This window comes from Aeromonas sp. 600282 (genome assembly GCF_049175755.1).
In the GTDB taxonomy this organism is placed as follows: Bacteria; Pseudomonadota; Gammaproteobacteria; order Enterobacterales; family Aeromonadaceae; genus Aeromonas; species Aeromonas veronii_A.
Map to the genome: position 1 here is coordinate 56,841 of NZ_JAAKVR010000013.1, position 56,284 is coordinate 113,124.

Here is a 56,284-nt window from a genome sequence, read left to right on the forward strand (position 1 = left end):
AAAATATGCCAAAAAAAGCGGCTGTGGCACAGTGCCCCAACCGCATTTATTTTCAATTACTTCAAATTACGCTTCTGATACTCGCCTGCCGCCTTCACAAAACCGGCGAACAGAGCGTGGCCATCACGAGGAGTAGAGGTGAACTCCGGGTGGAACTGCGCAGCCACGAACCAGGGGTGATCCGGGATCTCGATGATTTCCACCAACTTCTTGTCGGCGGAGAGACCGGTCACTTTCAGACCTGCCGCTTCAATCTGCGGCAGCAGCTTGTTGTTTACTTCGTAACGGTGACGGTGACGCTCGTAAATGGTCGGGCTGCCGTACATCTGACGCACTTTGGAATCTTCGACCAGGTGGCAGAGCTGGGAACCCAGACGCATGGTACCGCCCAGATCGGACTTCTCGGTACGGGTCTCGATATTGCCCTCTTCATCAACCCACTCGGTGATGAGGCCGACGACCGGGTACGCGCAATCTTTCTTGAATTCGGAGGAGTGAGCCCCTTCCATGCCCGCCACGTTGCGAGCGAATTCGATCATGGCAACCTGCATGCCGAGGCAGATACCCAGGTAGGGGATCTTGTTCTCGCGGGCATACTGGGCAGCCAGAATTTTGCCTTCCACACCGCGCTCACCAAAGCCACCCGGCACCAGGATTGCGTCCAGACCTTCCAGCAGCTCGGCGCCACGGGTCTCGATATCCTGAGAGTCGATGTACTTGATGTTGACGGAGTGACGGGTCTTGAGACCACCGTGCTTGAGCGCCTCGTTGACGGACTTGTAAGCGTCCGGCAGGGAGACGTATTTGCCGACCATACCGATGGTCACTTCACCAGTCGGGTTGGCCTCTTCGTAGATAACCTGTTCCCACTCGGACAAGTCAGCCTCTTTGCACTCCAGACCGAAACGCTCGGTGAAGTAGGAGTCCAGATTCTGGGATTTCAGCAGTGCCGGGATCTTGTAGATGGAGTCGACGTCTTTCATGGAGATGACGGCGCGCTCGGGCACGTTGCAGAACAGGGCGATCTTGGCGCGCTCGTTGGCCGGAATGGCACGGTCAGAGCGGCAGATCAGCACATCCGGCTGGATACCGATGGAGAGCAGCTCTTTGACGGAGTGCTGGGTCGGCTTGGTCTTCACTTCACCGGCAGCAGCCAGGTAAGGAACCAGCGTCAGGTGCATGAACATGGCGTTGTTGCGGCCCACTTCGGCAGCCAGCTGACGAATGGCTTCGAGGAACGGCAGGGACTCGATGTCACCCACGGTACCGCCCACTTCGACGATGGCAACCTGATGGCCTTCAGCACCGGCAATCACCCGCTCTTTGATGGCGTTGGTGATGTGCGGGATAACCTGAATGGTGGCGCCCAGATAGTCACCACGACGCTCTTTACGCAGTACGTCGGCGTAGATACGGCCGGTGGTAAAGTTGTTGCGACGGGTCATCTTGGTGCGGATGAAACGCTCGTAGTGGCCCAAATCCAGATCGGTTTCGGCCCCGTCCTCGGTTACGAACACTTCACCATGCTGGGTCGGGCTCATGGTGCCCGGATCCACGTTGATGTACGGGTCCAGTTTCATGATGGTCACATCCAGACCACGGGCTTCCAGAATGGCTGCCAGAGAAGCTGCGGCAATGCCTTTGCCGAGGGATGAAACAACGCCACCAGTAACAAAAATATATTTGGTCGTCATGCTGAACCTGAAAGAAGTTTAGGGAATTTTAAGGGGTGCTTCGGGGATGAAGCAGGACGGGGAAACAGTATACCAAAAACCCCTCTCCCAAACAATGAGCAAAAATCTATCAGGCTCACCGCCCCCCCATCTTGCGCCAAATCAACTTTGCTCGGTTTCCTTCGCCTTATCCCAAGCGGCATCGAGCTTTTCGAGGGTGCAATCGGTCATTTTCAAGCCTTCCGCGGCGATTATCTGCTCAACCTGACGAAAACGACGTTCGAACTTGGCGTTGGCGCCTCGCAGTACCTGCTCCGGATCCTTGCCCAGATGACGCACCAGATTGACGGTGGCAAACAACAAGTCGCCGAGCTCGTCGCTCACCCGCGCCTCGTCCACATCGGCCATCAATGCCTCTTCCATCACCTCATCGATCTCTTCGTGGATCTTGTCCACCACAGGCCCCAACGTCTTCCAGTCAAAGCCGACGGTGGCGCAGCGTTTCTGGATTTTGGCGGCGCGGGTCAGGGCAGGCAGCGCCTGCGGTATATCGTCCAGCACGCTCTCTTTGTCGAGGGCCGCCCGCTCTTTGGCTTTTTCTGCTTCCCAGTTCGCTTTTACCGCCTGCTCGTTGGAGAGATCTGCATCGGAAAAAACGTGGGGATGACGGCGAATGAGCTTTTCACTCACCGTATCGACGATATCGGCGAAGTCGAACAAGCCCCGCTCTTTACCCAGCTGGGCGTAGAACACCACCTGAAACAGCAGGTCGCCCAACTCCCCTTTCAGCCCCTGCCAATCCTCGGTCTCGATGGCATCGGCCACTTCGTAGGCCTCTTCCAGGGTGTGCGGCACTATGGTCTGGAAGTTCTGTTTCAGATCCCAGGGGCAGCCGTTTTGCGGGTCACGCAAACGAGCCATGATGTCGAGCAGTTGGGGCAGATCGTAACGTTGGGACATGGGATATTCGCTTTCAATTCGTTCAAAAAGGGTCATAAATGCAGACCGGCCACTGGGGCCGGTCGGTTCGCTATCAAAGCCGCTTGGCGCTGATCACATCGTTAAGCTGACTGAGCTTGGCCAACGCCCGGTTGAAGGCATTGATGTTGTAAATCTCCAGCTCCATGTCGATCTCGGCGGTCTGCTCGCGCACGTTGGAACGTGAGCGCACCCCCATCACATTGATCTTCTCGTTGGCCAGCACGGTAGTGATATCGCGCAGCAGGCCGGAGCGGTCGTTGGAGATGATCCGGATAGTGAGGCCATAGCCACCGGAGTAGTTCTCCCCCCACACCGCATCGATCAGCCGCTCAGGGTTGCGCCGTGACAACTCTTTCAACTGCTCGCAATCTTCCCGGTGGATCGAAACGCCGCGCCCCATGGTGATAAAGCCCTGAATGGAGTCCCCAGGGATCGGCTGACAGCAGCGGGCAATATGGGTCATCAGATTGCCGACCCCTTCCACCACGATATGGTCTTTGGGCTTGTGGCGCATCGGCGCATTGGCCTTCTGCTCCAGCTTCTCCAGCAGGCGGCGATCTTCCTCTTCCGCCGTCGGCTTGTTGTAACAGGTGTCGAGATAGTTGAGCACCTGGTTGATGCGGATATCGCCGCTGCCGATACCGGCCAGCAGATCGTCGGTGCTCTCCAGATTGAAGCGGCGCAGCATGTTGCCCTTGTCGATCTTGGACATGCTGAGGTTGTGGCGATCCAGCTCCTTCTCGAACAGCTCGCGACCGGCCACGATATTCTTGTCCCGATCCAGCTTTCTGAACCAGGTCGCCACCTTGGCCCGCGCCCGACTGGAGCGCAGGAAGCCGGCGTTGGGGTTCATCCAGTCGCGGCTCGGGTTCGGCTCTTTCTGGGTGATCACCTCCACCTGATCGCCGGTCTGCAGCGCGTAGGTAAACGGCACGATGCGGCCGTCAATCTTGGCGCCGATGCAGCGGTGACCGATCATGCTGTGGACGTGATAGGCAAAATCGAGCGGGGTGGCGCCAGCTGGCAGGTCGATGACATCCCCTTTCGGGGTGAAGACGTAGACTCTGTCCTCGAACACCTGACTGCGCAGATCTTCCAGCAGGGAGCCGCTCTCGGAGAGGTCTTCCTGCCAGGCGAGCAGCTTGCGCAGCCACTCGATCTTGTCTTCGAAGGTGTTGGCCTTGCCGCCAGCCTGTGCCCCTTCCTTGTAGCGCCAGTGCGCCGCGACGCCGAGTTCGGCATCCTGATGCATCTGGTCGGTACGGATCTGGATCTCGACCGTCTTGCCCTCCGGCCCCACCACTACGGTGTGGATCGACTGATAGCCGTTCGGTTTGGGGTTGGCGACATAGTCGTCAAACTCGCGTGGAATGTGGTGGAACTGGGTGTGCACGATACCGAGCGCCGCATAGCAATCCTGCAACCGCTTGGTCACTACCCGCACCGCGCGCACGTCGAATAACTCGTTGAATTCGAGGTGCTTCTTCTGCATCTTGCGCCAGATGCTGTAGATGTGTTTCGGGCGGCCGTACACCTCGGCGTCAACTCCCGCCTCTTTCAACCCATTACGCAGGGATTGCACAAACTCGCGGATATAGCGCTCGCGGTCGAGCCGCTTCTCGTCGAGCTGCTTGGCGATCTGCTTGTAGGTATCAGGGTGCAGGTAACGGAAGGCAAGATCTTCCAGCTCCCACTTGAGCTGGCCAATGCCGAGACGGTTGGCGAGCGGCGCATAGATATTGGTGATCTCCTGGGCCATCAGCACCCGGGTCTCTTCATCTGCCGTCTTCGCTTCCCGCAGGCAGGCGATCCGCTCCGCCAGCTTGATCACCACGGCGCGCACATCCTCGACCATGGCAAGCAACATGCGACGCACATTGTCGACCTGCTCCGGTGAGGTTTCGCTGCGATGGAGGGTTTGCAGGGAGCGGATGGCCTCCATCTCCAGCACCCCTTCCACCAGCTTGGCGATCTTGGAGCCGAAGTCCTCGTCCATCCGCTCCTGGCTGATGAGACCGGCTTCGACGAAGGGGTAGATGATGGCCGCTTTGAGAGTGCCGATATCCATGCTGAGCATCTGCAGGATGCCCACCATTTCGATGCCGCGCACCAGCAGCTTGCTGGTCAGCGCCTCGTCACCGAGCGTCAGACAATACTGGTAGACGGTTCGCAGCTGATCCTTTTCACTGTCACTCAAAGAGAGCGAGCTGACCCACTCTTCCAGGGTGAAGTTGTCTTTCAAATGAATATCGCGAACCGCAACCATGGTATCAATCCTTTAAATTATCGGGCCGAAAGCTGTCACTTTCTCCCCTCATGAGATTGCCTCAAATGGGGATATCCAGCGCACTTTTCAAGGCATATTGTCCAGAAAGACAATAGAGCGCGCCAACAGGCCCTGCCGAACGACGAGGGTCTAGATTACCCCAATCACACCAGCTCAAACAGCCGCAGACATGCCAGATTACATATCCGCATCGCCGTACCGATGAGCAGGATTACTTCATATACACACCAGCTCAAACAGCCGCAAACATGCCAGATTACATATCCGCATCGCCGTACTGATGAGCAGGATTACTTCATATACACACCTGCTCAAAGAGTAACGAACATGCCGGATGACCTATCCGGCATCGCCGAACTGATGAGTCATTTACTCCCGTTCAAACAGCGCCATGGACTCCAGATGACCGGTGTGAGGGAACATGTCGAGCATGCCGAGGCGCACCAGACGGTAACCCCCTTTCACCAGCACCTGACTGTCCCGTGCCAGGGTGACCGGGTTACAGGAGACGTAGACCACCCGCTTGGGTGAAAGTTTCACGACGTGTCCCATCACTTCCAACGCGCCGGGGCGAGCCGGATCCAGCAGCACCAGATCAAACCCTTCCCGCGCCCAGGACATGCCGACGATGTCATCGCTCAGGTCGGCTTTGTAGAAACGGGCATTGCTGATGCCGTTGCGACGGGCGTTCTCTTCGGCCCGCTGCACCATGGCCAGTTCACCTTCCACACCCACCACTTCGCGAGCCTGACGGGCCAGCGGCAGGGTGAAGTTGCCGATACCGCAGAAGAGATCGAGCACCTTGTCATCCTTGCTCGCCCCGAGCCATGTCAGCGCCTGCTCAACCATGCTCTGGTTGATGGGGCCGTTGACCTGAATGAAGTCACCCGGAGCAAATGCAAGAGACAGGCCATCCAGCGAATAGGATGGGGAAAATTGTTGCTGCAGCGCTTCGATGCGATCATCGGCCGCTTGCAGATAGAGGTCGATCCCCTGCGCTTTTGCAAACGCCACCAGCAGGGCGCGATCCGCCTCATTGGGGCGGCCGATGTGGCGCAGCAGCATCATGATCCCCTGCTCGGCCTGGATAAGCTCCGCATGGCCCAGCTCGCGCTGGCTCTTGAGGCGATTGAGGCATTCACGCAGCGGGGCAATCAGCGCAGAGAGCGGTTCGGCCAGCACAGGGCAACTGTCGATCTCCACCAGATCGTTGCTGTTGCGGCGGCGGAAACCGACCCGGGTGCAGCGACCATTCTTGTCAAATTTGATGGCCAGACGACAGACCCGGCGGTAGGCGCGATCTTCACCGGTCAGTACCGGCTCCAGCGCCGGCGCCTTGATGTTGCCCAACCGCTCGAACAGGCTGACCAGTCCCGCCGCCTTGGCGGCTTGCTGATCGGCAACCGACATGTGCTGGGCACTGCAACCGCCGCACTCGCGATAGTGGCTGCAGAAGGGGGCGATACGGTTGGCCGCCGGGGTCACCACCTGCTGCAAGGCGGCGTGACCATACTGCTTTTTCTCTTCGGTGATGCGTGCCTTGACGGTCTCGCCGGGCAGAGCCCCTTCGACGAAGATCGCCTTGCCCTGATGGCGACCGATACCGACGCAGTGGTGATCGAGGGTGTCTATCGTAAATTCAATGCGTTGGAGCTGGGTGGACTTCTTTTGGGGCTTGAAAAACTGGGCCATAAAACTTGGTGCCTATAGGTGGCTATGTCATGATTGTGGAATCTGCTGCCGGGTATTGTCCCACAAGAATAATAGTATGACCAAATACGGCCACAGAGCCCGTGTATTGCCATCAACCCTATCGCCAACCCTGTTCACTGGTGGCCTGTTCGTATGACCAAATATGGCCTGAGAGCACGCGTTCTCGCCTTCACCATCCTGCCAACCCTGATCATCGGTGGCCTGATGGCCGGTTACTTCACCTTCCACCGCTACCAGCAGCTGGAAAACAATCTCATTGATCAGGGGATCAACATTATCGAACCGCTGGCGATCGCCAGTGAATACGGGATGACCCAGCACAGCCGAGAATCCCTCAAGCGGCTGATTGGCCTGACCCATCGCAAGAACTCCCCCTTCATCAAGTCCATCGCTGTCTTCACCCAGGACAACCAGCTGTTCGTTACCTCGAACTATCACCGGGATTTCACCCGACTCAGGCTGCCCGATGGCGAGCCCATTCCGGATCTGACCAGCGTGACGTTTCAGGGGGACGACATCATTTTGCGCACCCCGATCCAGGCTGAAACCAGTCTGGATGGCTTCCCGCTGCCCAGCGATGTAGAGCCGCCGATGATCGGCTACATCTCGATGCAGATGGCGACCGACAGGGCCATGCTGCTGCAGTACCGCGATACCTTCTTTGCGGTGATCATGGTGCTCATCGGGGTCGCATTCAGTACCCTGTTTGGTTTCCGGCTGGTCAAGAGCGTGACCCAGCCCATCACCAACATGGTGCAGGCGGTGCACAAGATCCGGGAGGGGCGGCTCGATACCCGGGTCAGCGGCCAGCTCACCGGCGAGCTGGATATGCTGAAAAACGGCATCAACGCCATGGCCAAGGCGCTCTCCGAATATCACGAAGAGATGCAGCAGAATATCGATCAGGCAACCTCTGACCTGCGCGAAACCCTGGAGCAGATCGAGATCCAGAACGTCGAACTCGACATGGCCAAGAAGCGGGCGCAAGAGGCCGCGCGGGTCAAGTCGGAGTTTCTGGCCAACATGTCCCACGAATTGCGTACCCCGCTCAACGGGGTCATCGGTTTTACCCGCCAGTTGCTGAAAACCAGCCTGACCCCGAGCCAGACCGACTACATGCAGACCATCGAGAAGTCGGCGCGCAACCTGCTTGGCATCATCAACGACATCCTCGACTTCTCGAAGCTGGAAGCGGGCAAGCTGCAGCTGGAGCATATCCCGTTCAGCCTGCGCGACACCCTCAACGAGACCATGCACCTGCTCGGCCCCAGCGCCCACGACAAGCAGCTGGAGCTCTCCTTGCGGGTGGATGCCGATGTGCCGGACTACCTCACCGGCGACCCCATGCGTCTGCAACAGGTGCTGACCAACCTCACCGGCAACGCCATCAAGTTCACCGAGCAGGGCAACGTGGATGTCCATATCGAGCAGACCGGCAGTGGCAACCACAAGGTGAGGCTCAACGTCCAGATCCGCGATACCGGCATCGGTATCTCCCAGGAGCAGCAACATCAGCTGTTCCAGGCCTTCAATCAGGCCGACTCCTCCATCTCCCGCCGTTATGGCGGCACGGGTTTAGGCCTTGTCATTACCCAGAAGCTGGTGCAGCAGATGGGCGGCCAGATCCGCTTTGAATCGGAGCTTGGCAAGGGCTCCATCTTCTCCTTCAGTCTGGATGTAGAGGTCTCCCCCCTGCCCCAGACCGATCAATTGCCGCTGGATCGGATCCGTGGCAAACGGCTCTGGCTGCTGGAACCAGATCCCTTCGCGCAAGCCTCTCTGCTCGCCCTGCTGGCGGAGTGGCGCCTCGATGTGCACCCACTGACCAGCGATGATCCCTGGCCCGAGATGAGCGAGCAGGAGATGGTGATCATCGGCAGCAGCACCCTGCATACGCCGCAGCAAGTGCTCGGCCGTCTCGACAAACTGCACGGCCAGCAGCAGAACACCATAGTGCTGCTCAGCAGCCACGAGCCGGCGCTCTATGAAGCGATGCTGGCCCATGGTGCCCAGCACTGTCTCTCCAAACCGGTCAACCACCGCAAGCTGCTGCACGCCCTGCTCTCGCCGGAATCGAGCCGCCAGAAGCTGCCTGCGCAACCTGCGCCGCGCCAGTTGCAGCCAATCAAGGTGCTGGCAGTGGATGACAACGCCGCCAACCTCAAGCTGATCGCCGCCATGCTCAAGGAGATGGTGAGTCAGGTGGTGGTGTGCAAAAACGGCAAGGAGGCGGTCAAACAGGCCCAGAGCCAGCCGTTCGACATCATCTTCATGGATATCCAGATGCCGATCATGGATGGCATCAGCGCCACCCAGGCGATCCGCAACCAATCCCTCAACACCACCACCCCGATCGTGGCGGTGACCGCCCACGCCATCCCCGGCGAACGGGAGCGGCTGATCCGGCAGGGGATGGACGACTATCTGGCCAAGCCCATCGACGAGAGCATGCTGGCCCAGCTCATCACCGACTTTGCCCATCGTCGCCACCAGAATGATGGTGCCCAGCAGATCGACTGGGCACTGGCTGTGCGGCAGGCGGCGGGGAAAGAGGATCTCGCCAGAGAGATGCTGACCATGCTGCTGGCCAGTTTTGACGAGGTCGAGCCGGTGCTGGATAGCGCGCTGGCTGGCGAAATTGAAGATAGCGAAGTGCTGGCACAGCTCCATCGCCTCAACGGTGGCTGTGCCTATTCCGGGGTGCCGGGACTGCAACGGCTGCTCTCCCAGCTGGAGCAACAGCTGCGTGACGGCGTGCCGGTGAGCGAGCTGGAACCTGAGCTGCTGGAGCTGCAAGATGCGCTGGAACTGGTGCGCCAGGAGGCGCCCCGCTATCTCGGCAAGGCTTGATGAGCTTGACCTGAACTGTACCGGCCCCCGCTTTTTCTGACGCGAGGGCCGCCAGATGGTAAAGTTGCGCCGTTTACACAGGAGTCAGCATGACCAACAACGATATTCTGCGCCGTCTGCGCTACGCCCTCACCATCAGCAACGACCAGATGGTCGAGATGTTTGCCAAGGGCAACCTGGCGGTCACTCACGCCCAGCTGCACAGCTGGTTGATGAAAGAGGCGGCGGAAGGTGAAGAGCAAGAGGCAGGCTATGTCGCCTGTCCCGACTCGGCTCTGAGCCAGTTCCTCGACGGCTTCATCATCGCCCGCCGCGGCGTGCGGGAAGATGCACCGGCCCAGGTGATCCCGAACCGGATCAACAACAACATGATCCTGCGCAAGCTGCGCATCGGTCTCAACTTCAAGGAAGAGGACATGCTCGGCACCCTCAAGCTCGCCGACTTCAACCTCTCCAAGTCCGAGCTCAGTGCCCTGTTCCGCTCCAAGGATCACAAGCACTATCAGGATTGCGGGGATCAGATCCTGCGCAACTTCCTGATCGGTCTCACGGCCAAATACCGCGGCTAACCAGCCGCGCGACTGACCAGACCGGGCCTTCGACATGTGCCAGCGACTCACTCCTCCCACGCTCAGCAACCAGGCTGCAGCAGGGGGATGGCGCTGGCGCAGTCTTCTTCCCCTCTTCTTTCTGCCACTGGTTCTGCTGCTGGGCGCCTGCACACCGTCCGAGTACCAGCTATCTACCCGCTATCAGAGCGCCAACCAGAATGAGCGGATCGCCTTTCTGATCCTCCACTACACCGATGAAGATGATGCCAATTCCTTGCGCCTGCTGACCGAGCCGGAGCACAAGGTGAGCGCCCACTACCTGATCCCCCGCGACAGCCACAAAACACCGCTCACCGTCTATCAGCTGGTGCCGGACAACGCGCGCGCCTGGCATGCAGGACGCAGCCGCTGGCACCAATATGCCGGGCTCAATGCAAGTTCCCTTGGCATCGAGATCGTCAACCTCGGCTATCCAGCAGAAGATGAGCCGCTGGCCCCCGATGCCCGCCGCTGGCAACCCTATACCCCGCAGCAGATTGCCGCCGTCGGCGCCCTCAGTCGGGAGCTGGTCGCCCGCTACCAGATTCCACCGACCCAGGTGCTGGGCCACAGCGATGTCGCCCCCGAGCGCAAGCAGGATCCCGGCCCCTACTTCCCCTGGCGCCAGCTCTATCTGACGTACGGAGTCGGCGCCTGGCCCGATGAAAGTCGGGTGGCCGAGTTACTGGCCAGCCCCTTGCCCGATTGGGATACGGCCATGTGGCAGCAGCAGCTGGCCCGCTATGGCTATGGCCTGCCCCGGAGCGGCCAGTGGGATGAGCAGAGCCGCGCCGTCATGGGCGCCTTTCAGCTCCACTTTCGCGCCAGCAAGGTCGATAGCGAACCGGACCGCGAGTGTCAGGCCATCCTGATGGCGCTGCTCGAAAAATACTTCCCCTAATCCTCATCCATTGCCCCCGTCGCTGCGTACTGTTTGATAGCTGTTAGCTATCAAACAGTTAGGCACAAGCAATTGTCCCTGCATTTTGCAAGGCGTTATCCTGATTGCGTTCCGAAAGAGAATTTAAAACCGATTTCCAAATCTGGAGGTGAATGATGAAAAGCCCGATTGGTCTTGATACTGCTCAATCACAAGCCCTGGCAGCCGAGTTGAACAAATTGCTGGCCAGCTACCAGATCCTCTACATGAACGTGCGCGGCTTCCACTGGAATATCCGTGGCAACCAGTTCTTCGAGCTGCACCTGAAATTTGAAGAGATTTACAACGACCTGCTGCTGAAAGTCGATGCACTGGCCGAGCGGATCCTGACCCTGGATGGCGTGCCCATGCACAGCTTCAGCGACTACCTGAAAGTCTCTGCCATCCCGGAGCAAAAAGGGCTGCACGATGGCCGCGCCTGTGTCGAATCCCTGCTGGAGAGCTTCCGCGAACTGCTGGTCGCCCAGCGCCGTATTCTGGGTCAGGCCGCCGAAGCCGGTGATGAAGGCACTGCCTCCATCCTCTCCGACTATGTGCAGCAGCAGGAAAAACTGGTCTGGATGCTGCGCGCTTATCTGGCCTGATAGTGAACCAAGCTGACTACAGCGTACGTATGATTGCTTGAGTAAGTACCGGGCCGGAAGCGCCTGACCAGACCACGGCCCAATCTGTCTGATTGTTATGTTCTGTTGCAAACCTGAGTTGTCTCTCCTTTTATCCACCCGCTTGCCGCCCTGTTTGGGCGGCTTTTTTTGTTTTTGATCTGCATCAAGGGAATCTTAATTGGCAAATTGAATGCCTATTAAGTTTTTCGCGAGAGGAATAGAATCGCCACAAAACAGACAACTGAAATGTCCAATTAGGAGAGGCATGATGTTTTGTGTGCAATGTGAACAGACTATTCGTACCCCGGCTGGCAACGGCTGTGCCTACGCACAAGGTATGTGCGGCAAGACGGCTGAAACCTCGGATCTGCAGGATGTGCTGATCTATACCCTGCAGGGGCTCAGCGCCTGGGCGCTGGCCGCCCGTGAGCAGGGCATCATGGATCGCGAAATCGATGCCTTCGTGCCCAAGGCCTTCTTCGCTACCCTCACCAACGTCAACTTCGACTCGAATCGCATCGTGGCCTACGTCAATCAGGCCCTCGCCTATCGCCAGCAGCTGGCCGATCGTCTGAGCACCATGGCGGTGCAGGTGAACGACTTGCCACACTCCGCTTACTTCGAACCCGGTGCCGAACTGCTGGAACAACTTGCCCATGCCGCACCAGCCGCCCCGAATCGGGGCAAGAGCGAGGTGAACGAAGACATCATGGGGCTGCGTCTGCTCTGTCTCTACGGCCTCAAGGGTGCAGCCGCCTATATGGAGCACGCCCGGGTGCTGGATCAGCAGAGTGACGAGGTGGCCGCCGAATTCCACCGCATCATGAGCTGGCTCAGCACAGATCCGAGCGAAATGGGTCGGCTGTTCAACTGCGCCATGGAGATCGGTCAACTCAACTTCAAAATCATGGAGATGCTGGATCTCGGTGAAACCAGCGCCTTCGGCCATCCGGAGCCGACCCGGGTCAGGGTCACGCCGATCCCCGGCAAGTGCATTCTGGTCTCCGGCCACGACATGATGGATCTCAAACTCATTCTGGAACAGACCAAGGGGACCGGCATTCATGTCTACACCCACGGCGAGATGCTGCCCGCGCTGGCCTACCCCTTCTTCAAGCAGTACCCCCATCTGGTGGGCAACTACGGCTCCGCCTGGCAAAACCAGCAGAAGGAGTTTGCCAACTTCCCGGGCGCCGTGGTGATGACCTCCAACTGCATCATCGACCCGAATGTGGGCAACTACTCGGATCGCATCTTTACCCGCTCCATCGTCGGCTGGCCGGGCGTCACCCATCTGGAGGGGGATGATTTCTCCGCCGTGATCGCCAAGGCACAAGCGCTGGAAGGCTTCAAGCACACCGAGCTCGAGCACTTCATCACCATCGGCTTTGCCCGCAACGCCCTGATGCAGGCTGCGCCCGCAGTGATTGAGAAGGTCAAAGCCGGGGAGATCAGCCACTTCTTCCTGGTGGGTGGCTGTGACGGCGACAAGGCCGAGCGCGCCTACTTCACCGAGTTTGCCAAGGCGGCGCCGCGCGACAGCCTGCTGCTCACGCTGGGCTGCGGCAAATACAAGTTCAACAAGCTCGACTTTGGCGACATCGGCGGCATTCCGCGTCTGCTGGACGTGGGTCAGTGCAACGATGCCTACTCCGCCATTCAGTTGGCGCTGGCACTCTCCGAGGCGTTCGAGTGCGGGGTCAACGATCTGCCGCTGACGCTGGTGCTCTCCTGGTTCGAGCAAAAAGCCATCGTCATTCTGCTCACCCTGCTCTCCCTCGGGGTGAAGGACATCCGCACCGGGCCAACCGCCCCCGCCTTCCTCACCCCGGCGCTGCTCAAGGTACTGGAGGAGCAATTTGGCCTGAAAGGGACCACCACGGCCGAGGCTGACCTGGCCGAGATCCTGGCGGCCTGATCGGTACCTCATGTTGTAAGCGTTTGGCGAGCCGCCCGGCTCGCCTTTTTTCTGGATCCGGCTTTTTCACCAGACGTTTTTCAAACCGTTTCAAACCTTATCAAACCCAAGGAGCCTTGTGATGACCTCTCTCACGCTCACCTGCATTGGCCGCCAACAGAACACCCACGACGTCGTGAGCTGGCAGCTGGCGCCCCTTTCCGGCAGCCTCCCTCCCGTACTGGCTGGCCAGTGCATCACCCTGCACACCGAGATAGACGGCCAGCCGGAGTGCCGCGCCTATACCCTCTCCTCCAGCCCGCAGGATGCATGCTGGCAGGTCACCATCAAGGATGTGGGACGGGTCTCTCGCCATCTTCACCAGACCTTGCAGGTGGGAGACAAGATCCGGGCCGATGGTCCGTTCGGCGATTTCAACCTGACCACCTTGCCTTGCGAACGGCCACTGCTGCTCAGTGCCGGTTCCGGCATTACCCCCATGTGGTCCATGTTACGGGACGAGCTGGCCAAACGGCCGGATGCCGATATCCGCTTTATTCACAGCGCCCGCTCGCCAGCAGATGTGATCTTCGCAGAGGACTTGGATACGCTGGCAGCGGCTCATTCAGGCGTACGTCATGCCCTGATTCTGGAAGAGGCCCCAGCAGATCACCCCTGGATTGGCCGACTCACCCCAGCCATGCTGGCCGAATTGGCCCCAGACCTTCACGAACGCCATGTCTATCTCTGCGGTCCGGCCCCCTATATGGCGGCGGTCAGAACCATGCTGACGAAGCTGGGATTGCCGCCGGAGCAGCTGCATCAGGAGTCCTTCGGTCTTCCTCCCGCAGAGCCCATCAAGACCACCAGCGACCACTTCTGGCTGACCCTGAAAAAGAGCGGCAAGAAAGTGAAAATCCTGCCGGGTCAGACCCTGCTGGCGGCGCTGGAAGCGGCGGGCGAAACCATAATGGCGGCTTGTCGCGCCGGGGTATGTGGCAGCTGTCGTTGCACCACCACAGGTGACATCGAGCGCCAGAGCGTGATGACCTTAAGTGCTCAGGATCTGGAGAGCGGCGTTGCTCTAGCCTGCTCCTGCACCGCGAAAGGGGATATCAGTCTCGATTATTGAGGCGTGGTGCAGGCTTTTGTGAGGTGCGGTGAAGGCGTCATCGGTATCCCAACCTTTTCCCAAGTAGACAGGGGCGCTAGACTCGGCCCCAGTTTCACCAGAACACGGGATAAAAAATGACAATACTGGTCACAGGGGGCGCTGGCTATATCGGCTCCCACACCCTGGTTGAGCTGCTCGGCGCGGGGCAGCAGGTCGTGGTACTCGACAACCTCTCCAACTCCTCACCGGAGTCACTCAAGCGGGTCGAGCAGATCACCGGTAAACCGGTCACCTTCGTCGAAGGGGATGTGCTGGACAGAGCCTGCCTGCAGCAGCTGTTCGCCAACCACCAGATCGAATCGGTCATCCACTTCGCCGGCCTCAAGGCGGTCGGGGAGTCGAGCCAGATCCCGCTCACCTACTACCAGAACAACATCAGCGGCACTCTGGTGCTGTGCGAAGAGATGGCCAGGGCCGGCGTGTTCCGGCTGGTATTCAGCTCCTCGGCCACCGTCTATGGCGATCCCGCCTCGGTACCGCTGCGGGAAGATTTCCCCACCAGCGCCACCAACCCCTATGGTCGCTCCAAGCTGATGGTGGAGGAGATCCTGCGCGATCTCGCCAAATCCGATCCCCGCTGGGCTATCGTACTGCTGCGTTACTTCAACCCGGTCGGCGCCCACGAGAGCGGCCTGATTGGTGAAGATCCCAACGGTATCCCCAACAACCTGCTGCCCTATATCAGCCAGGTGGGTGTCGGCAAGCTCAAGGAGCTGGGGGTATTTGGCAACGACTACCCGACCCCGGATGGCACCGGCGTGCGCGACTACATCCATGTGGTGGATCTCGCCATCGGTCACCTCAAAGCGCTGGCACGCATCAAGAGCGACACCGGTGTCTTCACCTACAACCTGGGTACAGGTCAAGGCTACTCGGTACTGGAGATGGTCAAGGCGTTTGAAGCGGCCAGCGGCCGACCCATTCCCTACCAGATCAAACCCCGTCGCCCGGGCGACATCGCCGAGTGCTGGGCAGAGCCGACGCTGGCCCGTTCCGAGCTGGGCTGGCAGGCAGAGCGCGGTCTGGAGCAGATGATGGTCGATACCTGGCGCTGGCAAAGCAACAACCCGAACGGCTATCAAGGCTGATCTCTCGCGGGTTGATAACAAAACGCCCCGACATTTTCATGTCGGGGCGTTTTATTTTGCGACGTTCAATCAGTGGGTCTGACTGCGCAACAGCGGCACACGGGCCAATCGGGGGGCGAGGCGCTCTATCAGCCGATCCGCCAGCGGGGTCAGCAGCAACCAGGGCAGACAGAGGGTCGCCAGCCCCAACGCGCCGACATAGACATCGGTAAACCAGTGAGCGCCAGCCAGAATGCGCGGCGCGGAAAAGATCGGCACTATCAGCAATGCGGTGACTCCCGCCCAGCGCGGCAGATAGCGCAGGGCAAAACCGGCAAAGATCATCAGGAACAGGGCGTGATCCCCCGGGAAGCTATCACCGGAAGAGTCCTTGGTCGGAATAGCGCTGATCTGGGTCACCCGCAGCGCATCGGCCACCATCAGGGTCGGACTGGGTCGCTCCACCGGCAATCGGTGACCAAGCTGGTTGATCACCAGAGCACTCAGCAGCATCACTATGCCCATCGCTACCAGTTGGCGACGACCCGCCAGATCCCGGGCAAAGAAACAGCGGGCCAGGATCAGCCCCATACAGGCCAGCACCGCCAGATCGAACAGCCGGTTATTGGTGATAGCCACCAGATCGGCCCACAGAGCCGACTGGCCGAGCCAGCCGTTAACGGTGTGAAAAATCGCGAGGTCCCACTGATCCCAGGGACCATGAGCGGGCAGCGCAGCCCAACTGATGGCCACCAGACCACCGACCAGATAGCAAAGCAGGAACTTGCCCATGGGGACTCTCCTTTGGAAAAGGGCAATATCGTAAAACTGTAAAGTGCGTCACAAAACCGAAGAATTGTAAGAAAGTGCGACATAATATCAAGCTTCAAATAAAACCCAAAAATCCATTCAAGCCTCACACACCCCAACAGCGCCAAGATTTCTGCCTTCGGTGCTGCATCTGTGGGCCTCTCACCATGAGTGCGGCTTGTGCCACCACCGCAACACCCCCTAGAATGCGCACTTCCCTTTACTGCGAAAGGAAGCGGTATGCATATTCACATTCTCGGGATCTGCGGCACCTTTATGGGTGGTCTGGCGGTGTTGGCAAAACAGCTTGGTTACCGGGTGACCGGTTCGGATGCCAACGTCTATCCCCCCATGAGTACCCAGCTCGAGCAACAGGGCATCGAACTGACCGAAGGCTATGACCCCTCCCAACTCGATCCGGCGCCGGATCTGGTAGTGATTGGCAACGCCATGAGCCGCGGCAACCCCTGTGTTGAATATGTGCTGGACCGCAATCTACCCTACATCTCCGGCCCCCAGTGGCTGCTGGAGCACGTGCTGCAGGATCGCTGGGTGCTTGCCGTCGCCGGCACCCATGGCAAGACCACCACCGCCAGCATGCTGGCCTGGGTGCTGGAGTACGCCAAGCTGGAGCCCGGTTTCCTTATTGGCGGCGTGCCGGGCAACTTCCCGGTCTCGGCTCGTCTCGGCTCCGCCCCCTTCTTTGTCATCGAAGCGGACGAGTATGACTGCGCCTTCTTCGACAAACGCTCCAAGTTCGTCCACTACCATCCGCGCACCCTGGTGATGAACAATCTGGAGTTCGACCACGCGGACATCTTCCCGGATCTCGCCGCCATCCAGCGCCAGTTCCACCACCTGATGCGCACCGTGCCGAGCAACGGCCGGGTGCTGTTCCCGCAAGCCGATGACAACCTCACCGCCGTACGCAAGATGGGCTGCTGGAGCGAAGTGGAGCTAGTGGGTCAGAACGACGCCAAGTGGAAGGCGGTCAAGCTGGCCGATGACGGCTCCGCCTTCGAGGTGTGGCTGGATGGCGAAAAACAGGGCGAGGTGCACTGGGAGTGCATCGGCGAACACAACGTCAACAACGGTCTGATGGCCATCGCGGCCGCCCGCCATGCTGGTGTCATGGTGGAGCACGGTATTGCGGCGCTCTGCCAATTCAAATCCCCCAAACGGCGGATGGAGCTCAAAGGCGAGGTGGCTGGCATCAGTGTCTATGACGACTTTGCCCACCACCCCACCGCCATCGAGACCACTCTCGGCGGCCTGCGCGCCAAGGTGGGAGAAGCCCGTATTCTGGCGGTGCTGGAGCCACGCTCCAACACCATGAAGCTGGGGGTTCACAAGGAGGAGCTGGCTGGCTGCTTCGATGGCGCCGACGAGGTGTTCTTCTTCCAACCCCCCAACATCGGCTGGGATCTCGGCGAGGTGACGGCCCATATGACCCGACCGGCCAAGGTATTCAACGATCTGGAGACCTTGATCAACCGGCTGGTGGCCGAGAGCCGCGATGGCGACCATATTCTGATCATGAGCAACGGCGGCTTCGGTGGCATTCATGACAAGCTGATCGCCCGCCTCAAGGATTACCACGGCGAACTATGAACAACGCGATCACCCTGGCGCTGACTGGCGCCTCCGGCGCCCCCTACGCCCTGCGCCTGCTCCAGTGTCTGGTGCAGGCGGACTATCGGGTCTACCTGCTCGCCTCATCGGCGGCTCGTGTGGTACTCAAGACCGAGCAGCAACAGGATTGGCCGGGCTCGCCGAAAGAGCTCTCTGCCTATCTTTGTCGCCAATATGGCGCCAAGGAGGGGCAGATTGTCGCCTGCGGCAAGGAGGAGTGGTTCTCGCCGGTGGCCTCCGGCTCGGCCGCGCCCAAACAGATGGTGGTCTGCCCCTGCTCTATGGGCACAGTCTCGGCCATTGCCAACGGTACCTCGGACAACCTGCTAGAGCGGGCAGCGGATGTGGTGATCAAGGAGCGCGGCCAGCTGATCCTAGTACCCCGCGAAACCCCCTTCTCGGCGATCCATCTGGAGAACATGCTGAAACTGGCACGGCTCGGGGTGACCATCATGCCTGCCGCGCCCGGTTTCTATCATGAGCCGAAAAGCATCGAGGATCTGGTGGACTTTATGGTCGCCCGCATCCTCGATCATCTCGGTGTCGAGCATGAGCTGACCCACCGCTGGGGCTATGGCCACCACTGAGGTGACCGCCACATTCGGCCATAAAAAAACGGCGCCACTCAATGAGTGACGCCGTTTTTTCGTTAAGTCGTGTTAGCGAGCCTGAATTGGCGCCGTCACGTACTTGAACAGGAAATCAGTCACCTCTTGGCGCGCCGGGCGCTGAGGTTGATTGATCATCTGCATCATCACATAGCCAAAACCGGTCAGAGAGCGGGCCAGATCCTGTGCTGACAGCACGCTGGTGATCTCCCCTGCATCCATGGCGGTTTGCAGCTCGCTGGCGATCAGCTCAAGGCAGTGATCGAGCAGCCGGGTATAGCGGGGCCATACCTCTTCCCGAACCGATGAGCTCCACTCCAGCCAGATACCGGCATAATCCGGTTGATCGTAGGCGGCATCGACAGAGAGGCGTACATGACGCTGGATCTTGTCGAAAATGGAGCCCTGGTCACCGTATGCCTGCGACAGCATCTGGTTCACAAAGCGTTCGATCTCGGCCAGCACCTCATCTACCAACTCCTCGCGGGTGTTGAAATAGTTGAAGACGGTAGCCACAGAGACCTTGGCCTGTTCGGCTATCTCGGCGTGACCTGCACGGCCAATGCCGCGACGGGAGAACACCTCGATGGCACATTCCATCAATTGGGAGCGACGAGCTTCCGGCGACAGCCGGGTACGACGTCTTATTTCTGCGCGTGGTTCCATAGTTTTTATCATCTAATAGTTATTGATTATGGTGTTTATAGTATTTTAACTAATCATGCCTGAGTGCCTGCTAACTCTATCAATTAAAATAAGCCGATAAAAGCACCACGTATCTCTAGCACCCTTCAACATGAGTGGTAGAATCATCGGTTTTGATATTCATGAACGGCCAAATCCCCTTTGGCCTTATGGGAGTAAGTGATGAAACACACCGTCGAGGTGATGATCTCCGAGGCTGAAGTAGCCGCCCGGATCGCCAAATTGGGTGAAGAGATCACCGCCCGCTATCAGGGTTCTGACGAAGTCGTGATGATTGCGTTGCTGCGCGGTTCCTGCATCTTCCTGGCCGACCTCTGCCGCCAGTGCAAGCTGCCCATCACCCTGGACTTCATGACCGCCTCCAGCTACGGCTCCGGCATGCACAGCACCCGTGACGTCCGCATCCTCAAAGACCTGGACGATGACATCAAGGGCAAGGATGTGGTGATCGTGGAAGACATCATCGACACCGGTTACACCCTCAACAAGGTGCGCGAGATCCTCTCCCTGCGCGAGCCGAAATCCCTGGCCATCTGCACCCTGCTGGACAAACCCTCCCGCCGCGAAGTGCAGGTGCCGGTCGACTGGATTGGCTTCGCCATTCCGGACGAATTCGTGGTCGGCTGTGGCATCGACTACGCCCAGAAGTACCGCAACCTGCCGTTTATCGGCAAAGTGGTACCTCAGGAGTAAGCCAGGTTCAGGAATATCACGGGTGAAGCGGCCTTGCGCCCTTTACTCTGTGCAGGCGGCCTTGGCCGCCTTTTCTGTATCGAGCCGGATTCAACCATCACAGAGGTTGCAATGAACGCACTGGAAATCAGCGGCCTGAAAAAGACCTATCAGGGGGGCGTCGAAGCCCTTAAAGGCATCGATCTTACCGTCAGGCAGGGGGATTTCTTCGCCCTGCTAGGCCCGAACGGCGCGGGCAAATCCACCACCATCGGCGTCATCAGCTCGCTGGTGAATAAGAGCGCCGGCAAGGTGAAGGTGTTTGGCTACGACATCGACAGCGACCTTGAACAGGCCAAGGCCCAGCTCGGACTGGTACCGCAGGAGTTCAACTTCAGCCAGTTCGAGAAGGTGATCCAGATTGTCACCCATCAAGCCGGCTTCTACGGCGTGCCCAAGGCAGAAGCCAAGATCCGCGCCGAGAAGTACCTGCGCCAGCTCGATCTGTGGGAGAAGCGCGACATGCCAGCCCGCACCCTCTCCGGCGGCATGAAGCGCCGGCTGATGATCGCCCGCGCCCTGATGCACGAGCCCAAGCTGCTGATCCTCGATGAACCGACCGCCGGGGTCGATATCGAGATCCGCCGCTCCATGTGGACCTTCCTCAAGGATCTCAACGAGCAGGGCGTCACCATCATCCTCACTACCCACTATCTGGAAGAGGCGGAGATGCTCTGCCGCAACATCGGCATCATCGATAAGGGTCGTCTGATCGAGAACACCAGCATGAAGAATCTGCTGGGCAAGCTGGGTCGCGAGACCTTCCTGCTCGACCTTGCGCCAGGTTCTGCCGTACCTGAAGTGCCAGAGTTCAACGGCCGCATGCCAGATGAGCGCACCCTTGAAGTGGATCTCGACAAGAGCCAGTCACTCAACAGCCTGTTCGAGCAGCTGTCGAACCAGCAGGTGCAGGTCGTGAGCATGCGCAACAAGGCCAACCGACTGGAAGAGCTGTTCGTCAATCTGGTCGAAGAGGGGAGAAAAGCATGAATCTGGCCATCTATTACATCGCCTTCAAGAGCATTCTGGCCAAGGAGGTGAGCCGCTTTACCCGGATCTGGATCCAGACCCTGGTGCCACCGGCCATCACCATGAGCCTCTACTTCGTCATCTTCGGCAACCTGATCGGTTCGCGCATCGGTGACATGGGTGGCTTCACCTACATGGAGTTCATCGTGCCCGGCCTCATCATGATGTCGGTGATCACCAACTCCTACTCCAACGTCGCCTCCTCCTTCTTCAGCGCCAAGTTCCAGCGCAATATCGAGGAGATGCTGGTCGCGCCGGTGCCAAACTACGTCATCATCGCCGGTTACGTGGGCGGAGGCGTGGCACGCGGCCTCTGTGTCGGCCTTATCGTCACCCTGGTGTCGCTGTTCTTCGTGCCGCTGCAGATCCATCATCTGTTCAGCGTCTGCTTCACCGTGCTGCTGACCGCCATCCTCTTCTCGCTGGGTGGCCTTATCAACGCGGTGTTTGCCAAGACCTTCGACGACATCAGCATCATCCCCACCTTCGTGCTGACACCGCTCACCTATCTGGGTGGGGTGTTCTACTCCATCAGCCTGCTGCCCCCCTTCTGGCAGGGTGTCTCCCAGGTGAACCCCATCATCTACATGGTGAACGCGTTCCGTTACGGCTTCCTCGGCATCTCCGACGTGCCACTCGGCACCGCCTACCTCATCATCATCGGCTTTATCGTGGCCCTCTACGGTCTGGCCTGGTGGCTTATCTCCCGGGGTACCGGACTGCGCCACTGATGACCAAAACGGGCACCTCGCGGTGCCCGTTTTCATTGTCCTGCCGGCCTCGGGATGACCTAGACCCGGATGGCGTGATCCTTTAGCAGCCGGGCGGTGAGATCAAGCTTCTCGTTACGCTCGGGAACCGTGACGCCCCCCTGCTCATCGACCCGCTCCTGACCGAAAGCATCGTCGATAGCCTGCGCCATGGCGGTGCGACCAGCCGCGAGATCGGGATCGATCAGGCTCTCCTGCATCCGGATCCGGTTCTCGCTGGCCGCCAGCTGCAGTTCCTCCAACTGGGTGGCGAGAGTGACAATCCGGTTATCGACCCGCTGGGCCAGTTCGAAGAGACGGTTTTCATTCCCTGCCGCCATCGCCAGTCCATCTAGCTGCTCCCCTTTGCGCTGATCAAAGTTGCTTACCGCACGAGCAGCCAGCTCCAGTGCATACGCCTTGGTTGCCATGGCGTTGACTCCGCCCTCCCAACCGACATCGGACCCCACCCCCAGTGTCACGCCAAGGGTAGTATGAAACTTGGCTCCCTGTGGCCCGAAAGCCGCAGTGGCACCGGCCGATGCACCTACCCCCAGATTGGCGGAGGCGCGTACCTTGGCCGAAAGGCTATAGGCATCCGCATACTGACTCTTGAGCAGATTGAGCTGGGCACTCCCCTCTGCTTTCATACCAGCAAAGGCCGAGGCGTTGGCCGTTACGCTGACCACTGGCCCATTGGGCGTCATGATAGCCGCAGAACCGGCCTCCAGCTTGGCATTGGCGACCACCTCGGCAGAGCCTGCCAGCTTGGCGTTAAGCAGGTTGCCGATAGTCCAGCTCCCCTCAACCGACAGCCCCAGCCTGCTCACCAGCTCGGCACTGGCCCCGATGCGAAGCAGACTAAGGTCATGGGGCCCCGGGGTGTAACGCGAGCCGTCGGTATCATTGACGATCTTGTTCACCGGATTGAACACCAATGAGCCCTCCGCCTTGCCAATCACCAGCTCGGCCTTGGCACTCGCCTTGTTCTCCTGGGTCAGAGCCACCTTGCCGGCAAACTCTCCTACCGGTGTGTCGCGACGCCCCTCCCACTTGCCAATCTCGATCTTGGCGAAAGCCTCCACCAGCGCACTGGCACTGACCAGCCCGAGCCCGCCAAAGGCCTTCTGGCTCACAGGCTCACCCGGTTTCAGCTCCTTGCTGGCCGCAGAGAGAGGACTCTTGAGCTCGGCCCGCACACCACTCTGATAGTGCTTTCCTGATACGGCCTCTCCCTGCCAGAGCGCCTTCTCCTGCGCCTCGCGCTCAAGCCAGGGCTCATCCAGTCCATCCACAAGCGCGGTCAGCAGCTCGGTCCTGAGCAAACCAATCTCCCCCTGCTTGCTCACCTGCTGCTGAATGCTGAGATCCAGAACCTCCTTAAGGTGGCCCAGCTCCAGCAACTGGCTGTGGGTCAACAGGATATCGCGACCATTCTCCTCGGCAGTGGCTTGCGGCTTGAGCTCACCCAGTGCGGGCAGAGCCTGACGCAAGGTCCCGCAAAACAGCTGCCACTCGTGGCTTGTTGCGACCTCTTCACGGGTCGGCGCCCGCTCCAACCGTCTCGCCATCATCCCCTCACTCACCCCGAACATCAGGTCTAGCCCCCCTTGCAGCTCCCGCTTGAACAAGTCGTTGGCCCCCTCCTGTTGCAGGCGAGCCAACTCGCTGCACCACTGGCGGATCTGCTGGTTACTCTCGATAGGCTGATTGACCCTCCCCTGTTCGTTGCAGACCCACGCCAGCTGAAATGAGGGAGGCTTGCCACCCTGTGCCAACGCCTGACGGCGGACAGCGATGTCATCGACCAGTTTTTGCAACACGGGATCCTGCTGACGGGAGCGATTCTTGCCCGAGTCGATCCAGAACTGCAGCGCCTGTTCGATCTTCGCCAGCCCGGCCAGTGAAGGTGTTGGCTGGACCTGATAGTGCCGTACCACCTGCTTGACCGCCTTGAGTTCCGGGCTCTGCCGATGGCCAATACCGCGGCGGATCCCCCTCTCGAACTCCCGGCTACCGGCATCCAGCAGCCGTAGTCTGGCGTTGCCAAGGCGAGCAGTAGCAGGAGGTGTAGCATCAGAGCTTGTCTGCTGATGACGGCTTACATCGATATCCGGGGAGGCAATTTTCATGGCAAGAAACCTGCGTTGATGAGAGAGAAGATCCTCAGCGTACGCCGACCCCCCTTGTCACCCTGTCAGCGATGGTCCCGCTTTTTTAGGATTCGGACTGACCCGTAAAAGATGTCTGTCAGCTCACAATTTCGGCACAATCATTCGCCCCGCCGACCAAAAACGCTAAAAAAATGACGACAAGTGATAAGCAACCACCGATCAGCCGCATAGGGTGTCACTCTCTCCCTGCCCGAGGTTTGGCCATGTATCACGCTCTCATCACCGCCCTGTACACACAACTTGGACTTCCGCTTCCGGTGGCCGGACAGACAGCCACCACCCTCGCCATCAACGACGAACTGGTGCTGACGCTGGCAGAGGATGAGGGCCATCTGGTGATCTATCTGCTGCTACCGGGCCACGCCATGCCCAACACGCCCCTGCTCAACCACCTTGGCGACGAGCCGGTGTTTCTGCTGGATCAGACCGAGCAGGGAGAGACCCTGATCTGGGCCCACGAGTGGCTCGATCATCTGACGGTCGACAGCTTGCTGCTACTGCTCGAGCGGGCCATCGAGCTGGCTGCCGAACTGCTGACCCACCAGCACGACCGGGAGCAATCGACACAGCCACAGCATCCCGCCTCTACAACCGCCACCATCAGGGTCTAGCGCCCCCATTCTGGTCACTGCCCCGCAAAATCGAGATTTATCTTGTCCGGCATGGGTTTAGTCATTGCGGCTCAATCGGGAATTGTTAGAATTTACCACTCTCTATAAAGAGGTAGAACATGCCTGCGTTGTTGCGCATGCTGGCCAATCTGGCGTTGGGGGGATTCTTCCTCGCCTCCGCCGGGTTCAAGCTGGTATCCCCCGCCCTGTTCATCGAGCAGATCGGCGCCTTTGGCCTGATCTGGCCGCCGCTGATCCCGTTCGCCGCCTGGGGGCTGATCGCCCTTGAGCTCTGCGCAGGGCTTGCAGTCATCGCCAACCGGCGCTGGGGATTGTGGCTGGTGATCGGGCTGCTCGCCCTGTTTATTCCGGTGTTGGGCTATGGCGTTGCCATCGGGCTCGACATCTCTTGCGGCTGTCTAGGCAGGGCTGACCTCAGCTCGTTGCCGGAGGCCATTGTGCGGGATCTGCTGCTACTGACGCTTGCGGGCGCCCTGCTGCGAACTTCCCGCCCCGTTTTTCCCGTTCTAAAGGAGTAGTGACATGATGACATTGCGATCCCGCACCCTGCTGGCCTCGCTGATCGCCGCCAGCTTTGCCCTCGGTGGCTGTGGCGACAACCAGTTCGAGCAGGAGGTGAAGCTGGAGCAGTCGGCGGTGCAGCTGGCGCAAGAGACGCAGCAGGGGGGCTATCAGCTGCTGACCGTGGCCGAGCTGAAGACCCGGATGGACAAGGGCGAGGAGCTGGTGATCATCGACACCATGCCCTATGAGGACTCCTACAAGAAAGAGCACATCCCGGGCGCCAAGAACTTTGTCTTCGTGAAGGAGGCCAAGTCCGGCGACAACTGGAGCGAAATCGTCGAGGGGAGCGGCACGGCGGAGCAGTTCCAGGCGCTGCTGGGTGAAGACAAGTCCCGCCCGGTGGTGATCTACTGCGGCTTCGTCAAGTGCGGCCGCAGCCACAACGCAGCCGCCTGGGCGGTGACTCAGGGCTATCAGCAAGTCTATCGGGTACCGGGCGGCATCTTCGCCTGGAAAGGAGCCGGTTACCCCGTCTCTGCCGAATAACCGCGTCTGCCCACAAGGCAACACAGCCGATATGAAAGAAGCCCGCAACTGCGGGCTTCTTTCATATTGGGCAACACTCGGAGTTAACTGGCGGCCTGCGTCTGCGGCGGCTCTGCTTGGGCCAGCTGTTGCTTGCCCAGCAACCGCTTGGTGATCATGGCCGCCATGATGGAGCCGTTGACGTTGAGGGCGGTTCGGCCCATATCCACCAGCGGCTCGATGGCGATCATCACCCCCACCAGCGCGATGGGGAAATTGAGGGTGGAGAGCACGATAAGCGCAGCGAAGGTGCCGCCACCGCCGACGCCAGCCACCCCGATGGAGCCCAGCGCAATCACCGGCAGCAGAGTCAGCAGGAACAGGGGATCAAACGGGTTGATACCGAGCATGGGAGCAATCATCGCCACCATCATGGCCGGATAGATGCCGGCGCAGCCGTTCTGGCCGAGGTTGGCACCGAACGAGGCGGCAAAGTTGGCGATGCTGGAGGGCACCCCAAGACGCTGCTGGGTCTCGATGCTGAGCGGGATGGAGGCGGCGCTGCTGCGGGAGATAAAGGCGAAGGTGAGCACGCCCCACACTTCCCGCAGATAGTGCAGCGGGTTCTGACCGATCAGCAGCAGGATCACCATGTGCACCGCAAACATCGCCAGAATGGCGACGTAGCAGACCAGGATAAAGCCGAGCAAGCTGAGGATCTCGCTAAGCGGATAGTGGGCCACCACCCGGGCGATCAGCGCCATCACCCCATAGGGGGTGAGCGCAATCACCACCCGCACCATCTTCATCACCCACAGTTGCAGGGTGTCGATGGCCACGGCGGCGCGAGCACCCGCCTGCGGATGCTCCGCCTTCAACTGCAGCAGGGCAACCCCCGCCAGCACGGTAAAGATCACCACGCCGATCACCGAGAGGCCGCGGCTACCCGCCATATCGGCGGCAAAGTTGGTGGGCACCAGCGAGAGCAGCAAGGCAGGCAGGGTCTGGGCACTGTCGATGGTGCTCATGCTCTGTTGCAGGGCTGCCGTATCGCTGCCGTGACTCAGCAACCCGGCTGCCGTGAGACCGCTCAGGTGGGTGATGGTCATCCCCACCACACCGGCGATCATCACCAGGGTCAGCATGGAGCCGATCAGCACGGCGCTGATCTTGCCGAGAGACTGGGCCTGCTCCAGCTTGTTGATGGCGGAGAGGATGGAGGTGAACACCAGCGGCATCATCACCACCTTGAGCAGGCTGACATAGCCGCCGCCGATGATATTGACCCACTCTAGGGTCTGCTGAACGCCGGCATCATCGGCGCCCCAGCCCAGCTGCAGACCGAGACCAAACAGCCCCCCCAGCAGCAGACCGGCGAGCACCTTGCGCGACAGCGGCACCGTGGCGGGCAGCCGGGTCAGGGCAAAACAGAGCAGACAGAAAACAAGCGATGCAATCAGGACAAACATCATGAATACCTGTAGCGGCCATCAGGCCAAAAGTGGATAGAAACGAAGGGAGATGCGGGCTGGGCCGCAGAACAAAACGCCGGAATGCAGGAGAGTGCAGGCGTCAAAAAGCAGCGGACGCCCAAGAGGGCGTCCGCTGGCAATCGGGGGTATTACTTCTTTACTGGGGCGTCGTACTGTTCGGGTTCGTCGCTATAGACGCAGACATTCCACTTGGCAGCCAAACCATCTTCCGCCAGGCAGTAACGCTCGAAGAAAGCCTTGATCTCCGCGCGCTGGCAGTGGGCTTCGAAAGCCGCCATATCTTGCCAAATCTCGTTGAACACGATGGGAAAACTTTCCCCCTCGGCAAACGGGCTCGCGATGTGGCGGGTCACCCGATATTGCAGGCAACCATCCTCACGCAGGGTGTTGGGCTCGAGCGCCTGCAGCACCTGAAACAGGGCTTGCTCCTGACCGGGTTTGGGCAGGAATTGGGCAATGCAGTAAACCTTCTTGGACATGGGGTCCTCCTGGTTGTGGCGGGCTCAGGCTTGCTGCAGCGTGACCACTTGATTGTCGATAAGGCGGGCCTTGCCAAGATAAGCGGCCATCAGGATCACCAGCTGCGCGCTCTCGTCAGTGGCAGATTCGAGGGTGGCGGCATCGACGATGTTGATGGCATCGGTACGAAAACCGGCATTGTCGAGACGCTGGCTGGCCTGCGCCACCAAGGAGGGCAGGTGGTGGTCACCCTCTTCAATCTGCTCGGCGATCCAGTTCATGGTGCGCGCCAGCTCGGGGGCAATGGCCCGCTCGGCGGCAGTCAGGTAGCCGTTGCGGGAAGAGAGCGCCAGCCCGTCTTCGGCCCGCACGGTGGGCACGCCAACGATCTCGATGGGCATCGCCATGTCGGCCACCATCTTGCGAATAAGCGCCAGCTGCTGGTAATCCTTCTGGCCAAAGCAGGCCACATCAGGCTGCACCAGATTGAACAGCTTGGTAACGACTGTACTGACCCCGCGGAAGTGACCCGGGCGCAGCGCCCCCTCCAGCAGATTGGAGAGACCCGGCACCTCGACGAAGGTCTGGCTCGCCAGCCCCTGCGGATACATGATCTCCGGGGTCGGGGTGAACACCATATCGACCCCGGCCGCTTCCAGCGCAGCGCAATCCTGCTCCAGAGTGCGCGGGTAGTTGGCAAGATCCTCGGCCTTGTCGAACTGCATCGGGTTGACGAAGATGCTGACCACCACCTTCTCGGCATGGCTGTGCGCCTCTTTCACCAGCGTCAGGTGGCCCTGATGCAGGTTGCCCATGGTGGGCACGAATGCGATGGCACGCCCTTCACGGCGCCATTGGCTGATCTGCTCACGCAGAACGACGGGATTATTTACGACCAACATCAGCAGTTCACCTTCCGATAAATCAAAAAGAGAGACGGGTTGCATCTACCGGTAGCACTCGGGCGGGATGAAGCACGAAAATGGCTATCAGCAGTTCACCTTAGATGAATCAATAAGATACGGATTAGCTATACGGGTTAACTGTGCGAGGCTGAGAAGCAGAGACGGGGGCCGCAGCCCCCATCATGCAACTGCCAGGGTCAGTTGAAGCTGTGCTCCGGGCCGGGGAAACTCCCCTCGCTCACCTGCTGGACATAGAGGCGGATGGCGGCACGGACATCGCCGGTCTCGGCCAGGAAGTTCTTGGTGAACTTGGGCACATAGCCAGAGGTGACGCCAAAGGCATCGTGCATCACCAAAATTTGACCATCGGTCGCGGGGCCGGCACCAATGCCAATCACCGGGATGCGAAGCGCCTTGGTGATGCGCTCGGCCAGCGCAGTGGGCACACACTCGAGCACCAGCAGCTGGATACCGGCCGCTTGCAGTTCGAGGGCCTGGCGGTAGATCTCCTGCGCCTGAAACTCGTCACGCCCCTGCACCTTGAAGCCGCCAAAGACATGAACGGATTGCGGGGTGAGACCGAGGTGACCACACACAGGCACCCCGTTGCGGGTAAGGTGACGGATAGAGTCACAGAGCCAGTCGCCCCCTTCCATCTTGACCATGCGGGCACCGGCCGCCATCAGGCGGGCAGCGTTCTGGTAAGTCTGCTCGGGGGTGGCGTAGCTCATGAACGGCATGTCGGCGACCACCAGTGCCTTGCTGGCACCGCGCGCCACACAGCGGGTGTGATAGACCATCTCATCCATGTTGACCGCCAGGGTATCCTGACCCCCTTGCAGCACCATGCCCAGCGAATCGCCGATAAGCAGCACGTGGGCCCCCTCGTCGTCGAACAGCTTGGCAAAGGTGGCATCATAGGCGGTGATGGCGGTGAACTTTTGACCTTCCTGCTTCATCTTCAGCAGGCTGGCGGTGGTGATCTTGCTCATAGAGGCTCCTGTACGTCTGCACGCGGGGCAATGATGGCCAAATCATTGTGCGGGCAGCGGGCAACCAGTCGGGCGAGCGGGGTGCCGCAGGGCAGCACCAGAGCAGGCGCAATTTCGGCAAGAGGCAGCAGCACGAACTCCCGCTCCTTCATGCCGTAGTGGGGTACGATCAGGCGCTCATGGTTGATCACCTGATCCCCATAGAGCAGCAGATCGAGATCCAGAGTTCTCGGCCCCCACCGCTCATCTTTGCGCACACGTCCCTGTTCCAGCTCGATTTTTTGTAATTGATCCAGCAGCGCAAGGGGTGCGAGCCGGGTGTTGAGCCGGACCACGGCATTGACGTAGTCCGGTTGGTCAGCAGGCCCCATGGGGCGGCTGCTGTAAAACGACGAGGCCTGCACCAGCACAGATTCCGGCAACCTTGCCAGGGCGGCAACGGCGCGACGAGCCTGACCCAGCGGATCAGACAGGTTGGAACCAATGGCGATGAAGACCTCGGTCATCACGTCTGTGGTCACTCGGCCGTTTTCGGTTTACGACGGCGCGGGCGGCGGCGGTTGCGGCTGTTGCTGCTGCGCTTCTCGCCATCGTGGCTACGGGCTTCGCCGGCCCGACCGCGCTCACCGCTGGCCGGGCGACGGGTCGCTTCACGCTGCAGTTGCGGGCGCACATCCGGATTGGAGGCAACATAGCGCTCCCACCAGCTGGCCAGCTCGCCGAGACCGCGCTCGACCCGGTTGCGCAGCAACAGGAAGTCGAACGCCGCGCGGAACTTGGGATGCTCCATGGCGCGCTCGGGGTGCTTGCCCTGACGACGGGTCAGACGCTGTTGTAGTGCCCAGATGTCGCGGACATCGGTGGTGAAACGGCGGGGAACGGCGATGATCCGCACCTGATTGTCCAGCACCTCGTTGATCGCCAGCATGAAGGCGTCATACCAGGGCAGGCCGCTCTCGTTCTCCAGCACCCGACCACGGGCCTCGACGCAGCCCCACAGCAGGGTGGCGTAGAGGAAGGCGGGGGTGACGCGCTTATCTTCACGAACCCGGGTATCGGTATCGATCAGCGCCTGCTCGATAAACTGCTCGTAGGGCGAGTTGCCGTGCGGGGTAAACAGCGCAGCTACTTGCGGGAAGAGCTGCTGGAACAGACCATACTCGCGCAGCAGCTTGTAGGTCGCCAGACCGTCGCCAGCCAGGAACAGCTTGAGGGTCTCCTCAAACAGGCGGGCAGCCGGGATGTCTTGCAGCAGTGGCGCCAGCTCCTTGATGGGGGCGGCGGTTCGCGGGCTGATGGTCATATCCAGCTTGGCGGCAAAGCGCACGGCGCGCAGCATGCGCACCGGATCTTCACGATAACGGGTTTCGGGATCGCCGATCAGCTCAAGCTTCCGCTCGGCCAAATCTTCCAGCCCGCCCTCGAAATCGTGCAGGGTGAAATCTTTGGCGCTGTAGTAGAGGGCGTTGACGGTAAAGTCGCGGCGCTCGGCATCCTCTTCGATGGTGCCGTAGACGTTGTCGCGCAGCAGCATGCCTTCATCAGACTGGGCCGACACATGTTTGCTGGTATTGACCTGATGGTGGTGACCCCGGAAGGTGGCCACTTCGATCACGTCACGACCAAAGACAATGTGGGCCAGGCGGAAACGACGGCCAATCAGGCGGCAGTTGCTGAACAGCGCCTTGATCTGCTCCGGCGTCGCATCGGTTGCGATGTCGAAATCCTTGGGCGTCTTCCCGAGCAGCAGATCCCGGACTCCGCCGCCGACCAGGTAGGCCTCATAGCCCCCTTTGTTCAGGCGATAGAGCACCTTGAGTGCATTCTCGCTGATCTCTTTGCGCGAAATAGGGTGCTGATCACGGCTTAAGGTACGACGTTGACCGGCGACACGGGCTGGAATGGGGGATTCCACCGACTGCTCGCCGTCTTCCTTGCCGAGCACCTTGCGGCAAAAGTTTGCGATCTGGGAAAAAATGGTACACCTCTTCATGACTTCTAAATTGACGGGAGGCCAAAAAATAGCGGCCTATCATAGCTCACGCCTAACCAAATGAAAAACCGTGACGGCAATTGATCCCGTTTGAATCGGCGTTGCCGGAAAAAATAGCGGTCTATTCCGATAGCTCACACCTGACCAAATGAAAAACCGTGACGGCAATTGATCCCGTTTGAATCGGTGTTGCCGGAAAAAATAGCGGTCTATTCCGATAGCTCACGCCTAACCAAATGAAAAACCGTGACGGTAATTGATCCCGTTTGAATCGGCGTTGCCGGAAAAAAATAGCGGTCATTCACTGCCATCAAACCGGCCATTGCCCTTTTAGCGCCTGTCGGCACGGCAACAAGGCGGCTATGGCACCAACCCCGTCACTATAAATTTAATTTATGGTTTTTCGGGAAATGACCCAATTCCACCTTATACCTAACCGGATCCGCGGCGCAGCGTCCGATGTTCTCTCTTGCCTGCTCTCGAAAGCCTGCGCCCGATCCGCTCAAGCCGACTCGCGCAGCGCTTCACCTTCTCACCTTGCTTTTGGCTTTGGCTGCCAGATTTAGCCGGCAACCAACGGAATCTTCTCGCTGGCGGGCACCCGGGCCAGCTGCCAGTGGGCGATGCCCCAGCCGATGATCTCGTCGATCCGGCTTGCCATCAGCTCCGGCGGCGGGCACTGGCCGAGGAAGTGCAGCGCCTGCCACAGGGCCGGTCGCACCTCATCGAGCGCCAGGGCCGGCGCATGGTTCTGCTTGGAGAGCTTGTTGCCATCTGCCAGCACCACCAGCGGCAGATGCACCCAGTCCGGCACCGCTGCCCCCAGGGTCTGGTAGAGGGCAATCTGACGCACCGTCGGCTCCAGCAGGTCGGCGCCGCGCACTATCTCGGTGATGCCGCTGTCCATGTCATCCACCACCACCGCCAGGTTGTAGGCGTAGAGCCCGTCGCGGCGGCGGATAATGAAATCCTCCTCGGCGAGCGCCGCCGGCACCGCGATATGGCCCTGCAAGCGATCATCGAAGTGGTAGACCGGATGGTGCTGGCGCAGCCGGGCGGCGCAACCTTCGGCCGCAAGTCCCAGCGTGCGGCAGTGGCCGCTGTAGAGACCGCCCGCGGCCATGATTTCGCGCCGGGTGCAACGGCACCAGTAGAGGTCCCCCGCCCGATAGAGCTGGTCGATGATCTCGTCATAACGGCCGTGGCGCGCGCTCTGGAACATCACCTCCCCATCCCACTCGAGGCCATATGCCTCAAGAGTCTTGAGGATCAGGTGCGCTGCCCCTGCCATTTCCCGCGGCGGATCGATATTTTCGATGCGTACCAACCAACGTCCCTGCTGCGCTCTGGCCTGCAAAAAGCTGCCGAGGGCGGCGATCAGCGAACCGAAATGAAGCGGGCCTGAGGGTGAGGGGGCAAAGCGGCCGACATAGGGGCGCGCAAGGGGTGAGGACGGGGAATTCACTAGCATGACTGTTCGGGTAAGCGATTCATTGAGGCTGCATTCTGGGGCGCGACCGCCAAAAGCTCAATAAAAAAGGGAGCCCGCGAGCTCCCTTTTTCATATACCAGAGGGTCGGGATCAACCGGCCATCTGTTTTTCCTTGATCTCGGCCAGCGTCTTGCAATCGACACAGAGGTCGGCAGTCGGACGGGCTTCCAGACGACGGATACCGATCTCGATACCGCAGTGTTCGCAGTAACCGAAATCATCGTCTTCAAGCAGCTGCAAGGTCTTCTCGATCTTCTTGATCAGCTTGCGTTCACGGTCGCGGGTACGCAGTTCAAGAGCGAACTCTTCTTCTTGCGCGGCACGATCTACGGGATCCGGGAAGTTGGCAGCCTCGTCTTTCATATGGTCGACGGTACGATCAACTTCCTGCATCAGTTGGTTGCGCCAGGCACCCAGGATCTTGCGAAAATGCGCCTTTTGTTGGTCATTCATGTACTCCTCACCCGGCTTTTCCTGGTAAGGCGCGACACCCGCAATGGCCAGGGGGCCCAGAGATTTCCTGTTTTCGCCTGTTGGCATGCCCTGTCTCCTAATTCAGCACGCTACCCGTGCCATCCATAAATTGAGGGCGACATCTATAGCAGAAGGGTAACGGGTAAGCAAACAAGCCGTACCAATAATGTTACCCACTCCAATATTTATGCACTCCCCTCGGGTAACAGGTGACCAGATTCAAACGGGATAAACCCTTGAGCCACCATGCCTTGCACCCCAACATGGGGCCGATAGCATAAAATTTCAACCCCCGCCGCGATTGCCTGCTCAATTAGCAGACTATAGTGCGGATCTATATGGGTTGCAGGGCGCATCCGGCTTATTCCGGAGTGCAGCACCATAAAGAGCAGCACGGCCCTGTGGCCCGCCGCTTTCATCGCCATCAACTCGCGCAAATGCTTTGCTCCACGGGCAGTGACCGCATCGGGGAAGTAGCCCATGCCAGCCTCCTCCCGCTCGTCGAGCAGGGTGACCGATTTTACCTCGACGTAACAATTGCCCTTTTCGTCATCTTCCAGCAAGAGATCGATGCGACTGTTCTCTTCGCCATACTTCACCTCGGTGCGCAACCGGCTGTACCCCGCCAGCGGAGCGATGGCCTCCTGCTCGATCAGCTCCCGGGCAATCTGGTTGGCGCGCGCCGTGTTGACGCAGATAAAGTGGCCCGCCGTGCTCTCGGCGATCTCCCAGCTGTTGGGCAGCTTGCGCTTGGGGTTGTCGGAGGTGGAGTACCAGACCCGGGTGCCCGGATCGGCACAACCGGTCATGGCACCGGTATTGGCGCAGTGAATAGTGATGACCTCGCCGTTATCGAGTTGCACATCGGTCAGAAAGCGCTTGTAGCGGGCCACCAGCTGGCCCGATTGCAAGGGGGGATCAAAGATCACGGGTTAGCCCTCCGCGCGTCTTCTTTTACCCGGGCCTGCAGCGGCCAGCAGGCAAGCGGCTCGTAGCGCACCCCGTCCGGAGTCGAGATGGATTGATAGAGGCAGAACTCATCGGCCTGCAGCAGAAAATTTGGGGCAGGCAGGATGGCAGGGGCCTCGACCGCCTTGCGCGACAGGGTGACATGGGGGCGATAACCCTGCTCGCCATTGCCAAGACGCAACTTCTCACCGTGGCGGCGCAGCGCCTTCGCCAGCACGGTCAGCTCGTTGGGCCACTCCTTCGGGCCAATCCAGGCGGCCTTGGCCCGGCTGAACCAGCCGGTCTCATCCAGCCTGATGGAGAGCGGCGGACAGTGCTGACGCTCCACGGCGGCGATCAGGCGGCGGGTGGTCAACTCGTCAGCCTCACCCAGAAATGCCAGGGTCAGGTGGAGGTTGGCTTGCGGCACCGGCTGACCGGGCCAGGGCAGCTGATCGCGCCAGGCGATGAGCTCGGGGGCGAGCTCCTTGACGGGCAGGGCAAAGAAGAGTTTGGCCATGTGGTGATAATGCCTTTTTCACGCTCATTGGATGGACCCATTCTATGGCAGCCATTCGGCCATGTCTCGCCAGCCTCCCGCACGAGTAGCCATCTGCGCACATCCACTCACGGTGGCGCGGGTGGCTGTGGCAGAATAGGCGCCGTTTTACCGGTTGCTACAAAAGGTGCTCATCGCTTTGTCCCAGCTCCCCATCGTTTCGGTATTGCCCGAACTCTTTGCCGCCCTCGACAGCCACACCAGCGTGATCCTGCAGGCGCCCCCAGGCGCAGGCAAATCGACCCTGCTGCCGCTGGAGCTGGTGCGTCAGAACCGGCTGCCCGGCCGCATCATCATGCTGGAACCAAGGCGCCTGGCTGCGCGCAATATCGCCACTTTTCTGGCCCGTCAGCTGGGGGAGAAGGTGGGCAAGCGCATCGGCCTGCGGGTACGCGGCGAGAGCCGCACCAGCTCAGCGACCCGGCTCGAGATCGTCACCGAAGGGGTGCTGACCCGGATGTTGCAGCAGGACCCTGAGCTGACTGGCGTCTCGCTGGTCATCTTCGATGAGTTCCACGAACGCAGCCTGCACGCCGATACCGCGCTGGCTTTCGCCATCGAGAGCCAACAGGGATTGCGCGATGATCTCAAGCTCCTGGTGATGTCCGCTACCCTGGATGGCATGGCACTCGAGACCTTGCTGCCGGATGCCCCTGTGGTTCGCTCCGAGGGGCGTGGCTTCCCTATCGATTACCACTACCGCCCCGCCAATCGCCAGCAGTGGCTGGATCCGCAGGTCGGCGCCGTGGTACTCGAAGCGCTGGCCGCCCACCGCGGCAGCCTGCTGGTCTTTCTGCCGGGACAGGGTGAGATCGAGCGGTTGGCGCAATGGTTGGCAGACAAACTGCCGGACGACGTGACCCTCGCCCCCCTCTACGGCCGCCTCGATATGGCGGCCCAGCAGGCAGCCATCGAACCAGCGCCTGCCGGCCGCCGTAAGCTGGTGCTCACCACCAATGTGGCGGAGACCTCCCTCACCATCGAAGGGATTTCGGTGGTGATCGACAGCGGGCTGGAACGACGGGCTTCCTATGATCTGAAAAGCGGTGTCACCCGACTGGAGACCCGCCCCATCGCCAAAGCCTCCGCCATCCAGCGGGCAGGCCGCGCCGGTCGTCTCGGCCCCGGCGTCTGCTACCGGCTCTGGAGCAGCGAGGTGCAGGAGCGGCTCGCCGAGCAGAGCCCGCCAGATATCCTCACTCAGGAGCTGACCGGCCTGCTGCTGGATGCCGCCCAGTGGGGGGCAAAGGTGGAAGATCTGCCGCTGCTGGACATGCCCCCCGCCGCTGCGGTGGCCAGCGCCCAGCGGCTGCTGGTGGATCTTGGCGCCATGAAGCCGGAGGGTGAGCAACAACTCACTGCCGCTGGCCGCGCCATGGCGGCCTTCGGTACCCACCCTCGGCTCGCCCGCATGCTGCTGCGCGCCCGCGAGCTGGAAGCTGAAGGTCTGACAGGGATTGTCGCCGATGCCGCTTATCTGGTGGCGTTGCAGGAAGAAGATCTGCGAGGATCGGAGCGCCTCTCTGTGCTGTTCCACCGCCGTCAAAACGCTCTGCGTCAGGGGGCGCTCCGCTGGTTTGAACGGCTTGGCGTGCGCCCTGCCAATGCACAGGGTCAGTGGCTGGGGCTGATCTGTGCCCTCGCCTGGCCGGATCGCATCGGCAAACTGCGTAGCGGCAGTCGCTATCAACTCAGTGGTGGGGTGAGCTGCGATCTGGTAGAAGGTCATCCCTGTCAGGGACAAGCCGCCCTCATCGCCATTGAGATGGGGCAGAACGATCGCGGCAGCCGCATCTTTATCGCCGAACCGGTCGATCTGGACGAGCTGGTACGCCTGCTGCCGGAACTGGTGAGCGAACGGCAGTGGTTCGACTGGGATGAACGTGAAGAGCGGGTGCGCGCCGAACGCCAGCAGGTGATCGGCGAGCTGGTGCTGAGCCAGCGACCGCTGACCGAACTCTCTGACGAGCAGAAAGGGCGCTGCCTGCTGCAAGGCATTCGCCGCAAGGGGCTGCATGTGCTGCCGTGGGACGAGAGCAGCGAAGGGCTGCTGGCCCGTCTACGCTGTGCCCGCGACTGGCTGCCCGATGAGGGGTGGCCAGCCATGGATGACGACAGCCTGCTGGCCACCCTCGAACAGTGGCTGCTGCCAGCGGTGAGCGGCATGACCCGGCTTGAGCAGTTGAAAAAGCTCAACCTCGGCGACATCCTGCGCCAATCCCTGCCCTGGCCGCAGCCCAAGCGGCTGGACGAGGCGCTGCCGAGCCACTTTGCAGCGCCCACCGGCAGCCGGGTGCGGATCCGCTATCAGCCCGGGCAGGCACCGGTAATCCCGGTGCGCATTCAGGAGATGTTCGGTCAAGGTTCGACCCCCTGCGTGGCAGATGGCAGGGTGCCGCTGGTGGTAGAGCTGCTCTCCCCCGCCCAGCGACCACTGCAGATCACCGCCGACCTGGCCGCCTTCTGGGCTGGCTCCTACGAGCAGGTGAAGAAAGAGATGAAGGGGCGCTATCCCCGCCACTACTGGCCGGATAATCCGCTGGAAGCGATGCCGACCAAGGTCACCAAAAAGAAGATGGGCATCTAGGTTCGGCGGGTTAATCCCGCTCGAACGTTCGCGAATGCGACATAACAAGTAGAAAGGAAAGCAAAGAGGATTTATGGCAACCCAACGACGCAAGCGTGCCCCCAAGAAGGCAGCGCCCAAACGCACCATCTGGCGCAAGCTGTTCTGGCTTGGCTTCAAGCTCTCCCTGGTGGTGGCGGCCTTTATGGTGGTGTTTGGCATCTACCTCGATACCAAGGTGCGCGAGCGCTTCGATGGCGAGAAGTGGCAGCTGCCGGTTATGGTCTACAGCCGCCCGCTGGAGCTCTATCCCAGCCAGCGCCTGTCGCGGGACCAGATGCTGCGCGAGCTCAATATGCTGAGCTACAAGCAGGTGCGCCAGCCTCACACGCCGGGTGAATACACCATCAACGGCAACCGCATCGAGCTGATTCGCCGTCCGTTCGAGTTCTATGATGGCGCCGACGGTGCCCGTGGCCTGCGCCTCACCTTCAACGGCCCGCGCCTTGAGGGGATCCAGTCGTTGGAGAACCAGCGCCAGCTCGGTTACGCCCAAATGGACCCGGTGCTGCTCGATCGCCTCAATACCGAGGATCGGGAAGATCGCCTGCTGGTACGCATCGCCGAGGTGCCCGACAGCCTGCTGGTGACCCTGCTCACCACCGAAGATCGCGACTTCTACCAGCATGGCGGCGTCTCGCCGGTGGCCATCATGCGCGCCATGTTCGCCAACCTGATCGCGGGTCGTACCGTGCAGGGGGGCAGTACTCTGACCCAGCAGTTGGCCAAGAACTTCTTCCTGACCCGTGAGCGCAGCCTGTGGCGAAAACTGCAGGAAGCCTATATGGCTGTGCTGATCGACTATCGCTACAGCAAGGACGAGATCCTGGAGTCCTACCTCAACGAGGTCTATCTGGGGCAAAACTTCTCGCAAGGGGTCTATGGTTTTGGCCTCGCCTCCTACTTCTACTTCGGCATTCCGGTCAACGAGCTGGATATCGATCAGGTGGCCCTGCTGGTCGGTCTGGTGAAAGGCCCCTCCTATTACGACCCATGGCGCTTCCCGGAGCGGGCCAAGACTCGCCGGGATCTGGTACTGAAGCTGCTGATGGATCACGGCAGCCTGACCCAGGCCGAATATGAGCTGGCCAGCCGCCAACCCCTCGGCATCATCGCCCGTGGCCAGATGAGCTATGGTCGCACCCCGGCCTTTATGGGACTGCTCAAGCGAGAGATCCAGAGCCGCTTCGGCGCCGATCTGCTCAAGCAGTCCGGCCTCAAGATCTTCACCAGCCTCGACCCCATCGCCCAGCACGCGGCCGAGCGGGCGGTCGAATCGGGCCTCGCCGATATCGAGAAACTGCGCGGCAAGAAGAAGCTGGAGGCGGCCATGGTGGTCTCCGACTGGCATAAGGGCGAAGTGGTGGCGCTGGTGGGTGGCCGCGATCCCCGCTACGCCGGGTTCAACCGGGCGCTGGATGCCCGCCGCCAGATCGGCTCGCTGGTGAAACCGGCGGTCTACCTCACCGGTCTCTCAAACGGCCTGACGCTCGCGACCCCGCTCAAAGATCAGCCGATCCGCATTCGCGGTCAGGATGGTCAGGTCTGGACGCCGCAAAACTACGATCGCAAGTTCCGCCAGAGCGTGCCGCTGATGGATGCATTGGCCAGCTCCCTCAACGTGCCGACCGTCAATCTGGGGCTGCAAGTGGGGCTGGAGAAGGTTGTCGACACCCTGCACAAGCTGGGAGTTCAGCAGGAGATCCAGCCCTACCCGTCGCTGGTGCTGGGGGCGGTTGCCCTCTCCCCGCTGGAAGTGAACCAGATGTATCTGCCCATCGCCAATCAGGGACTGACCCAGCCGCTGTCGGCCATTCGCGCCGTGGTGAACGGGGATGGCAGCCTGCTCTATCAGCATGATCAGACCGCCAAGCGGGTCACCGACCAGCAAGCAAGCTGGCTGACCCTGTTCGCCATGACCAAGACGGTGAGTCAGGGCACAGCCCGCGCCCTCAGTGCCAAGTTCCCCGGCGCCACCATGGCGGCCAAGACCGGCACCACCAACGAGCTGCGCGACTCCTGGTTTGCCGGGATGGACAACAACGAACTGGTCAGTATCTGGGTCGGTCGCGACGACAACACCCCGGCGGGCTTGACCGGTGCCAGCGGTGCCCTGCAGCTCTTTAGCGGCTACATGAGCCAGCGAGGCGTCAACAGCCTGAGCCTGCAGATCCCGGAGGGGATCACCTGGGCCAACTTCTCCCGTGCCAGCGGCACCCGCGTCACCAGCGACTGCCCGGGCAGCCTGCAGGTACCGGCCAAGACCTCGACTATGGGCTCCCCGACCAGCTGTGCCGGCAGTACGACGCCACGCAGTGCCCTGGATGAGTGGTTCGGTGGATTCTTCAACTGACATCGCGAGAGGGGCTGCACGGGCGGCCCCTCTCCCCAGCCTGCTTACAAGGAGTCATCATGAGCCAGCCGTTGTTTGAGGCTATTCACCACATTGCCATTATCGCCAGCGATTACCAGCGATCGCGCCACTTCTATCACGAGGTACTGGGGCTGCCCATCATCGCCGAGACCCTGCGCGAGGCGCGCCAGTCGTGGAAACTGGATCTGGCCCTGCCGGACGGCAGCCAGCTGGAGCTGTTCAGCTTCCCCTCGCCTTCCGAGCGCCCCTCCCACCCCGAGGCGTGCGGCCTGCGCCATCTCGCCTTTCGGGTCAGCGACCTTGACCGCGTCATCGCCCATCTGCATGCCCATCGAGTCGATGTTGAGCCAGTGCGGGTGGATGAACTGACCGGCAAGCGCTTTACCTTCTTCGCCGACCCGGACGGTCTGCCGCTGGAGCTCTACGAAGCGCCGCGCTGAGCCTGCATCGACCAAGCAATCAGCCAAACAAAAGCCGCCCGGTTGCGACCGGGCGGCTTTTCTTATTGCTTCAGGTTATCAGGCGGTAGTCAGCATAACGACAGCCAGCGCCATCACCATCATGCCAGCCCAGCCGATGGGCTTGAGCCGCTCACCGAAGAAGAGCAAACCGCCCAGCGCCGTACCGACGATGCCGATAGCCCCCCAGGTGGCGTAGGCAACAGCCAGGTCAATCTGGCCGCCACTTACCGCTTCCGAGAGCAGGGTAAAGGCGCCGAGTACCAGCATGATCCCCAGGAAGCCCCACCCCTTGTAACGAAAGCCTTTGGAGCGGTTGATGGCCATGTTGGCGCCGATATCGATCAGTGCTGCCCCCAGTACAATCACAAACGGACTCATGCTGTGACCTCCGTTTCAACTGACCCGGTTGCAGGCTCATCATGGGTCTCCCCCATGGTCACCATAACAATCCCCACTATCGCGAGAGCCAGGCCAATCAGCTCCTGAACGGTCACATCGTAACCAAGGAACATAACCGACACTATGGTGATCAAGGTGATCCCGAGCCCCTCCCAGAGCGCAAACGCAATACCAATGGAGATTGTTTTGGCGGCTTTTGCCAGCAACCAGTACGAGAAACCGATCAACAGCCACATCGGGATGTAATTCATCCAGCCAGCCCCCTGCTCGGGGATCATGGTCATGCTGGAGGTGCCGGCGACCTCGGTCAAGATGGCGCCGGTCAAAAACAGCCGGGCCAGAAACATACGACTTAATAACATATAGGATGCCTTTGTTGCTTCGACGGGAGAGATGGTAAACGGGGAGAAGCAACTCGCGACAATCGCTCAGCGTCGATTATTCCGACGCCACAGGTTTGCCTTGCCTTGGTTCGGCACGCTAAGGTGATGGTGAAAAACTCCGCCATGGTCTGTAAAACATGAAGCTATATCAGATAGAACTCTTTGTAGAGTCAGCCAATAGCGGCTCTATAGCCAACACCGCCCGTCGTCTCGGCAAAAGCCGCAGCGCTGTCAGCACCTCCATCGCAGCACTGGAAGTTGAGCTTGGCGTCGAACTTTTCGAACGAGGAGCCAATCAGAGTCGCCTGACCGAGATCGGCGAGCTGGTACTTGATGATTGCACTCGCCTGCTACAGGCGGCCAACAGCTTGCAGCAGAAGTGCAAACATTACGCCTCGGGTGCCGAAGTGGCGCTGCGGGTTGCCCGCGATGACGCCATCCCCGAGCAAGTGTGGCGCGAGATGCTGGCCAGCCTGCACAACCAGTTTCCCGGCACCAGTATCTCTCTGGTGCTTGCCTCTCCGCCTGAACTGCCAGCGCTGGTTGAAGAGGGGTTCGTCGATGCCGCATTTGGCCTTATTACCGAGGATCAGGAGCGCAGCGGCCTCAACATCGATCTGCTCAACCCGATCCGCACCCTGATGGTGGTGGCGCCCAGCCATCCGCTGGCCGGGCTGAAGCGGGTCAAACAGCAGGATCTGACCGATCACACCCAGGTAACTCTCTCGTATGTAGATGAATTTTCTGTAAAAAGCCTGCTACCTGTGGGAGGCCAGCATATAGGTCTCTCCAGCTTCGAGTTGATGCGTAACGCGGTCCTCGATGGGCTAGGCTGGGCGGTGCTCCCCTCGCCACTTATCCAGAGCCAGCTGCGACAAGGCACCCTGCTGACCCTGAAGCACAAGTTCAGCCTGCAGTGGCGAGACTATGGCGTCTATCTGGCAGAAAATGCCTATCACGGCAAAGTATTGGCCTGGTTGAAAAAATCGATCCAGAGTTATCTTGAGCCTTTCGAGTAAAGATGAAAGAGGCGGTGCCAGCTCACGATATCTGCTTATCCTGATGATCCTGACAGAGGTGATCGTGCATACTCTTCACATACTCATTGAGCGCCGGAGGCGTAACCGATATGAGCAGTGCCCAAGACAAGGACGATATCTGGCTGGATGACGACATCATCGAACTCGATGATGAAGAGGTCGTGGTCCCCAAGGCACTCAATCCCTGGCAAGTGCTGATCGTGGATGATGAGCCGGATATTCATCACGCCACCCGGCTTGCCCTCTCCAATATTCAGTACAAATCTCGCCCGCTCGAGCTGCTCAACGCCTACAGCGGTGCTGAAGCCGCCACCATGCTGGAGGCCAATCCCAGGATTGCCCTGATCCTGCTCGATGTGGTGATGGAGACCGAAGATGCCGGTTTGCGGCTGGTGCACCGGATCCGCAACGAGATGCGCAACTCGCTGGTGCGGATCGTGCTGCGTACCGGCCAACCCGGTCAGGCACCGGAACAAAGGGTGATCCTCGATTACGACATCAACGACTACAAGACCAAGACCGAGTTGACGGTACAAAAACTCTTCACCACCGTCATCGCCTCCCTTCGCTCCTACGAAACCCTCAGCGCCATCGACAAGAGCCGACAGGGACTCGGCAAAATTCTGGAGGGCGCGGGCGATCTCTACCATCTCCATTCACTCAAGGAGTTTGCTTCCGGCGTGCTCAAACAGATCAGCGCCATTCTCGATGTGGGCACCGAAGGGGCCATCTGTGCCGAACGCCGTCCAGGCGAACATGGGCTTGAGATCCTGGCGGCAACCGGAGACTACGAGGCGCTGCTGGAGGAGAAGAGCCTTGATGAATTTTCTGCCCTGAAAGAGTCGGTCATGAAGGCGTTAAACGAGCGCTGCAACCGCTTTGAACACCCGCAGGACTCTCTCTATATTGCAGCCCAGAATGGCCGCGAGTTCGTGTTGAGCTTCACCCCGACCCAGCCTCTGGATCCTCTCGAGTGCGACCTGCTGGATGTCTTCTGCCAGCGCATCTCGGCGGCCTACGACAATCTCTATCTCTACAACCAGCTGCTTCGTGCCCAGGAGGCCACCGTGGTGGCGCTGGCGGCGCTGGCGGAGTTTCGTGATTCCGATACCGGCGAGCATGTCTTGCGGGTGCAGAAGCTCTCGGATGCCATCGTGGCCGAATTGAAGCAGATGGCGGTCTACCCGGAGCAACTGACTCCGGAGTTTGTCGAAATGATCGGTATGGCTTCCATCCTGCACGATGTGGGCAAGGTGGGCACCCCGGACCATATCCTGCACAAGCCCGGCCGTTTCGACCCGGAAGAGCGGGCCATCATGGAGCAGCACGCCGGCATCGGCGCCAATATCCTGCACAAGGCGGGCGAAATGGTGGAGGGAACCAGTTACCTCTCTCTCGGCGCCGAAATCGCCCGGGGCCACCACGAGCACTTCGATGGCAAGGGCTATCCGCTGCAGCTGGCTGGCCAGCAGATCCCGCTGTCGGCGAGGATAGTGGCGGTGGTCGATGTATTCGATGCCCTGCTCAGCAAGCGCCCCTACAAGGAGCCCTGGACGCTGGCGCAGACCATGGAGTATATCCAGTCCCGCTCCGGTACCCAGTTTGACTCTCATGTCGTAACAGCCCTGTCGCGACTGGTCAACGAGTCGAGACTCCCCTACTCGCTCTGACTCTCTGCACTTGCCACTCAGCATCCCTTGCCGGTGACCAAGGTCACCGGCAAGGCATCAAAACAGCTGTTTTGTTGCATCCTGCACACATCAACGCGCCGCAAACCGGCAACATCACCCTTCTTTGGCTGCGATATCAGCTGAAATATGGTCATTTAACATCACATCGCTATAATATCGGCCTGCAATCCTGATACTAACAACGAAGGAAATATCATGAGCCTGAACCTGGTACCGGCCGGCAAGAGCCTGCCCGACGATATCTATGTCATCATCGAAATCCCGCAGAATGCCGACCCGATCAAATACGAAGTCGACAAGGACAGCGGTGCTATTTTCGTCGATCGCTTCATGTCTACCCCGATGTTCTATCCGTGCAACTACGGCTACGTGAACGCGACCCTCTCTCTGGATGGTGACCCTGTCGACGTACTGGTTCCGACCCCCTACCCGCTGCTGGCCGGCTCCGTCATTCGCTGCCGCCCGGTTGGCGTACTGAAGATGACCGACGAATCTGGCGAAGATGCCAAGATCGTTGCCGTGCCGCACTCCAAGCTGACCAAGCAGTACGACCACATCCAGGATGTGAACGATCTGCCGGAACTGCTGAAAGCCCAGATCCAGCACTTCTTCGAGCGCTACAAAGAGCTGGAAGCGGGCAAATGGGTCAAGGTGGAAGGTTGGGGCGACAAGGCCGCTGCCGAAGCCGAGATCAAAACCTCTGCCGAGCGTTACGCTGCCAAGTAAGCATCACTCGGTTTGTAAAAAAGGCGCCTTATGGCGCCTTTTTTGTCGGTGTTTGCGGCAGCAGACCGGCCGCATCTTCGGCAGGATTGCCCTGAATGTATATTTCACGGCCATCTTTCTGGTAGGGACGATAGTAATCACCGCCACAGCGATAGCCGCCGCCCGGCTGGCTCATCAGCTCGCAGTTGACCGGCAACACCTCCAGCCACTTGATGGCCTGCTGGTAGCGCAGCCACTCCTGCCATTCGTGTTCGCGCGCCAGCTGGTCACGCAGAGCAAAGGTATCCGCAACGGACATCCCCTTGTTGACGATCACCTGACCCGCCATGGCTGGCAGGCTGAGCAGCCCAAACAGCACTATGATCCAAGGCTTCATAACCCCTCCAGAGTGACTTAATTTCACAATTAAATTAAAAGTCACATCAATCTGTTATCCAGATCACAAAACGAAACATCACCAAAGTGGTGCCGGCTCACCTAGTTGTTAATTATCGTCCACAGCAGGAAGCACCACCATGAAGCTGACCCCCGCGCTGTTGCTCAGCCTCACTCTCTACACCACCCTTGGCGCCACAAGCAACGCCAGCGAGATCAACATGAGCTGGCAGTGGCAATCCACCGATGGCCAGCGCAAGCACTTCCAGCTGACCACCGACGATCAGGTGATGGCCGCCAGTCGCCACGAGATGAGCCTGCTGAAGGCCTCTCTCACCAATCCGCTGGAGACCCTTTACGCCTATATCAGCCCACGGCTCTACAACAGCATCAACCTGATCAATCAGAGCAGCCCCGAGACCGCTACCAAGTTTCGCAATCTGGAGCAGGCCTTCACCCTGCGGGACGACAGCATGGAGTCGCTGCTGTTCTGGCAAGCCTACCAGCAGTATCAGGAGGATGCCTTCTACCAGATGAGGGTGATCCCCTGCGTCCATCCGGCCAATCGCAAGCTGCCTTGCGTGCGACCCGATTACTCCCAGCTCTTCTACCACTTCAAAGGGCACCTCAAGCCGCTGGCGCAGCAGTTTGCGGCCAAGGATCTCGCCACCAGCGTCAGCCTGCTGCAGGAGTGGCTGAACGCCATCCCCACCCAGCCGGAGCAGCTGGATCACTTCGCGCCGCCGCTACAGGCACTGCAAGATAACAAGGCCGACAGCGACGAGAAGGCGCTGCTGATGGCCAGTCTGCTGGCGGAGCTGGCCCCGCAATATGTGCTCAGCATCATCTATCCGGATATCAGCATCGGCAGCGTCTCCCCTGCCTGGCTGGCCATTACGGCAGACAGTGGCGTACCCGGTGATGTGGTGGTGATCAACAATCAGCGCCATGTGCTGCTGACCGGCTCGTCCCTGCTGGCCCAGCAGATGACCATGGCCAAGATCCCCCTCATCAGCGAGTCGCTCTACTGACGCAGACAGCTCAGACCAGCCGCCAATTCATTGATTTTTATCGATGTCATGCCATCCTAGCCGCCCTTGCCAGCCAACCACCTGACTGGCGGGGCGCCGACGCTTCTGAATTGCGATCTTATTTAACACTTTTTAAACAGATCCGATCAGTTTAGGATGAAGCTCGCCCATTCCCTCAATCCGAAACTCGTTATAACATAACAAATGGAGTGTCATCAGGATGAAACATCTCGTACTTACTTTGGCGCTGCTGCCATCTCTGGTCTTTGCTCACAACTTCAAGGATGGCAACCCGGTTCCGCTGGTCAATGTCAGCGACAAGGGTGAGCTGGTACTGAACGGCAAGGATATCGGCTACCAGCCGTGGCAGAGCACCTCGCTCACCGGCAAGGTGTTCCTGATCCAGCATATTGCCGGTCGCTCCAGTGCCAAGGAGCTGAACGCCCCGATGATCGAGGCGATCAAGGCCGCCAAGTTGCCGCAAGACAAGTACCAGACCGTTACCGTCATCAACAGCAATGACGCCATCTGGGGCACCTCCGGCTTTGTGAAGAGCAGTGCCGAGGACAGCAAGAAAGAGTTCCCCTGGTCCGCCATGGTGCTGGATGCCAAGGGCATGGCGCGCAACGCCTGGGATCTGACGCCGGAAAGCTCGGCGATCATCCTGCTGGATAAAGAGGGCAAGGTGCTGTTTGCCAAAGATGGCCAGCTCGATGCCAACAACATTGCTACCGTGATGGGGCTCATCAAGTCCCATCTCTAAGTCAGAGAGAAAGGGCGCTGATGGCGCCCTTTCCATAAGGGTCTATGGGTCGTATCAAGCTGAAAATCTGGATCTTGCTGCTGGGCTGGTTATGGCTGCAGCCTGCCCTTGCCCGGCACCAGTTTGAATCCGTCCTGCCCGGCCACGACGACCATCACTGCCTGGTCTGCGCCCTCCATCTGGATGGCAAACAGGTCATCACCGCTACCCCCTATTGTTTCCCCAGTTCGACCTCTGTTCTGCCCGCAGTTGCAATCATGCAGCGCTCGGCGGATACCGCCACGCTTCACAGCTATGCCATCCGTGCGCCGCCCGCCTCTGCTTTTCTCTATCCCTTTGTTTAAGTTCACTATTTGTTTTGAAAAAGGATTAAAGATGAAAGCAGTTACTCTGTTGCTGGCCGCAGCGGCCTTTGGCGCACACGCGAATCACGACGAACACGAGAGCCACAGCCACGGCGCCCACGAGCATGGCCACGGCCACCTCAATCTGGTGGTCGATGGCAACCAGCTGATGATCGAGCTGCAAGCCCCTGCCGCCGATCTGGTAGGCTTCGAGCACGCCGCCAAGAGCGATGAAGAGAAGGCGCAGTATGCCAAGGCGGTTGCCCGCCTCCAGCAGCCTGACGCCCTGTTCCGCTTCGACCCGGCCGCAGGCTGCAAACTGACCCAGCAGGAGCTGCAAGCTGCCAAAGAAGATCATGATCACGACCATGACCATGACCATGACCATGACAAGGCTGCCAGCGACAAACATGAAGACCACCATGATCATGACGAAGCGGGTCACGCCGATATGGGCGCCATGTACACCTACACTTGCGCCACGCCGGCCAAACTGACCGGCCTCGAGGCGACCCTGTTCAGCGTCTATCCGAGCCTTGAGAAGCTGAGCGTGCAGGGGATCCTGCCCACTGGCCAGACCGCAGGCGAGCTGACCCCGTCCGCCAACAAGCTGAGCTGGTAACGCCATGAAAAAAGCCGTGGTTGAGATCCGCGATCTGGCCTTTGCCTGGCCAGGTGGCGACACTGTACTCGATCTGCCCGCCCTCACCATCCGCGAGGGTGAGCGGGTCTTTATCAAGGGCCCGTCGGGCTCTGGCAAGTCGACCCTGCTCGGGTTGCTGGCCGGGATCCAGACCGCCAACCACGGCACCCTGGAGGTGCTGGGCCAACCATTGGCCCGGCTCTCTGGCCGTGCCCGTGACCACTTCCGGGCGGCCAATCTGGGTTATATCTTCCAGCAGTTCAATCTGCTGCCCTTTCTCTCGGTGCAGGACAACGTGACTGCTGCCCTCACCTTCTCGCCCGCCAAACGGGCCCGCCTGCAAGGGAGTCCGGAGCAGGAGGCGCGCCGTCTGCTGGCGGAGCTGCAACTGCCGGACGACGCGCTGCATCGCCCCGTCCATGCCCTCAGCATCGGCCAGCAGCAGCGGGTTGCCGCCGCGCGGGCGCTGATCGGCTCGCCGCCACTGGTGATCGCTGACGAGCCCACCTCGGCACTCGACACCGACAACCGGGCCGCCTTTATCAAGCTGTTGTTCGAGGAGTGCGACAAGCAGGGCTCGACCCTGATCTTCGTCAGTCACGACCCTTATCTCGAACCCCTGTTCCCGCGGGTCGAAAACCTGCAACAGCTCAACCGGAGGGCATCATGCTAAAGCTCGCCCTGCAAAGTCTCTGGGCCCGCCGACTCACCGCCGGGCTCACCCTGCTGGCCGTCGCCATCAGCGTCACCCTGCTGCTCGGGGTGGAGCGGGTGCGCACCCAGGCCCGCGAAAGTTTCTCCAACACCGTCTCGGGGACCGATCTCATCGTCGGCGCCCGCTCCGGCCAGGTGAACCTGCTGCTCTACTCGGTGTTTCGCATCGGCAACCCCACCAACAACGTGGGGTGGGATTCTTATCAAGCCATCAAACAGAAACCGGGCGTCGCCTGGACCATCCCGCTCTCCCTTGGTGACTCCCACAAGGGATTTCGGGTGCTCGGCACCAATGGCGACTACTTCACCCACCTGAAGTACGGTCAGCAGCAGTCGCTGCAACTGCGCGAGGGGCGGCCATTCGACACGCCGTTTGAAGCTGTGCTCGGCGCTCAGGTGGCCGAGAAGCTCGGCTATCACCTCGACCAATCCATCGTCATCGCCCACGGCGCTGGCAACACCTCGTTCAGCCAGCACGACAACCTGCCGTTCAAGGTGGTGGGTATTCTGGCGCCGACCGGCACGCCCATCGATCGCACCATCCATGTGCCGCTGGCGGGGATAGAGGCGATCCATCTTGGTTGGGATACCGGCCGCCACAGCAAGAACGTGACGCCGGAGCAGGCACTGGCGCAGGATCTCACCCCGAAAACCATCACCGCCTTTATGGTTGGCTTGAGCAACCGGATCCTGGCGTTCCAGCTGCAGCGCAGCGTCAACACCTATCCCAAAGAGCCGCTGATGGCGATCCTGCCGGGGGCCGCCCTGCAGGAGCTGTGGAGCCTGATGAGCGTGGCGGAAACCGCTCTCTCGGTCATCGCCGGTTTCGTGGTAGTCGCGGGCCTGATCGGCATGCTGACTACCCTGCTGGCGGGGCTTAACGAGCGGCGCCGGGAGCTCGCCATCTTGCGATCCCTCGGTGCCGGCCCCGCCCACCTGTTCTTGCTGCTGGCGCTGGAGGCCATGGCGCTGACCACGGTCGGCATCGCTCTCGGGGTCGCCGTGCTCTATCTGGGGCAGGGGCTTGCCTCGCCCTGGCTGCTCAGCCACTATGGCCTGCAACTGAGTCTGGGGCTGCCGAGCACCTACGAGTGGCAATTGCTGGGGGTAGTCTGGCTGGCAGGCATGGTGATCGGCCTGCTCCCTGCCGCCCGCGCTTACCGCTACAGCCTGAGCGATGGCATGAGCATTCGCGTCTAGCGAGACGCCCAAAAATAGAAACAGAAGGACAGATGATGAAGTGGAAAATTGTGGCGCTGCTCGCCAGCCTGCTGGTGCTGCCCGCCCTGGCCGCCGATTACAAGACCATCGACTGGGATGTGCTTATCCCGGAAGGGGAAAAACTGCTGCCACCGCCCCAGGTCAATCACGAAGATCCCATGTCGGTGCCGCAACCGGTGGGCGGGGTAAACAAGAAGCTGGACAACCAGGATGTGCGCATTCCGGGCTTCGTGGTGCCGCTGGAAGGGGATGCCAAGAAGATCACCGCCTTCCTGCTGGTGCCCTACTTCGGCGCCTGCATCCATGTGCCGCCGCCCCCCACCAATCAGGTGATCTATGTGAGCTACCCCAAGGGTGCGCCGGTGGATGACCTGTGGGATGCCATCTGGGTAAAGGGCAAGATGCGCACGGTCAGCTCCAGCCACGAGATGGCCACCGCCTCCTATTCGATGGAAGCGGTCGAGGTGAGCGTCTACGAGGAGTAATCGTCCCGTTGCAAAAAAAGCGGCCTCCACGGAGGCCGCTTTGTTATCTTGGCATCCCGGTTGGAGTAACATTCAGCTCCAGAACCTGTGCGAATGGAGTCAGCATGGCAGACCTCCCCCCCCCGAAAAAAGAGAGTTCGATCCTGAGCAGCCAGGAGCAGACCCTGCGTCTGGCCCGCAGTCGCGGCATCGACGGCATGCTCACCCGCAATACCGACAGCACCTTCGAACAGCGCGCCACCTTTCGCCATCTGGCAGATCAGGCCGCCCGCCAGCGCAATCTGGAAGCCATCATGGTGATGGCCTCCCGCCACTGCGAAGAGACCGCGGCTGGCGGCGAGATGGACAGCGACTGGCTGACCCGCTTTCTGCAACTGGCGGAAGATATCAGCATGGTGCCAATGCAGCAGCTGTGGGGGCGGATCTTCGCGCTGGAAGTCGCCACGCCGGGCCGCTTCTCCATTCGGGCGCTCGCCACCCTCAAAGAGATGACCCAGCGCGAGGCCCAGCTGTTCCAGCGCATCTGCTCGCTGACCTGCCACTATACCGGCAGCGACGAGCAGCGGCTGCTGCTGGGGCTGCACAAAGGGGCCAGTTTGCTGAGCCGCGCCAAGGCAACGCGCCTCGGCCTTGGCAAATACCGACTGCCCTACAACGCCCTGCTGCAACTGTTCGAGCTCGGGCTGCTGCATCGCGCGGAGCTGGAGTCAGGCCCGCTGCCCGCCGATGGGGTCGAGCTGGAGTTCGGCAACCAGCGCTGGCGGCTGCAGTGCAAGCAGAACAACATCACCCTGCTCTACTACCGCCTCACCCCGGTGGGCAACGAGCTTGCCCAGCTGCTGCAAGAGTCACCGCTGGAGGAGTACCTGCAGGATCTGAAAACCGTGCTGGTGCAGGGTATCCAGATTGAAGTGATGCAGCTCGTCAGCACCCCCTCCTCACCCGCTCCCGACCCTCTCCCCTGATCTCTGGCGGGGCAGCAGCTGCCCCGTCGGTTCGTGGTTCCTTCGCATCAAGCTGCTGGCTCCCAGCTTATGGGCTTGCCCAGAATAGGTTGCAAATTGCAGATGCCGCAGAGGCACACCCCGTCAGATCCGTTGCATATTGCAAACAGCAACGATCTTTTCCTGCCAAAACGGCACTAATAACACATCAATCATTAGCTTTTGCCAGCTGGCCCGCCCCTTGCACACGTCTTGATGCAGATCAAAATTTAACCATCACAGCTCGGGAGCAAGGCCATGAGAATCAATCAACCGGTTACCCAAAGAGAACGTCTCTATCCAGACCACCAGAGCCTGATTTCCACCACGGATCTGGAGAGCCGCATCACCTACGCCAACGAGGAGTTCTGCGAGATAGCAGGCTTCTCGCTCGACGAGTTGGTGGGGGAACACCACAATCTGGTGCGCCATCCTGACATGCCGAAACAGGCCTTTGCCGATCTGTGGAACCATATCCGCGAAGGCAAGAGCTGGATGGGGCCGGTGAAAAACCGCTGCAAGAGTGGCGATCACTACTGGGTCAGCGCCTTTGTCACCCCCATCAAGGATGCCAGTGGCCGGGTGGTGGAGTATCAGTCGGTACGCACCGCCCCGAGCGAGGAGATCAAACAGCGGGCCGAGAAGGTCTATGCCGACCTTCGCAACAACAAGCTGCCGCTGGCGCTCAAGTTGCCCACCTTCTCCCATACCCTGACCATCAACCTCTGTCTGCTGCTAAGCCTGCTCGCCATGTTTGCGCTGGGCTACAACCACGACATGAACTGGCAACTGGCGCTGGTCGCCCTGCCGCTGGCGATAGCGGCCATCACCCTGAATGCCCTCTCCCGCCGCCTCGGCAAGCTCAACAAGATGGCCCGCAGCCGCTTTGACAACCCGCTGATGCAGCTGCTCTACACCAACAAGGTGGACAACATCGCCGCCATCGAACTCTCGATGGTGATGAATCAGGCCGAGTTCAACGCCGTGCTGGCCCGCACCCAGCAGACTTGCAGCAAGATCCTGCAGGCCGCCGAAGGGGATCTGCGCAACGCCGAATCCATCACCGACAACCTGCAACAGCAGCAGGCCGAAACCAATCAGGTAGCGACCGCCGTGACCGAAATGTCGGAATCCATTCGCGAGGTGTCACAAAGCTCGACTGACTCCTCCAGCCTGCTGGATGAAACGGCTGTGCTGTTCAAGAGCGGCAACAGTAGCGTGGCCGAAACCGTGGCTGCCGTGGCGGGTATGAACAGCGAACTTATCACCTCCAAGAGCGTGATCAGTGCGCTGGTCGGCCACTGCCGCGATATCGACGGCATCCTCGATGTGATCAACAACATCGCCAACCAGACCAACCTGCTGGCCCTCAACGCCGCCATCGAAGCGGCCCGGGCTGGCGAAGCGGGTCGCGGCTTCTCGGTAGTAGCCGACGAGATCCGCACCCTCGCCATCAAGACCCAATCCTCGACCAGCGAAATCCAGAAGATGATCACCGAGCTGCAAAACAGCTCTGGCGAGGCTGAGCAGGCGATGGAGAAGGGTTGCCAACTTGCCGACAGTTGCCAGCAGAAGGCCACCGCGACCGGCACCATACTCCAGCAGATCAACAATATGTTGCAGCAGGTCGCCTCCGGCAGCAGCCAGATTGCCCAGGCGGTACAGGAGCAGTCCCACGTCACCGCCGAGATCAACCGCAACGTGCTCAGCATCAAGACCCTGGCCGATGACTCCAGCGTCGGCAGCCAGCACGCCGTGCACGGCATCACCCAGCTGGTCAACCAGTTAAGCGATCTCGACCGGCTGGTACGCCAGTTCCAGAAAGGGGCTCCGGCAAGCCAAAGCCGCTACGAAGTGGCCACCACCCGCGCCGTGCCGGTACGCCAAGCGAGATAACTACTACCCAAACAATCACCGCAGACAAACCCTATGGGCCTTTGGGTCCATAGGGTTTTTTAATGCCCGCCAACAAAAGGCGACACTGCCGTTTCACCGTTCGATTTTCCCCAGCTCTGATGGCCAACACTGTTGAGCGGTTATATCGCCACCCGTTATTTATTAATTTATTGATCTTGCTCAGAAAACCACCCGCTTGCGCTTTTCACCCCAGCCCCGTTCGGTAACATAGCCGCTTGGCAACCTCTCGCAGGAGTCAGCCATGAACCAAGTCAGTGCCAAATCGCAGGTAAAAGCAGCAAGCTGGAGGCTGAAATTCAGGGGCGGTAGCGTTGCTTGATGAAACGGATAAGCTCGTGATGGAGTCATATATCTCCTCGATATTTCAACATTCATGTTCTGATTGTTAATTAATAAGGAAGGATACAATAATGGCTATTAATAATGAAAAAGATTTAGGAAAAGCTCTTAACGAAGATCAAGATACCATTGAGATAGAAGGCAGCTTAAGAGATAAAGTAATAAAAATTAAAGCAACTGGTAAGGTTGCATGGGTTATTGCAATCGGAGCCATAGGAGTTGCTGTAGTTGCGATTCTTTACCCCGTACCAGAACCGGCAACTCAAGCAAGCGCAAAAGGTATCGCCGCATTAACAGGAGGAGCTGCCGTCGGGATCTTAGGTGCTGGAACAGCTATGAGCGCGATAGCTATCTCTGTTGCATCTGGAGGTGTCGCAGCGCTTAACAAACTCAGGAGTTATAAAATAATTAGCAATTCAGGTGACAAGCTCGTTCTAAAGAAAAGCTAAAAATAGTATCACTAGGCAGTAAATCACCATAGCTTTGCTTTGGAGTTATGCAACTAGTTTAATTACTCATCATCAGCAAGAATCATTTAATGCCAAAAAAATAAAATTTCCAGCGTTCCTAGATTTCACTATGACATATGGAAAGGGCCATCATTAGAATATAAAAAAAGCCATAAATCAATCTTTTATGTTGAAAACCATAATACTTCATGTGGGTATTCTGAACTTGCTATCGACTTTGGTATGGCCGCTGATGAATTAATTGAACAATACCGTATTTCAGGGATTGTAAATTGGATCGCACCAGTTGCTCACATATCGAGACAAGTAATTGAGCTACATTTAAAAGCATTAATGCATTCAATAAATACTTTTGACAAAAACTTTGATGCTGCACCTCTTAATAGCCATGATCTTGAAAAAATATGGTTAGCTTGCAGAGATTGGCTCATCAGTTATGGTTACAAAATTAATAATGATGCTCGCCTTGAAATGACAAACAATATTATTACTGCATATCATGAAATTGACCCTTCCGGAGACCTATTTCGTTTTGGCATATCTAGAAAAATCGCGTTCAATAAGCAGAAGAGCTATGACCGTGTAGGTATATTTTTAGAAAATTTTGAAAAGGAGTTCAAATCGGCACAATGCCTTCTTCGTCACTGGGAGGCAGTAGTATTTAGAGAGTGTGTCAAAATTGAAATGGGCTGGGAGAATGACCCATATTTTGATCCAGACAACTTCCCAAGAAACTCGTAATTCCCACATTGTTGCATCTAAAATTTTAATACTAAGGGGCGGTCACGTGGTTGTGGTAGGTTGGCTCAGAGCGTAGCGAAGCCCAACAGACGAGCATGAGCACCGCAACCAGAGTGGAATAAACACGGGTTGGAGCATTCGGTAAAACAGATGTGCAGATACGTTTCGCGGTAAATGTTGGGCTTTACTTCGTTCAGCACCAACCTACGATTTTTAGAAAAATATACGAGATAATGGTTAAATTAAAATATGAGTCTGGATAGAAAGCTTATTGAGTTTCGGAAAAAGATAAAATCCCATCAAAGTATGGTGATAAACTCTATTACTGAAGAGCATTCAGTAAATATCTGTATATTTTGTGGCGAAATTCATAACTTGACTAAAGAGCATGTCATTCCACAATGGGTTTATGAACGCTGTACAAAAAGAACTTTTATCACAACAACCAATAGAAATGCGCAGACATATAATAAAACTACCGTTCCCGCATGCCCAGATTGCAACAATAGTATTCTTGGCGAATTAGAAAGATACCTTACTCATAAATTTAGTGAAATTGATCTGCGCTATGAATACTTCACGAATGATGAGTTAGATAAAATAATTCTATGGCTAGAAATTATTGAATACAAATTTCACATACTTGATCTTCGTAGAAATTTAAATAAAGTTCAAGGTGCGGACTATATTCCTTATATTGGTAAAATGCCTATCGCCATGTTTCAAGGCCCAATAAATCAGAGTCCATCAAAAGTATTTTCTAACCTCCGAAATGCTCTAAAAACACTTACAATTAAATCGAAATTACAAAAACATAACTCACTGTGTGTTTTGCGTACAAAAAATCCAGATTTTTATTTCTTCCATTCAACTAACAATTACATTTTTATAGAGTTAGCTCAGTACAACATCGCCTTTTTTTATTTCTATAAACAAAAGTTCGCAACTGCTGCAGAGGCGACTGCGCTAGCACAAGAGATCGTAAAAAAAGAGTATTCAGCAACAAACATAATAAATAATTAGTTTGGTAGCGCACACCGCTCCACAATTAAAAGTTAAAGCAATAAAAAGGAGAGAGCATGGGTTTATTTGGCTTAAGTGGTCCCGAAGAAAGTTCGGCCCTTATAGAAGGGTGCTATACGCTTCAAGAAATACCAGGTAGGAAAATTACAAAGTCACTTGGTTTGATTGAATATACAAAAAAAGGAATCGCCGGAGATATCCCAAAAATAAGTGATGAAATATTTCGCAGCTTATTCTCTGCCGCTAAAGAGAAGGGAGCCAATGCTGTAGTAAATGTACGTCTTGTTTCCGGCTCTTATCACGCGCAAGGCTCGCAGTGGGAAGTCACATATGTGGTAGCTTA

The 56,284-nt window shown here is 59.1% G+C and carries 54 protein-coding genes (1 of these 54 running past the window's edge); 34 read left to right on the forward strand and 20 right to left on the reverse strand.

Annotated features, from left to right (window positions below; all coding sequences use genetic code 11):
• Positions 1-56: 56 nt before the first annotated feature.
• From pyrG to rlmD, 4 genes are all read right to left on the reverse strand, one after another.
• Positions 57-1,694 carry a glutamine hydrolyzing CTP synthase gene (gene pyrG / locus G5137_RS13455; RefSeq protein ID WP_005343329.1) on the reverse strand — a complete coding sequence of 546 codons (1,638 nt, stop codon included), beginning with the start codon at positions 1,692-1,694 and terminating at the stop codon, positions 57-59.
• A 141-nt stretch (positions 1,695-1,835) separates the two neighbouring features.
• Complete coding sequence (gene mazG / locus G5137_RS13460) at positions 1,836-2,633, reverse strand: nucleoside triphosphate pyrophosphohydrolase (protein ID WP_149152231.1); 798 nt, start codon at positions 2,631-2,633, stop codon at positions 1,836-1,838.
• Between the two features lie 73 nt (positions 2,634-2,706).
• The gene (relA, locus tag G5137_RS13465; RefSeq protein WP_005335588.1) at positions 2,707-4,920 is read right to left on the reverse strand and encodes a GTP diphosphokinase; all 2,214 of its coding nucleotides are present in this window, start codon (positions 4,918-4,920) and stop codon (positions 2,707-2,709) included.
• Between the two features lie 390 nt (positions 4,921-5,310).
• Entirely contained in the window at positions 5,311-6,633 is a 1,323-nt protein-coding gene (gene rlmD / locus G5137_RS13470; RefSeq protein WP_270905591.1) for a 23S rRNA (uracil(1939)-C(5))-methyltransferase RlmD, read from the reverse strand.
• A 153-nt stretch (positions 6,634-6,786) separates the two neighbouring features.
• On the opposite strand from rlmD, the gene barA reads away from it, so the two are divergent.
• The 7 genes from barA to galE all read left to right on the forward strand — a co-directional run bounded on the left by barA (position 6,787) and on the right by galE (position 15,798).
• Positions 6,787-9,504, forward strand: coding sequence for a two-component sensor histidine kinase BarA (barA, locus tag G5137_RS13475; RefSeq protein WP_421255529.1), 2,718 nt, complete (start codon positions 6,787-6,789; stop codon positions 9,502-9,504).
• A gap of 89 nt (positions 9,505-9,593) precedes the next feature.
• Positions 9,594-10,073, forward strand: coding sequence for a DUF1456 family protein (locus G5137_RS13480; protein WP_115521758.1), 480 nt, complete (start codon positions 9,594-9,596; stop codon positions 10,071-10,073).
• 34 nt (positions 10,074-10,107) lie between these two features.
• Positions 10,108-10,995: an N-acetylmuramoyl-L-alanine amidase gene (locus tag G5137_RS13485; protein WP_421255530.1), complete on the forward strand. Its 888-nt coding sequence runs from the start codon at positions 10,108-10,110 to the stop codon at positions 10,993-10,995.
• 155 nt (positions 10,996-11,150) lie between these two features.
• On the forward strand, positions 11,151-11,618 hold the full coding sequence (locus G5137_RS13490) for a Dps family protein (protein WP_021229540.1): 468 nt from the start codon (positions 11,151-11,153) through the stop codon (positions 11,616-11,618).
• A 289-nt stretch (positions 11,619-11,907) separates the two neighbouring features.
• Complete coding sequence (hcp, locus tag G5137_RS13495; protein ID WP_421255556.1) at positions 11,908-13,557, forward strand: hydroxylamine reductase; 1,650 nt, start codon at positions 11,908-11,910, stop codon at positions 13,555-13,557.
• 121 nt (positions 13,558-13,678) lie between these two features.
• Entirely contained in the window at positions 13,679-14,668 is a 990-nt protein-coding gene (locus tag G5137_RS13500; protein WP_421255531.1) for an FAD-binding oxidoreductase, read from the forward strand.
• Positions 14,669-14,784: 116 nt separating this feature from the next.
• On the forward strand, positions 14,785-15,798 hold the full coding sequence (gene galE / locus G5137_RS13505) for a UDP-glucose 4-epimerase GalE (RefSeq protein ID WP_421206921.1): 1,014 nt from the start codon (positions 14,785-14,787) through the stop codon (positions 15,796-15,798).
• Positions 15,799-15,867: 69 nt separating this feature from the next.
• Here galE and G5137_RS13510 read toward each other — a convergent pair whose 3' ends face one another.
• Positions 15,868-16,569, reverse strand: coding sequence for a phosphatase PAP2 family protein (locus G5137_RS13510; RefSeq protein ID WP_421255532.1), 702 nt, complete (start codon positions 16,567-16,569; stop codon positions 15,868-15,870).
• Between the two features lie 258 nt (positions 16,570-16,827).
• On the opposite strand from G5137_RS13510, the gene mpl reads away from it, so the two are divergent.
• Positions 16,828-18,198, forward strand: coding sequence for a UDP-N-acetylmuramate:L-alanyl-gamma-D-glutamyl-meso-diaminopimelate ligase (mpl, locus tag G5137_RS13515; protein ID WP_118854605.1), 1,371 nt, complete (start codon positions 16,828-16,830; stop codon positions 18,196-18,198).
• A complete protein-coding gene (locus tag G5137_RS13520; protein ID WP_128815641.1) occupies positions 18,195-18,806 on the forward strand; it encodes a flavin prenyltransferase UbiX in 612 nt (203 codons plus the stop codon). Before mpl ends, G5137_RS13520 begins: the two co-directional genes overlap by 4 nt.
• A gap of 72 nt (positions 18,807-18,878) precedes the next feature.
• Here G5137_RS13520 and G5137_RS13525 read toward each other — a convergent pair whose 3' ends face one another.
• Complete coding sequence (locus G5137_RS13525; protein WP_042079938.1) at positions 18,879-19,493, reverse strand: TetR/AcrR family transcriptional regulator; 615 nt, start codon at positions 19,491-19,493, stop codon at positions 18,879-18,881.
• Positions 19,494-19,694: 201 nt separating this feature from the next.
• On the opposite strand from G5137_RS13525, the gene hpt reads away from it, so the two are divergent.
• From hpt to G5137_RS13540, 3 genes are all read left to right on the forward strand, one after another.
• On the forward strand, positions 19,695-20,225 hold the full coding sequence (gene hpt, locus G5137_RS13530; RefSeq protein ID WP_005362861.1) for a hypoxanthine phosphoribosyltransferase: 531 nt from the start codon (positions 19,695-19,697) through the stop codon (positions 20,223-20,225).
• A 111-nt stretch (positions 20,226-20,336) separates the two neighbouring features.
• Complete coding sequence (locus G5137_RS13535; RefSeq protein WP_005354634.1) at positions 20,337-21,254, forward strand: ABC transporter ATP-binding protein; 918 nt, start codon at positions 20,337-20,339, stop codon at positions 21,252-21,254.
• Positions 21,251-22,024: an ABC transporter permease gene (locus G5137_RS13540; RefSeq protein WP_236294737.1), complete on the forward strand. Its 774-nt coding sequence runs from the start codon at positions 21,251-21,253 to the stop codon at positions 22,022-22,024. Before G5137_RS13535 ends, G5137_RS13540 begins: the two co-directional genes overlap by 4 nt.
• A gap of 59 nt (positions 22,025-22,083) precedes the next feature.
• Here the strand turns inward: G5137_RS13540 and G5137_RS13545 are convergent, their stop codons facing one another.
• A complete protein-coding gene (locus G5137_RS13545) occupies positions 22,084-24,174 on the reverse strand; it encodes a hypothetical protein (protein WP_421255533.1) in 2,091 nt (696 codons plus the stop codon).
• 245 nt (positions 24,175-24,419) lie between these two features.
• Between G5137_RS13545 and G5137_RS13550 the strand changes: the two genes are divergently transcribed.
• The 3 genes from G5137_RS13550 (at position 24,420) to G5137_RS13560 (ending at position 25,898) form a co-directional block, all read left to right on the forward strand.
• A complete protein-coding gene (locus tag G5137_RS13550; RefSeq protein WP_421206913.1) occupies positions 24,420-24,827 on the forward strand; it encodes a hypothetical protein in 408 nt (135 codons plus the stop codon).
• A gap of 119 nt (positions 24,828-24,946) precedes the next feature.
• Complete coding sequence (locus tag G5137_RS13555) at positions 24,947-25,366, forward strand: MauE/DoxX family redox-associated membrane protein (RefSeq protein ID WP_160881351.1); 420 nt, start codon at positions 24,947-24,949, stop codon at positions 25,364-25,366.
• 4 nt (positions 25,367-25,370) lie between these two features.
• The gene (locus tag G5137_RS13560) at positions 25,371-25,898 is read left to right on the forward strand and encodes a rhodanese-like domain-containing protein (RefSeq protein ID WP_042063117.1); all 528 of its coding nucleotides are present in this window, start codon (positions 25,371-25,373) and stop codon (positions 25,896-25,898) included.
• Between the two features lie 83 nt (positions 25,899-25,981).
• On the opposite strand, the gene G5137_RS13565 is transcribed toward G5137_RS13560, so the two are convergent.
• The 10 genes from G5137_RS13565 to thpR all read right to left on the reverse strand — a co-directional run bounded on the left by G5137_RS13565 (position 25,982) and on the right by thpR (position 35,153).
• Positions 25,982-27,346 (reverse strand): cation:dicarboxylate symporter family transporter, encoded by a 1,365-nt coding sequence (locus tag G5137_RS13565; protein WP_421255534.1) that lies wholly within the window; start codon positions 27,344-27,346, stop codon positions 25,982-25,984.
• Between the two features lie 152 nt (positions 27,347-27,498).
• Positions 27,499-27,849 carry a putative quinol monooxygenase gene (locus tag G5137_RS13570; RefSeq protein ID WP_005354654.1) on the reverse strand — a complete coding sequence of 117 codons (351 nt, stop codon included), beginning with the start codon at positions 27,847-27,849 and terminating at the stop codon, positions 27,499-27,501.
• Positions 27,850-27,873: 24 nt separating this feature from the next.
• Entirely contained in the window at positions 27,874-28,731 is an 858-nt protein-coding gene (gene panC / locus G5137_RS13575) for a pantoate--beta-alanine ligase (protein ID WP_421255535.1), read from the reverse strand.
• A 200-nt stretch (positions 28,732-28,931) separates the two neighbouring features.
• Positions 28,932-29,726, reverse strand: coding sequence for a 3-methyl-2-oxobutanoate hydroxymethyltransferase (gene panB / locus G5137_RS13580; RefSeq protein WP_128815565.1), 795 nt, complete (start codon positions 29,724-29,726; stop codon positions 28,932-28,934).
• The gene (folK, locus tag G5137_RS13585) at positions 29,723-30,232 is read right to left on the reverse strand and encodes a 2-amino-4-hydroxy-6-hydroxymethyldihydropteridine diphosphokinase (protein ID WP_216980231.1); all 510 of its coding nucleotides are present in this window, start codon (positions 30,230-30,232) and stop codon (positions 29,723-29,725) included. Before folK ends, panB begins: the two co-directional genes overlap by 4 nt.
• Before the next feature lie 11 nt (positions 30,233-30,243).
• On the reverse strand, positions 30,244-31,719 hold the full coding sequence (pcnB, locus tag G5137_RS13590; protein WP_421255536.1) for a polynucleotide adenylyltransferase PcnB: 1,476 nt from the start codon (positions 31,717-31,719) through the stop codon (positions 30,244-30,246).
• Between the two features lie 562 nt (positions 31,720-32,281).
• Positions 32,282-33,190, reverse strand: coding sequence for a tRNA glutamyl-Q(34) synthetase GluQRS (gene gluQRS, locus G5137_RS13595; RefSeq protein ID WP_421255537.1), 909 nt, complete (start codon positions 33,188-33,190; stop codon positions 32,282-32,284).
• 111 nt (positions 33,191-33,301) lie between these two features.
• A complete protein-coding gene (gene dksA / locus G5137_RS13600; protein ID WP_005335644.1) occupies positions 33,302-33,751 on the reverse strand; it encodes an RNA polymerase-binding protein DksA in 450 nt (149 codons plus the stop codon).
• Positions 33,752-33,870: 119 nt separating this feature from the next.
• Positions 33,871-34,614 (reverse strand): DNA/RNA nuclease SfsA, encoded by a 744-nt coding sequence (sfsA, locus tag G5137_RS13605; protein WP_421255538.1) that lies wholly within the window; start codon positions 34,612-34,614, stop codon positions 33,871-33,873.
• Positions 34,611-35,153, reverse strand: coding sequence for an RNA 2',3'-cyclic phosphodiesterase (thpR, locus tag G5137_RS13610; RefSeq protein WP_201939158.1), 543 nt, complete (start codon positions 35,151-35,153; stop codon positions 34,611-34,613). Before thpR ends, sfsA begins: the two co-directional genes overlap by 4 nt.
• Positions 35,154-35,331: 178 nt before the next feature.
• Here thpR and hrpB point away from each other — a divergent pair, with 178 nt between their 5' ends.
• The 3 genes from hrpB (at position 35,332) to G5137_RS13625 (ending at position 40,632) form a co-directional block, all read left to right on the forward strand.
• Positions 35,332-37,779, forward strand: coding sequence for an ATP-dependent helicase HrpB (gene hrpB / locus G5137_RS13615; protein ID WP_421255539.1), 2,448 nt, complete (start codon positions 35,332-35,334; stop codon positions 37,777-37,779).
• Between the two features lie 73 nt (positions 37,780-37,852).
• Positions 37,853-40,171 (forward strand): penicillin-binding protein 1B, encoded by a 2,319-nt coding sequence (mrcB, locus tag G5137_RS13620; RefSeq protein ID WP_216979464.1) that lies wholly within the window; start codon positions 37,853-37,855, stop codon positions 40,169-40,171.
• 59 nt (positions 40,172-40,230) lie between these two features.
• On the forward strand, positions 40,231-40,632 hold the full coding sequence (locus tag G5137_RS13625) for a VOC family protein (protein ID WP_181497083.1): 402 nt from the start codon (positions 40,231-40,233) through the stop codon (positions 40,630-40,632).
• Between the two features lie 78 nt (positions 40,633-40,710).
• On the opposite strand, the gene G5137_RS13630 is transcribed toward G5137_RS13625, so the two are convergent.
• Together G5137_RS13630 and G5137_RS13635 are read right to left on the reverse strand one after the other, a co-directional pair.
• A complete protein-coding gene (locus G5137_RS13630) occupies positions 40,711-41,031 on the reverse strand; it encodes an SMR family transporter (protein WP_005335659.1) in 321 nt (106 codons plus the stop codon).
• A complete protein-coding gene (locus G5137_RS13635) occupies positions 41,028-41,414 on the reverse strand; it encodes a DMT family transporter (protein ID WP_421255540.1) in 387 nt (128 codons plus the stop codon). The genes G5137_RS13630 and G5137_RS13635 overlap by 4 nt, the downstream gene beginning before the upstream one ends.
• Positions 41,415-41,572: 158 nt before the next feature.
• Here G5137_RS13635 and G5137_RS13640 point away from each other — a divergent pair, with 158 nt between their 5' ends.
• The 3 genes from G5137_RS13640 (at position 41,573) to ppa (ending at position 44,892) form a co-directional block, all read left to right on the forward strand.
• Positions 41,573-42,454, forward strand: coding sequence for a LysR family transcriptional regulator (locus G5137_RS13640; RefSeq protein ID WP_216979467.1), 882 nt, complete (start codon positions 41,573-41,575; stop codon positions 42,452-42,454).
• A 110-nt stretch (positions 42,455-42,564) separates the two neighbouring features.
• The gene (locus G5137_RS13645) at positions 42,565-44,145 is read left to right on the forward strand and encodes a DUF3369 domain-containing protein (RefSeq protein WP_421223911.1); all 1,581 of its coding nucleotides are present in this window, start codon (positions 42,565-42,567) and stop codon (positions 44,143-44,145) included.
• 216 nt (positions 44,146-44,361) lie between these two features.
• Positions 44,362-44,892: an inorganic diphosphatase gene (gene ppa / locus G5137_RS13650; protein WP_005335667.1), complete on the forward strand. Its 531-nt coding sequence runs from the start codon at positions 44,362-44,364 to the stop codon at positions 44,890-44,892.
• Positions 44,893-44,920: 28 nt separating this feature from the next.
• Here the strand turns inward: ppa and G5137_RS13655 are convergent, their stop codons facing one another.
• Positions 44,921-45,268: a hypothetical protein gene (locus tag G5137_RS13655; protein ID WP_371178944.1), complete on the reverse strand. Its 348-nt coding sequence runs from the start codon at positions 45,266-45,268 to the stop codon at positions 44,921-44,923.
• Between the two features lie 139 nt (positions 45,269-45,407).
• Between G5137_RS13655 and G5137_RS13660 the strand changes: the two genes are divergently transcribed.
• The 13 genes from G5137_RS13660 to G5137_RS13720 form a co-directional block, all read left to right on the forward strand.
• On the forward strand, positions 45,408-46,298 hold the full coding sequence (locus tag G5137_RS13660; RefSeq protein ID WP_157161973.1) for a hypothetical protein: 891 nt from the start codon (positions 45,408-45,410) through the stop codon (positions 46,296-46,298).
• A gap of 220 nt (positions 46,299-46,518) precedes the next feature.
• Positions 46,519-47,061 (forward strand): YtfJ family protein, encoded by a 543-nt coding sequence (locus G5137_RS13665; protein WP_005343253.1) that lies wholly within the window; start codon positions 46,519-46,521, stop codon positions 47,059-47,061.
• Between the two features lie 44 nt (positions 47,062-47,105).
• Positions 47,106-47,405, forward strand: a complete 300-nt coding sequence (locus G5137_RS13670) for a hypothetical protein (RefSeq protein WP_421255541.1) — start codon at positions 47,106-47,108, stop codon at positions 47,403-47,405.
• 31 nt (positions 47,406-47,436) lie between these two features.
• Positions 47,437-48,027, forward strand: coding sequence for a DUF2796 domain-containing protein (locus tag G5137_RS13675; protein ID WP_421255542.1), 591 nt, complete (start codon positions 47,437-47,439; stop codon positions 48,025-48,027).
• A gap of 4 nt (positions 48,028-48,031) precedes the next feature.
• The gene (locus G5137_RS13680) at positions 48,032-48,721 is read left to right on the forward strand and encodes an ABC transporter ATP-binding protein (protein ID WP_201986254.1); all 690 of its coding nucleotides are present in this window, start codon (positions 48,032-48,034) and stop codon (positions 48,719-48,721) included.
• Positions 48,715-49,962 carry an ABC transporter permease gene (locus G5137_RS13685; RefSeq protein ID WP_043821722.1) on the forward strand — a complete coding sequence of 416 codons (1,248 nt, stop codon included), beginning with the start codon at positions 48,715-48,717 and terminating at the stop codon, positions 49,960-49,962. Before G5137_RS13680 ends, G5137_RS13685 begins: the two co-directional genes overlap by 7 nt.
• 32 nt (positions 49,963-49,994) lie before the next feature.
• Positions 49,995-50,468: a DUF3299 domain-containing protein gene (locus tag G5137_RS13690; RefSeq protein ID WP_026034852.1), complete on the forward strand. Its 474-nt coding sequence runs from the start codon at positions 49,995-49,997 to the stop codon at positions 50,466-50,468.
• Between the two features lie 104 nt (positions 50,469-50,572).
• Positions 50,573-51,433 (forward strand): TIGR03899 family protein, encoded by an 861-nt coding sequence (locus tag G5137_RS13695; protein ID WP_139410343.1) that lies wholly within the window; start codon positions 50,573-50,575, stop codon positions 51,431-51,433.
• Positions 51,434-51,709: 276 nt separating this feature from the next.
• Positions 51,710-53,347: a PAS domain-containing methyl-accepting chemotaxis protein gene (locus G5137_RS13700; protein WP_421255543.1), complete on the forward strand. Its 1,638-nt coding sequence runs from the start codon at positions 51,710-51,712 to the stop codon at positions 53,345-53,347.
• Between the two features lie 431 nt (positions 53,348-53,778).
• Positions 53,779-54,156, forward strand: coding sequence for a hypothetical protein (locus G5137_RS13705; protein WP_159144340.1), 378 nt, complete (start codon positions 53,779-53,781; stop codon positions 54,154-54,156).
• A 243-nt stretch (positions 54,157-54,399) separates the two neighbouring features.
• Complete coding sequence (locus G5137_RS13710; RefSeq protein ID WP_421255544.1) at positions 54,400-54,918, forward strand: hypothetical protein; 519 nt, start codon at positions 54,400-54,402, stop codon at positions 54,916-54,918.
• Positions 54,919-55,167: 249 nt separating this feature from the next.
• Entirely contained in the window at positions 55,168-55,941 is a 774-nt protein-coding gene (locus G5137_RS13715; protein ID WP_236563053.1) for a hypothetical protein, read from the forward strand.
• 56 nt (positions 55,942-55,997) lie between these two features.
• Positions 55,998-56,284, forward strand: the 5' portion of a protein-coding gene (locus G5137_RS13720) for a heavy metal-binding domain-containing protein (RefSeq protein ID WP_159144343.1). The gene runs 25 nt beyond the window's last position; only the first 287 of its 312 coding nucleotides appear in the window; its start codon is at positions 55,998-56,000; its stop codon lies beyond the right edge, outside the window.

Excerpts from the sequence above, each read along its gene's own strand:
- G5137_RS13500 (WP_421255531.1), top strand. The coding sequence starts at position 13,679 with ATGACCTCTCTCACGCTCACCTGCATTGGCCGCCAACAGAACACCCAC.
- G5137_RS13485 (WP_421255530.1), top strand. The coding sequence starts at position 10,108 with ATGTGCCAGCGACTCACTCCTCCCACGCTCAGCAACCAGGCTGCAGCA.
- G5137_RS13545 (WP_421255533.1), bottom strand. The coding sequence starts at position 24,174 with ATGAAAATTGCCTCCCCGGATATCGATGTAAGCCGTCATCAGCAGACA.
- gluQRS (WP_421255537.1), bottom strand. The coding sequence starts at position 33,190 with ATGCTAGTGAATTCCCCGTCCTCACCCCTTGCGCGCCCCTATGTCGGC.
- G5137_RS13690 (WP_026034852.1), top strand. The coding sequence starts at position 49,995 with ATGATGAAGTGGAAAATTGTGGCGCTGCTCGCCAGCCTGCTGGTGCTG.
- G5137_RS13680 (WP_201986254.1), top strand. The coding sequence starts at position 48,032 with ATGAAAAAAGCCGTGGTTGAGATCCGCGATCTGGCCTTTGCCTGGCCA.
- rlmD (WP_270905591.1), bottom strand. The coding sequence starts at position 6,633 with ATGGCCCAGTTTTTCAAGCCCCAAAAGAAGTCCACCCAGCTCCAACGC.
- dksA (WP_005335644.1), bottom strand. The coding sequence starts at position 33,751 with ATGCCAACAGGCGAAAACAGGAAATCTCTGGGCCCCCTGGCCATTGCG.
- G5137_RS13695 (WP_139410343.1), top strand. The coding sequence starts at position 50,573 with ATGGCAGACCTCCCCCCCCCGAAAAAAGAGAGTTCGATCCTGAGCAGC.
- G5137_RS13700 (WP_421255543.1), top strand. The coding sequence starts at position 51,710 with ATGAGAATCAATCAACCGGTTACCCAAAGAGAACGTCTCTATCCAGAC.
- G5137_RS13660 (WP_157161973.1), top strand. The coding sequence starts at position 45,408 with ATGAAGCTGACCCCCGCGCTGTTGCTCAGCCTCACTCTCTACACCACC.
- G5137_RS13565 (WP_421255534.1), bottom strand. The coding sequence starts at position 27,346 with ATGTTTGTCCTGATTGCATCGCTTGTTTTCTGTCTGCTCTGTTTTGCC.
- G5137_RS13655 (WP_371178944.1), bottom strand. The coding sequence starts at position 45,268 with ATGAAGCCTTGGATCATAGTGCTGTTTGGGCTGCTCAGCCTGCCAGCC.
- pcnB (WP_421255536.1), bottom strand. The coding sequence starts at position 31,719 with ATGAAGAGGTGTACCATTTTTTCCCAGATCGCAAACTTTTGCCGCAAG.
- G5137_RS13490 (WP_021229540.1), top strand. The coding sequence starts at position 11,151 with ATGAAAAGCCCGATTGGTCTTGATACTGCTCAATCACAAGCCCTGGCA.
- G5137_RS13715 (WP_236563053.1), top strand. The coding sequence starts at position 55,168 with ATGAGTCTGGATAGAAAGCTTATTGAGTTTCGGAAAAAGATAAAATCC.
- barA (WP_421255529.1), top strand. The coding sequence starts at position 6,787 with ATGACCAAATATGGCCTGAGAGCACGCGTTCTCGCCTTCACCATCCTG.
- G5137_RS13535 (WP_005354634.1), top strand. The coding sequence starts at position 20,337 with ATGAACGCACTGGAAATCAGCGGCCTGAAAAAGACCTATCAGGGGGGC.
- G5137_RS13705 (WP_159144340.1), top strand. The coding sequence starts at position 53,779 with ATGGCTATTAATAATGAAAAAGATTTAGGAAAAGCTCTTAACGAAGAT.
- G5137_RS13630 (WP_005335659.1), bottom strand. The coding sequence starts at position 41,031 with ATGAGTCCGTTTGTGATTGTACTGGGGGCAGCACTGATCGATATCGGC.
- G5137_RS13685 (WP_043821722.1), top strand. The coding sequence starts at position 48,715 with ATGCTAAAGCTCGCCCTGCAAAGTCTCTGGGCCCGCCGACTCACCGCC.
- galE (WP_421206921.1), top strand. The coding sequence starts at position 14,785 with ATGACAATACTGGTCACAGGGGGCGCTGGCTATATCGGCTCCCACACC.
- hcp (WP_421255556.1), top strand. The coding sequence starts at position 11,908 with ATGTTTTGTGTGCAATGTGAACAGACTATTCGTACCCCGGCTGGCAAC.
- G5137_RS13550 (WP_421206913.1), top strand. The coding sequence starts at position 24,420 with ATGTATCACGCTCTCATCACCGCCCTGTACACACAACTTGGACTTCCG.
- G5137_RS13665 (WP_005343253.1), top strand. The coding sequence starts at position 46,519 with ATGAAACATCTCGTACTTACTTTGGCGCTGCTGCCATCTCTGGTCTTT.
- pyrG (WP_005343329.1), bottom strand. The coding sequence starts at position 1,694 with ATGACGACCAAATATATTTTTGTTACTGGTGGCGTTGTTTCATCCCTC.
- mrcB (WP_216979464.1), top strand. The coding sequence starts at position 37,853 with ATGGCAACCCAACGACGCAAGCGTGCCCCCAAGAAGGCAGCGCCCAAA.
- G5137_RS13555 (WP_160881351.1), top strand. The coding sequence starts at position 24,947 with ATGCCTGCGTTGTTGCGCATGCTGGCCAATCTGGCGTTGGGGGGATTC.
- panC (WP_421255535.1), bottom strand. The coding sequence starts at position 28,731 with ATGTTGGTCGTAAATAATCCCGTCGTTCTGCGTGAGCAGATCAGCCAA.
- G5137_RS13520 (WP_128815641.1), top strand. The coding sequence starts at position 18,195 with ATGAACAACGCGATCACCCTGGCGCTGACTGGCGCCTCCGGCGCCCCC.
- G5137_RS13570 (WP_005354654.1), bottom strand. The coding sequence starts at position 27,849 with ATGTCCAAGAAGGTTTACTGCATTGCCCAATTCCTGCCCAAACCCGGT.
- G5137_RS13670 (WP_421255541.1), top strand. The coding sequence starts at position 47,106 with ATGGGTCGTATCAAGCTGAAAATCTGGATCTTGCTGCTGGGCTGGTTA.
- G5137_RS13645 (WP_421223911.1), top strand. The coding sequence starts at position 42,565 with ATGAGCAGTGCCCAAGACAAGGACGATATCTGGCTGGATGACGACATC.
- G5137_RS13625 (WP_181497083.1), top strand. The coding sequence starts at position 40,231 with ATGAGCCAGCCGTTGTTTGAGGCTATTCACCACATTGCCATTATCGCC.
- ppa (WP_005335667.1), top strand. The coding sequence starts at position 44,362 with ATGAGCCTGAACCTGGTACCGGCCGGCAAGAGCCTGCCCGACGATATC.
- G5137_RS13540 (WP_236294737.1), top strand. The coding sequence starts at position 21,251 with ATGAATCTGGCCATCTATTACATCGCCTTCAAGAGCATTCTGGCCAAG.
- G5137_RS13675 (WP_421255542.1), top strand. The coding sequence starts at position 47,437 with ATGAAAGCAGTTACTCTGTTGCTGGCCGCAGCGGCCTTTGGCGCACAC.
- mpl (WP_118854605.1), top strand. The coding sequence starts at position 16,828 with ATGCATATTCACATTCTCGGGATCTGCGGCACCTTTATGGGTGGTCTG.
- G5137_RS13635 (WP_421255540.1), bottom strand. The coding sequence starts at position 41,414 with ATGTTATTAAGTCGTATGTTTCTGGCCCGGCTGTTTTTGACCGGCGCC.
- mazG (WP_149152231.1), bottom strand. The coding sequence starts at position 2,633 with ATGTCCCAACGTTACGATCTGCCCCAACTGCTCGACATCATGGCTCGT.
- G5137_RS13480 (WP_115521758.1), top strand. The coding sequence starts at position 9,594 with ATGACCAACAACGATATTCTGCGCCGTCTGCGCTACGCCCTCACCATC.
- hpt (WP_005362861.1), top strand. The coding sequence starts at position 19,695 with ATGAAACACACCGTCGAGGTGATGATCTCCGAGGCTGAAGTAGCCGCC.
- relA (WP_005335588.1), bottom strand. The coding sequence starts at position 4,920 with ATGGTTGCGGTTCGCGATATTCATTTGAAAGACAACTTCACCCTGGAA.
- panB (WP_128815565.1), bottom strand. The coding sequence starts at position 29,726 with ATGAGCAAGATCACCACCGCCAGCCTGCTGAAGATGAAGCAGGAAGGT.
- G5137_RS13710 (WP_421255544.1), top strand. The coding sequence starts at position 54,400 with ATGGCCGCTGATGAATTAATTGAACAATACCGTATTTCAGGGATTGTA.
- G5137_RS13560 (WP_042063117.1), top strand. The coding sequence starts at position 25,371 with ATGATGACATTGCGATCCCGCACCCTGCTGGCCTCGCTGATCGCCGCC.
- G5137_RS13640 (WP_216979467.1), top strand. The coding sequence starts at position 41,573 with ATGAAGCTATATCAGATAGAACTCTTTGTAGAGTCAGCCAATAGCGGC.
- G5137_RS13525 (WP_042079938.1), bottom strand. The coding sequence starts at position 19,493 with ATGGAACCACGCGCAGAAATAAGACGTCGTACCCGGCTGTCGCCGGAA.
- folK (WP_216980231.1), bottom strand. The coding sequence starts at position 30,232 with ATGACCGAGGTCTTCATCGCCATTGGTTCCAACCTGTCTGATCCGCTG.
- thpR (WP_201939158.1), bottom strand. The coding sequence starts at position 35,153 with ATGGCCAAACTCTTCTTTGCCCTGCCCGTCAAGGAGCTCGCCCCCGAG.
- G5137_RS13510 (WP_421255532.1), bottom strand. The coding sequence starts at position 16,569 with ATGGGCAAGTTCCTGCTTTGCTATCTGGTCGGTGGTCTGGTGGCCATC.